This is a genomic window from Alishewanella tabrizica (genome assembly GCF_014652375.1).
Taxonomy (GTDB): domain Bacteria; phylum Pseudomonadota; class Gammaproteobacteria; order Enterobacterales; family Alteromonadaceae; genus Alishewanella; species Alishewanella tabrizica.
This window is the reverse complement of sequence record NZ_BMYR01000014.1, coordinates 1-57671: the sequence shown is the minus strand read 5'-3', so window position 1 is coordinate 57671 and position 57671 is coordinate 1. Positions and strand designations below refer to the sequence as shown.

Below are 57671 nucleotides of genomic sequence, written 5' to 3'. Positions count from 1 at the left end.
TTGGCATTGGATGGGGGAGATAACCTGACGTACATAGCACCGACTATGGTTAACCTTAACCTGGCGATGGAACGTTACCCGAAAATCAAATTCTTTAAAACCCGTGAGCACTAACAGGTTAGGTCAATGAATATTAAACAACTTTTAACAGAGAAAACCCTAGCTGCTTTTACGCAGTTAGGCTTACCCGAAGGCACTAACCCAGCGTTAACGCAAAGCACTCGCGTGGAGTTTGGCGATTATCAAATTAACGGTGCCATGGGCGCGGCTAAACAATTAAAAACCAATCCGCGTCAGTTAGCACAGCAGTTGGTTGAACTGTTAGATCTGAGCGACCTTGCAGACAAGGTTGAAATTGCTGGTCCAGGTTTTATTAATGTCACTTTAAAAGCCGACTGGCTGGCCAAACAGCTGAGTGTTGCCGCCATAGATGCTCGCTTAGGCGTAAGTCAGAATCCGGCACCGCAAACGGTGGTCGTGGATTATTCAGCGCCTAATCTTGCGAAAGAAATGCACGTTGGTCATTTACGCTCAACCATTATTGGTGATGCTGTAGTGCGTAGCTTGGAATTCTGGGGCGATAAAGTGATTCGGCAGAATCATATGGGTGACTGGGGTACCCAGTTTGGCATGCTGATTGCGCATTTAGAAGATAAACTAGCCGAAGGCGTGGACTTAGAAAGCGTTGCGCTGGCTGACTTGGAAGATTTTTATCGGGCTGCGAAAAAACGCTTTGATGATGAAGCGGGCTTTGCCGATAAGTCGCGGGACTATGTGGTTAAGCTACAAAGTGGCGATGCGCATTGCCAAAAACTGTGGCAGCTGTTTATTGATACCTCGGTAAAACACAGCAATGACGTTTATCAAAAGCTTAACGTGACACTGACGGATGCCGATATCAAGCCGGAAAGTGCTTATAACAGTATGCTTCAACCGATAGTAGACCAGTTGGTTGAGCAAGAGATTGCGGTTGAAGACCAAGGCGCCTTGGTGGTGTTTTTACAAGAGTTAGCCGATAAAGAAGGTAATCCTTCGCCTTTTATTATCCAGAAAACCGGCGGTGGTTTTCTGTATGCCACGACCGATTTAGCGGCCTGCCAATACCGCAGTATTGAACTGGGCGCTGATCGCATTGTGATCTTTACCGATGCACGCCAGGCACTGCACTTTAAACAAGTGGAAATTACCGCCCGTAAAGCCGGTTTATTAGCGGATAACACCCGCTATGATCATTGCCCCTTTGGCACCATGATGGGTGAAGATGGTAAGCCATTTAAAACCCGTACTGGTGGTACCGTAAAACTGGCCGAATTACTGGAAGAAGCGGTAGTACGCGCTGAAGCCGTCGTAAAAGAAAAAGCGACCGATTTATCGGATGCGGAAATTGCCGAAATTGCGCGTAAGGTTGGTATTGGCGCAGTGAAGTTTGCCGATTTATCAAAAAACCGTACCAGCGATTATATTTTTAGCTGGGATGCCATGCTGAGTTTTGAAGGCGCAACCGCCCCTTACCTGCAATATGCCTATACCCGGGTTCGCAGTATTTTACGCAAAGCCGACGTCGCAGACGATTTTAGCGCGGCTATTGTGATTAACGCTGAGCAAGAGAAGCAATTAGCGGTAAAACTGCTGCGCTTTGAAGAAACCTTGCAGCAAGTGATAAAAGATGCGCAGCCCAATTTGCTGTGTAACTATTTATACGAGTTGGCCAGTTTATTTATGACCTTTTACGAAGCCTGTCCCATCTTAAAAGAAGGGGTTGAACCAGCTGAGCGTAACAGCCGTTTAATGCTAAGTATTTTAAGCGCTAAGCTCTTAGCACAAGGCCTAGATTTACTGGGTATTGAAGTAATGGAACGGATGTAACATGAAAATAGACGCAATTCGCCGCAGTTATACCAAAGATAAACTGGATTTGGATAAACTTAATGCCGATCCGATAGCACAGTTTGAGCTATGGCTAAAAGACGCCATCGCCACTGAGCTGCCCGATCCCACGGCGATGTGCGTCGCTTCTGTCGATAGTAATGGCCAGCCGTCACAGCGATTGGTTCTGCTAAAGGATGTTAATACAGCAGGTTTTACTTTTTACACCAACCTCGGTAGCCGTAAAGCGTCTGAGCTGTCGGAAAATCCAAAGGTCTGTTTGCATTTCCCTTGGCATCCATTAGAACGGCAAGTGATTGTTTATGGTACGGCTGAGCGCGTATCCAATACGCAAGTCATGCAGTACTTTTTATCTCGGCCGAAAGAAAGTCAGTTAGCAGCTTGGGCCTCTGAGCAGAGCCGACCTATTTCAACCCGCCAAGCGTTAATGCAAAAATTTGCTGAGATTAAGCATAAGTTTGAACACGGCGAAGTCCCTTTGCCTTCGTTTTGGGGTGGTTTTTTAGTACGGCCTCACCAAATAGAGTTTTGGCAGGGCGGTGAGCATCGCTTACATGATCGCTTTATGTACAAAAAGAGCGAAAGTGGCTGGCAGATTGAACGGCTTTGTCCCTAAAACTGCCTCAAATAAACAATGAACTCGCAGATTTTGCATAGCGATCCCCCACAGGCTGTTAGCAATAACAGCCTGTGTCTTTTTGATACTCACTGTCACCTTAACTTAGCACCACTGGCGACAGCGCCTTTAGTTTACTTTCAGCAAGCAGCTGCAGTGGGCGTTAAGGCCTTGCTGATCCCGGCGGTAGAGCAAGCAAACTGGCAAGATTTACTGGCGTGGCGCCAACAGCAAGCTAACTGGCATATTGCGCTGGGAGTGCATCCTTGGTGGGCGGCAGCGGAGTCTTTGGCGGTGCTCACTGAACTAGAGCACTTGCTTCAAACCCATGCTGGGCAGATCACTGCGGTAGGGGAAATAGGGCTGGATTTCGCGCTTGCGGCAGAGACCTTTACTAAACAGCAGCAGTTTTTTAGCGCGCAAGTGGCGTTAGCTAAGCACTATCAAAAGCCGGTGATTTTGCATCATCGGAAAAGTCAGCCTGCATTACTAGCTGAGTTAAAACGGCAGCAATTTACTGAAGGCGGTATTTTGCATGCGTTTTCTGGCAGTCAGCAGCAAGCTAAGGCGTTTCTTGATCTGGGTTTTAAACTGGGGATTGGCGGTACCATTACTTACCCAAGAGCGGAGAAAACCCGCAACGCCGTGCGTAAATTGCCATTATGTGCGCTGGTATTAGAAACAGATGCGCCCGCTATGCCACTCAATGGCTTTCAAGGCCAAGCTAATACGCCAGCGCAGTTGTCTGCAGTGTTTACTATCTTATGTGAATTAAGATCTGAATCGGTAGAACAGTTGGCGGAAGCCCTATGGCAAAATAGCCATCATGCTTTGCGGCTTTAGTGCCTTATGCAATTAACTGTATACTTATTAGTATGTTGGCTTTAAGTGATTGTATAGTAGTGTCGTGCTAATCGTTAGTTCTACTGATCGGTACAAAACGTCGATACCGTTGATTAAGACGGAAAAAGCTGCGTTTTAGTAGCATCACAACGGCTCCCGCTAGCAGCAGTAGCCCTAGCATTTGTTGCATTAATTGTTGCCAATAGCTGTAACCTGGAAATAAACGCTGATCATGCAATAGGCTAATTTTTATATATCCTAACAATTGCTCATTGGTTTTAATTTCTTGCACCATAGGGATCAGAGGTAATTGTTGATCGGGCCGATATAGCAAACGTGCAGCCGTATTGGCCTCAGACCAACTTAAACGCACCCCATTGGCGTCATAAACGACAACATCATGTAAAAAAGGATTTTCAGCAATATGTTGAGTAAGTTGACTGAGGCCTTCAAGCTGATCATTTTCGAGCAAATAAGCTGCGGTGTGCGACAGGGCAATCAGCGTTTCACGCATGATTAATTGATTTTGTTGCAGTAATACTTGTTGGCCTTTGTTTTTAGCCTCTACCCAGCTATGTAAAATAAACCATATTCCTAATACCGCAATTGCCAGTTGTAATAAGGTAATAAAACTTGAATATCGGTTACCGGATACGCTATGGTGCTGCATATTTACAATCATCATATTAAGACTAGTAGGCGAGTGCCGTAAAAGGGCTATAGCATGCCATGGTCATGACGTTAAGTATAGGGTATAAGCGTGTCAAACCTTTTAGAGTCGTCGTCGATATCGGCAGCTGTTTTTTCGGCAGCCACATTAGAGCAAGATCTGTTGGATTGTGTTGTACAACATCATGGTTGTTGTGAAGTACAGTTTCAACAACATCAGTTTACTGCAATAAAATCGAGCCACTGCGATAAAGATGCTGCAGCCTTGTATTGGTTTGGCGGGCCAATTTCGTGGTTTCATTTACAATCTATTTTAACGGCATTTTGCCTGAAAGAGGGTATTGTTAAGATCACTCTATTAGAACCCCACCCTGATTTACCCGCCGGGTTAGCGTTATCTTGTCAGGAATGGCAAGTTCCCACGCAGCGGATCTTAAATGAATTAGCCAAACAACTCGCGTGTCAATTAGTCTATTTACCTGCGCGTCCAAGCTTAGCAACACCGGGCTTATTAGTGATGGATATGGACTCGACTGCGATACAAATAGAATGTATTGACGAAATTGCTAAACTTGCTGGGGTAGGGGAGCAGGTGGCTGCAGTGACGGCCCGTGCAATGAATGGTGAATTAGACTTTGCGCAAAGCTTGCAACAACGTGTTGCTGCCTTGCAAGGTGCCCCCGTAAAAGTATTGTCTGATGTGTTAGAGGCTTTGCCGCTGATGCCAGGTTTAACCACCTTAGTGCAGGTTTTACAGCAGCATCGTTGGCGTATTGCTATCGCTTCTGGTGGTTTTACCTTTTTCACTGACGCATTACAACAGCGACTAAGCTTAGATAAGACCTTTGCAAATACGTTAGATATTATAGACGGTAAACTTACAGGTAAGGTATTGGGCGACATTGTCGATGCACAGCGCAAAGCCGCTGTTGTTTCTGAGTTGGCGGCGCAATATGCCATTCCTGTTAGCCAAACTATTGCGATAGGCGACGGTGCTAATGATTTACCCATGTTGGCAGAGGCTGGCTTAGGGGTAGCATTTCATGCCAAGCCTAGTGTGCAAGCGGCAGCCAAAGCCGCTATCACGCAAGGGAGTTTACTGCAATTACTGTATTTGGTTGCGGCTACGTGAAGCACCAGCAGCACTCGCTTTTTGTTGATCTCGCGGCCTACCAATTACATGTTAGGCAACTCACCCCTGTTCAGGGGTTGGTGGGGCCGATCCTGTATTTACACGGCGCAGTGGAAAATGGCCGGATTTTTTATAGCCATTCGGGTAAAGGTTTAGCCAGCTTTTTGGCTGATCACGGTTTTATGGGGTATGCTGTTGATTTTGCAGGTAGAGGTTTGTCACAGCCTTCTTTGGAGCAGGGTTTACAGCAAAGTCAGCAACAACTGATTTGTCACGATATTCCTGCATTAATCGAGTATTTTTACGAACTACATCATCAGCCTTTAACGCTTATCTGTCACTCATGGGGGGGCGTGTTGGCGGCAGCCTGTTTGGCACGTTTTCCCCACTTACTTCCCAAAATAAAAGCAAAAATTTGTTTTGGTACTAAAAGAGTGATCAGTGTGCGTTCTTTAGCCAGAACAGTAAAAATAGATGTTATTTGGAATAGGTTTGCCCCATGGCTAGGACAGCGTTATGGTTATTTGCCTGCTAAACGCTGGCGTCTGGGAGCAGACAATGAGCCTTTGCAGTTTTTACACGATACGATTTCTTGGATAAGAGGGGCGCCGTTCACCGATCTTAGTGATCAGTTTGATTATCATGCCGCGTGTCAACGCACGTCATGGCCAGCCATTTGGCATTTTGCTGGCGCGTTTGATCGTCTCTTGGGCCATCCTCAGGATGTGCAAGCCTTTATTACTGAATGTCACCAACATGACGCACAATTTAGTGTATTAGGGAAAGCGTTTGGAAACGCAGCAAATTATGATCATATTTCAATGCTGACGCACCCCGCGGCGACAACCGAGCATTTTGCCGAGTTAGCCCAATGGTTGAAGGTATTATACGCGCGCTCTAGTCCGCGCGAGATCAACGATCTCTAATTAGAATGCGCTGTCGCGCTTGCTGTTGACGGTCGCTGGCCTGCACGTTGTAACGAGATACCACTTCTGCTGAGCATTCGACACCGTCAGCGACCCCTTCGACATGCCAGAGTTCCTCCTCTAACGATTTGGCTTTATGAATCGCGTAAACGCTAATATAGCCAATTTCTTTGGCAATATAGTCTGCATCTAATTTACCAGTACGAGAGACAAATAGCCGGAAACTAAATAAAATGTGGTGTTCTAGTGCATCAAGTACAAATACGTTTTGTTCTTCAACACTGGCAAATTCAAAGTCGTAATAGCTAACAAACTCCAGGGCTCCTCGCTCTGACTCCGTCACTCTTATATAAAGCTCACAGCTTTTCGCCGCATCTTGTCGTTTCATGTGTTTTAATTGGTTGGCGATCTCTTGGGTAAGCACATTTTGTTTGGTTAATAGCGTTAAATCCAATATCTGAGCTTGGGTCTGTGCAAGTTGCAATAATTTATGTAACGCGTTGGGTTGTGCCCCTCGTCCTAAGACACTTATTTCATGGCGTAAGCCACGGCGATGAACAAAAATAGCGATATTGTTCAACGCTTTTAAATACATATTTCTTAGGGCATCAGACAATCCGGGGTATTTAGGCGTTTCTTCTGCCACCGTCAGTTTATGGCGATTACTTTGAATAAGTTGTTGAAAAAACTGTTTGCCAATATGAGGTTCAACTTTCGCAATTTTTAGGTTCATAATGGTCTTACTTTTGCTAACCGCCATAACCTCATAGGGCAAATGATGTAATGGATATTTAGGGGCGATTTTTTGCAAATCTGGCAGTTCGAGTAATAAAAGATCACCTTTATTAAAATCTACGGGTTCAGTACATTCCAGCTGCAAACCACCACTTGAGAAATCCCGGGTAAACGCATTAATAACGGGGTGTTCATCTTGTTTTTTTAGTAACACCGTTGTTTTGTACAAATAGCGCGATTCTGCGCGTAAATTGACATAATGTATTGGAATAGCTTCACAAGGTTGCGGCTGCACGGCTTTACTTAAACCAAATTTGTTTAATTCAGCTAACTTGGTACTATCATAACTGTGATTAGCATAATGGCTGCGATGCTCTGGTGCACTTATTTCGGTAAGGGCAACAATGTAATGCATATCTTTTAGCATGCTGCTGATCAGTGGTGAACAGGGCTCACTGTTAACACTTCCCGGTAATGCAAATTCATTTTGGCTTTTACTGACATGCGTTTTTAGGACATTGAAATGGAAAACGCGCCAACTGGGTTTACCGGCACCAAAGCCAAAAAACATATCGCGCAAAGCCGGAGCTAATGCCAGCTCGATGCTAGTGGCGGCATAAAAGTATAATTTGCCTTTTGCTGCATGCGTAAAGCAATACAGAATGCATGAGCGTTCAGCCGTATCTATATTTAACAGCTGTTTTAAGCGTCGTGCTGATAACAACAAATTTAAAACAGAATGTTGTTGTTCGTCTAAAAAGTAGTGCCAAGACGCTTTATTGTAATCACTGGTAAGACAAAAGCGGCTATGAACAATACCATCAGTAACCGTTAAATAAATAGGTAACGAATTGATGCGAGGTAAGTAATATTGCTCATAGCCTTTTGTAAGTGCCGCATCGGTGGTGTTATCTAAATTTATTTTATAGCGGCGCTTATTACCATGAATAAAACTTTGTAGGAATTGATTAAATTGCGGTTCTTGCTCTGGGTCTAATCGTTTCAAGCGTAAATACGCGAATTTTTCTTGCTCATCAACTTGTAAAACCTGATAGTTCAAGCCATTGGGTAAGTCGAGTGTAAATTCTTTTTCTAAGCCCTTTAGTATTAAATTTAGCTGATCACCTACTTGGATCCCCTTACCGGCAGGGACTTTTAATTTACACCCCGATACGGATAAATCACTGGTCATGGCAGCAAAAGGTGATTCAGCCGAGCGAACTTCAACTTCAAGACCATAATTCATGCGTTCTTCACGGCGACTAATGTAATAACCAAACTGAACTAGTTTATTACTATTAGTGACCTCTTCTGCGTCAGGTTCTTTTTCTACTGGCGAACTGTTTTCGGGTAGCAAAGGGCCTTTGCGTAAACTTTCCAGCGTGTTTTTTACCCGTTCTTCGGTTTCTTTACGATGGCGTACTCGAAAGTTATTATCCGCATTCATCACTTCTTCGTAAACGCCCAGCGTATATTCACCATAATCTTTGATACCACTTTCAAAGATCTGTTTGGCGTTATCGTCCAAGTAATGGGTTTTTTCCATATGTTGAAAGGGTTTGACATCGCCATCAACGTGGCCACGTAAATCAATAAAATAGCTACAGGGCTGCGCTAGACGCTTCAACTCCATTTTTAACAAAAATTGTTTTGATTTAGGCAAGCTTACCGTCAAACTGGCAAAGGTTTGTTCAAACTCTGGCGAGTTTAGTAGGCCTTTCATACGCGATATGATGCCTAAATAAGCTTTAAGATCAGTTGAAGTCATTGTTTATTGATTCAATTGCCAAAAAATTGGCAGCGTCCAGTTATAATCGGGTTAAGCTACGTGGTTCTTTTTCGAAAAGCAATATCTGTGCCTTTCATGTAAAGCGAGAAGAGTTATGGCAAAAACAAAAACGGCCTATGTGTGTAATGAATGTGGCGCTGACTTTATGCGTTGGCAAGGCCAGTGTACCGAGTGTGGAACGTGGAACAGTGTCAGTGAGGTACGACTAGGGGCGGTAAAAAGTAAAAATACCCGATTTGAAGGCTATGCTGGCGCAGCGGTTGCGAAAGTTATGCGGCTGGATGAAGTGGATTTGCAAGAGGTGCCACGTTTCAGTTCGGGTTTTTTAGAGTTTGATCGCGTTTTGGGTGGGGGTATTGTCCCAGGTTCAGCCATTCTTATTGGGGGGCATCCGGGGGCGGGTAAAAGTACGTTGTTATTGCAGGTAATGTGTGGTTTGGCGCAGCAAGGTGGCGCACTGTATGTGACGGGAGAGGAATCTTTACAGCAAGTTGCTATGCGTGCGCAGCGCTTAGGCTTACCTATGGCAGATCTTAAGATGTTGGCGGAAACGAATGTCGAAACGATTTGTCAGCTTGCGCAGCAAGAAAAGCCGCGAATAATGGTTATTGATTCGATACAGGTTATGCATTTAGCCGATATTCAATCGGCACCAGGTAGCGTGTCACAAGTTAGAGAAAGTGCGGCTTTTTTAACCCGTTTTGCAAAGCAATACCATATCGCCATTATTATGGTGGGCCATGTCACAAAAGATGGCTCTTTAGCCGGCCCCAAAGTGTTAGAGCATTGTATCGATTGTTCGGTGATGTTAGATGGCGATGCCGATAGTCGTTATCGCACCATGCGCGGTCATAAAAATCGCTTTGGTCCGGTAAACGAGTTGGGAGTGTTTGCTATGACCGGGCAGGGCATGAAAGAAGTAAAAAATCCTTCTGCCATTTTTTTAACGCGAGGTAAAGAAGATCAGTCTGGCAGTATCGTAATGGTGCTATGGGAAGGAACGCGTCCACTTCTGGTGGAAATACAGGGCTTAGTGGATTATTCCCCTCTTAATAATCCGCGGCGAGTCACCTTAGGAATGGAGCAAAATCGTATCTCTATGCTATTGGCGGTTATGCATCGGCATGCGGGGATCCAAATGGCTGATCAAGATGTGTTTGTTAACGTTGTGGGGGGCGTGAAAGTTAATGAAACCAGTGCAGATTTAGCCACACTATTAGCACTAGTGTCGAGTTTTAGGGATAAACCTTTACCGAATGATCTAGTTGTATTTGGCGAAGTGGGCTTAGCAGGAGAGATCCGGCCGGTGCCTAGTGGTCAGGAGCGTTTGCGCGAAGCGGCTAAACATGGTTTTCGCCGCGCCATTGTGCCTTTAGCGAATAAACCCAAAGAGCTTATCGACGGTATGGAAGTTATTGGAGTGAGTAAATTAGCGGATGCGTTAGAAGCATTGTAAAACGTTATTAAAAAGCCCCCTGAAGCGCTCGCTCGAGGGGGCATGTACAGAGCAACTACTTAGTTAAAGCGGCTGTTTTGCGGGAAGTTTAAACGTAACACTTGCTCAGTGTCTGTTTTTAACTTATCAAGACCCAGCTTCTCATAGCTTTCAACCATGATCACTAAGGCTTGTTCAACTAAAGGTGAATCGCGATAAAATTCAACCACGTATTTTCCCCGATTAGCTGCAGCTAAAAAAGCACCACGACGTAAGTAATAATCTGCCACCAACAATTCATGTCGCGCCAGTTGATCTTTGATGATTACCATGCGTTGTTTCGCATCCGCGGCATACTTACTTTGCGGATAGCTGTTTAATAAAATTTTGAAATCTTCAAACGCTTGACGGGTACTGCTTAAATCGCGATCGGAACGATCGATACCAAAAAATTCCTGAAAAGCATTTTCATCTGCTTTTAAATTGGTGAGTCCACGCATGTAGTAGACATAATCTAAATCAGGTTGATTAGGATTAAGACGAATAAAGCGGTCAATACTGGCCAAGGCTTGAGGCAAATCACCCGCCTGATGATATGCATAGATTAAATCTAATTGGACTTGACGTGCCAATGGACCAAATGGAAAACGGCTTTCAACCGCTTTCAATAATTCGATAGCTCTGTTGTATAAGCCGGCATCGAGCACGTCTTTTGCTTGTTGATATTGGCCTTGCGCAGTTTGCGAAGGATTAACTTGCTCTGGTTTTGGCTTGCCGGCGCAGGCGCTCAGCGTAATTGACATCAAAATAATCAGGATAAATTTCAATTTCATGTAAAAATCCGTTACTACTTAAGCTAAATGGCTGTCTAGTCCAGCGTAAAATCGTTAAAATACGTTCTATTGCGATTCTACCCCAGATAACGAGGGGTTGCACACAGGATAACTGCTTCCGTCATGACAAAACAGATAAAACTTTCACAAATCGTTCCTGATCATCTTTATGGTAAGCGCTTAGATCAGGTTTTGGCCGAAATGTTCCCCGATTATTCGCGTTCGCGCATAAAAGATTGGATCTTGGCCGATGCGGTCTTGGTGAACCAGCAGCTTTGTAACACGCCTCGGCATAAAATGCTTGGCGGCGAGCAAATTGATATTCATGCTGCGCTACCAGAAGATGAGCGTTTTGAAGCAGAGCCTATCGATCTCAATATTATTTTTGAAGATGAACATATATTAGTTATTAACAAACCTGCGGGTTTAGTAGTGCATCCGGGCGCGGGAAATAGCGAAGGCACCCTGTTAAATGCCTTATTGCATCATTGTCCGGGAATTGCTGAAGTACCTAGAGCAGGTATTGTGCATCGACTGGATAAAGATACAACAGGATTAATGGTGATTGCGAAAACCATACCGGCGCAAACGCATTTGGTTGAGGCTATGCAAGCACGTGAAATTACGCGTGAGTACGAGGCAGTGTGTTACGGCGCAATGACCGGCGGCGGGCTAGTTAATCGTCCTCTTGGGCGGCATCCCACTAAACGAACCTTGATGGCTGTTATTGAGAACGGTAAGCCTGCTGTCACGCATTATCGTGTTATGGAGAAATACCGCGCGCATACCCGTTTACGCTTGCGTTTGGAAACCGGCAGAACGCATCAAATTCGAGTACATATGACGTTTATCAGTCATCCGCTTGTTGGTGATCCAGTCTATGGTGGTCGGCCAAGACCGCCACGCCAAGCTGAAGAAAGTTTATTGGTAATGATGCGTAACTTTAAACGCCAAGCGTTGCACGCCATCATGTTAAAACTAGCCCATCCCATCACAGGACAACTATTAGAGTGGCATGCCCCTTTACCTGATGATATGGTGGCCTTGAATAATGCACTGCGTGCTGATACCCAAAAGCACGGTATGGATTTTGTGTAAACGCCAAAGCTAAGGAACTTAAATGCCCCTTTCACGCCTTACCGAGAATTTATTGGTGCCAGATTGGCCTGCGCCATTAAATGTCCGTGCGGTAAGCTCTACTCGCGTTGGCGGTTGTTCAAGAGGCGTGTTTGACAGTTTTAATCTCGGCGATCATGTGGGTGATGAACCGCAACATGTGCAGCATAATCGGCAGCGTTTTCAAGATCTATCCGGTATGCCAACTGCGCCATTATGGTTACAGCAGGTGCATGGCACGAACGTGGCACAACCTGAATTAGTCACTTACGCTAACACAGCACCGATTATGGCTGATGCCGCATATAGCAAACAGCCTAAGCGTGTGTGTGTAGTGATGACGGCCGATTGTTTGCCTATATTATTGTGTGACAAGGCTGGACGAGAAGTGGCTGCAATCCATGCCGGCTGGCGTGGTTTAGCCAGTGGCGTGATTGAAGAAACGCTTAAACACTTTCAGGCAAGCTCTGAGACTATTTTAGCGTGGCTCGGACCTGCAATTAGTAAAAGTGCGTTTGAAGTTGGGGCCGAGGTGCGTAATACCTTTATCCAACATCAGGCCATGGCTGAGGCCGCATTTCAGCCAACGGCTCAGGGTAAATACTTAGCCGATCTCTACTTATTGGCTAAGCAACGTTTAATGGCGCAAGGCGTCAATGCCATTTATGGTGGCGATTATTGTACTTATCAGCAACCTGCACAGTTTTTTTCCTATCGGCGCGATGGCCAAACAGGCCGCATGGCCAGTGCGATTTGGTTAGACTAGTCAATACTTTTATGATCTAAGTCAAATTTTTGACGTCTATTGCTTGAAAATTCTGCAATGCTCCCCAATTTTAGGGTATATCAACGCTTAATGATGCTTGTAGGAGCCCTCTCATGCGATTAGATAAATTCACTGCAAAATTTCAAGAAGCCATTGCCGATGCACAATCGCTGGCACTAGGTCGTGATCAACAATTTATTGAACCCGTACACCTGATGTTTGCCTTACTCAACCAAGAGGGTGGTACGGTTCGAGAATTACTTAACAAGCTGGCGATTAACTTCAACGAATTACGTTCTAAAGTCAGTCAAGCCATCGAACGTTTACCTCGCGTAGAAGGCCAAGCGGCCAATTTACAACTTGCTGCTAGTACCGCGCAATTATTACAGCAGTGCGATAAGCTGGCGCAAAAACGTAAAGACCAATTTATTTCCAGTGAGTTATTTGTTTTAGCCGCAACTGAAGATAAATCGGAACTCGGTCGCATATTACAGTTGTTAGGTGTCACGGCTAACAATATCAATGCCGCTATTGAACAACTGCGTGGTGGTCAGAAGGTCGATGATGTTAATGCTGAAGATACGCGCCAAGCGTTAACAAAATATACTATTGATTTAACTGCCAGGGCTGAAGCGGGTAAATTAGATCCTGTTATCGGTCGAGATGAAGAAATTCGTCGTTGTATTCAAGTATTGCAGCGCCGCACCAAGAATAATCCCGTACTCATCGGTGAGCCTGGCGTGGGTAAAACTGCAATTGTCGAAGGGTTAGCTCAGCGTATTATCAATAAAGAAGTCCCAGAGGGATTAAAAGATAAACGCGTCTTGTCTTTAGATATGGGTTCCTTGCTCGCTGGCGCTAAATATCGTGGTGAATTTGAAGAGCGCCTAAAAGCTGTGCTCAGTGATGTGGCCAAAGAAGAAGGCCAGATTATTTTATTTATTGATGAAATCCATACCATGGTGGGAGCTGGCAAAGCGGATGGCGCCATGGACGCGGGTAATATGCTCAAACCTGCGTTAGCACGTGGCGAATTGCATTGCTTGGGCGCAACAACCTTAGATGAATATCGTAAATACATTGAGAAAGATGCCGCTTTAGAGCGCCGTTTTCAAAAGGTGTTAGTAGAAGAGCCGAGTGTCGAGGATACCATTGCGATTCTTCGCGGTTTAAAAGAACGCTACGAGTTACATCATGCGGTAGAAATTACTGATCCGGCAATCGTTGCTGCAGCCACGCTGTCTCATCGTTATGTTAGCGATAGGCAATTACCTGACAAAGCAATAGATTTAATTGATGAAGCCGCGTCGAGTATTCGGATGCAAATGGATTCTAAGCCGGAAGAGTTAGATCGGTTAGAACGGCGGATCATCCAATTAAAACTCGAAGATAATGCCCTAGCAAAGGAAGCCGACGACGCCAGTAAAAAGCGGCGTGATGGGATACAAGAACAGATCCAAGAGCTAGACAGCCGTTATAACGAGTTAGATGAAGTGTGGGAGTCTGAAAAAGCGGCATTGCAAGGCACTCAAAATATCAAAGCCGAGTTAGAGCAAGCACGGCTAGATTTAGAGGTTGCGCGTCGCGCCAGTGATCTACAGCGAATGTCAGAATTGCAATATGGACGCATTCCCGAGTTAGAGAAAAAGTTAGATTTAGCATCGCAAGCGGAAATGCAAGAGATGACCTTGCTGCGTAATAAAGTGACAGAGCATGAAATAGCCGATGTGTTATCAAAAGCAACGGGTATTCCCGTCAGTAAAATGCTTGAGGGCGAGCGCGATAAGTTATTACGCATGGAGCAGGCTTTACATAACAACGTGGTCGGGCAGCATGAAGCGGTGGCGGCAGTCTCAAACGCTATTCGTCGCTCGCGTGCCGGCTTAGCTGATCCCAATAAGCCCATCGGTTCCTTTTTGTTTTTAGGGCCTACTGGGGTTGGGAAAACAGAATTAACCAAAGCGTTAGCCAGGTTTTTATTTGATAGCCCTGAAGCAATGATTCGAATTGATATGTCGGAGTTTATGGAAAAACACGCTGTATCAAGGCTGGTCGGTGCGCCCCCAGGGTATGTAGGCTATGAAGAGGGGGGGTATTTAACTGAAGCAGTAAGGCGCAAACCTTATTCAGTGATTTTGTTAGATGAGGTAGAGAAAGCGCATCCTGATGTATTTAATATTTTACTGCAGGTGTTAGACGATGGGCGTTTAACCGATGGGCATGGCCGAACCGTGGATTTTAAAAATACGGTAATTATCATGACATCTAATCTTGGTTCAGACCTGATACAAGAGCATTATCGTGAATTTAGTTACACTCAGATGAAAGAGATGCTGATGGGGGTTTTAGCCAAACAGTTTCGGCCAGAGTTTTTGAATCGATTGGATGAAACCGTTGTTTTCCATCCATTAGATAGCGTTCAAATTAAACAAATTGCACGTATTCAGCTCAAACGTTTGGAACAACGTTTACAACAACGTGATTATCAGTTGCAGGTGAGTGAAGCTGCTTTAGATACGTTAGCGGCAGTGGGTTTTGATCCATTGTTTGGTGCCAGACCGTTAAAGCGAGCAATCCAACAACACTTGGAGAATGCATTGGCACAGTCTTTATTGCAAGGTCACTTTTTGCCTGGTAGTACCATTATGGTTGACCATGATGGCGAACACTTTACTATTCAGACTAAATAACACCCCATAAATGACACTGTTAAGGCGTTGCTGAGCAACGCCTTTTTATTTCAAACTCGGCCAGCAGTCTTTGCTGTTCTCGCTCATCATCGGTAATAAGCCGCATTTCTGTAGTATTAGTGGTGGTGTTTAGCACACGGGTAAATAATTCTTGTTGGTTTTTTAGTAATTCCAGCTGATTTTTGGCCTGCTGACATAACGCAGGATCAACGGTATCGCCGACAGTGCCAGCTTCAGCCTCACGTGGCGTCGCAGCTCGGCTAGATTGTACCGAGAGTAATTGGTAATCACCGTTAGGGGGAGGCTGCTGGCTGAAATGTGTAACGCCTTTGCTGTCTTGCCAGCTGTATACCGTTTGGGCTGATAGTGATGCATTGCTGGCAAACCCAACAACGAACAATAAGAGAAGCTGCACTTTTGCCATGGTTCTATCCATGTTATGTTATGTTCTTTATAATCATTGTAATCTTTTTTTTAGAAGTTGCCTTATGACAGACTCAAAAAATACTGAAAATAGTCCTCGCAAAGGGATTTACTTGTTACCTAACTTACTGACCACTGCAGGGTTGTTCTCCGGCTTTTTTGCGATTGTGTCCTCAATGAATGGCCGTTTCGAAGCTGCCGCTGTGGCGATATTCATCGCGATGATTTTCGACGGATTGGATGGGCGTGTGGCACGGTTAACCAATACGCAAAGTGAATTTGGTGCGCAGTATGACAGTATGTCTGATTTGTTAGCTTTTGGTGTTGCGCCTGCCTTGGTTGCCTATAATTGGGCATTAGCCGATCTGGGTAAATTTGGCTGGTTAGCCGCTTTTGTCTATGTTGCTTGTGCCGCATTGCGTTTGGCGCGGTTTAATGCCAATTTAGGTGTTACTGATGGTCGTTTTTTCCAAGGACTTGCCAGTCCAGCTGCTGCGGCACTGGTTGCAGGTATGGTGTGGAATGGCACAAGCTTTCAAATTGATGGCGACAAATATGGCTACATTGTAGGCTTAATTACTATTGCGACTGGCTTCTTGATGGTCAGTAATTTTCGCTATAACTCTTTTAAAACCCTTAATTGGCGTGATCGTGTCTCCTTTTTAACAATATTGCTGGTAGTGGTGGTATTCGTGGTGATTGCATCAAAACCTGCGCAAATGTTGTTTTTGATTTTTGCGATATACGCGTGCTCTGGTCCTATAACCACGTTTCGCAGTGTTCGCAAATTAAAATTAGAACATGTCGTTGGCGATTCTGATGATGCTGATTTTTTAGATGAACACGCTAACTCTGCAGAAAAAAAACAGAGCAAACCAGAAGATAACACGTAATTTTGGGTGTAACGCGCGATTTAATGCGCGTAACGCACCGACCAAGAGTTTGTTAGGTTACTGGCTGTGTTCAGATTAGCGCAAATTTGCAGCGGTATTCTGACCTTAAGTATGTGCCCTATATTGAAAATTGTTGTGTTATCCCCCATTTGGTGGGGGATAACTTGTTAAATAAGGAATAATCTTGGTCTCCAGCATTACGCAACGCCTTACTGCTCTGCAGCAAAGTGGCCATACTCAATCGATCGTCGGTATCAAACGCGGTATTGAGCGAGAAACGTTAAGAGTAAATGCAGATGGGAGTTTGGCGCAAAGTGCCCATCCTTTAGCGCTGGGCTCAGCATTAACCCATCCGTGGATTACCACGGATTTTTCTGAGTCATTGCTTGAGTTTATTACACCTGCAACTGCAGATATTGATACAACAATTAAGCAACTTACCGATATTCATCGATTTACATTGCGGCAATTGGGTGCAGAACGCATCTGGCCTGCCAGTATGCCATGCTATATTGCTGATCAGCACCAGATCCCATTAGCGTTTTATGGAAATTCAAATATTGGACGCATGAAAACCTTGTACAGACAAGGTTTAAAAAATCGTTATGGTAGTATGATGCAAGCTATTAGTGGTGTGCATTTTAACTTTTCACTGCCCAATAGCTTTTGGCTAGCCTATCAAACCCTGCTGGCCGACCAACGGCCATTGCAAGATTTTGTGTCTGATCAATACTTGTCATTAATTCGAAATTACAAACGTAATGCGTGGCTGATTGTCTATTTGTTTGGTGCGTCACCGGCCATGTGTAAATCATTTTTAGAGGGCCGCACTTCTCGTTACTCGTTTCAAAGTTTAGGTGAAGGCACCGTTTATTTACCTTACGCAACCTCATTAAGAATGAGTGATTTAGGGTATACCAACAGTGCACAATCAAGTTTAAATATTACCTATAACACCTTGCCAGAATACATTGCTGGCTTACATTCGGCGATTAGCCAGCCGTCTGTCGAATATCAAAATATTGGCATTAAGGTTGACGGTGTTTATCAACAACTGAATGCGAATGTGCTGCAAATAGAAAACGAGTTTTACTCTACTATTAGACCGAAACGGACTACCGAGTCGGGAGAGCGGCCTACCTGCGCGTTGGCTAAACGTGGGGTGGAGTATATTGAAGTGCGAGCATTAGATGTCAATCCGTTTAGTCCGGTAGGGATCACGGCTGAGCAGATGCACTTTTTAGATATTTTCTTGGTGTATTGTTTACTTGAACAGAGCCCCTCTTTATCTGCTGCTGAACAAACCATTACCGAGCAAAACCTGAAAAAAGTGGTAACGGATGGTCGTCGCATTAATTTAGAGCTGATACAAGATGGTCAGCCGCGTTTAATGCAGGATTGGGCGGAACAGATATTTGCCGACATGATGCCGATCGCGCGTTGGCTAGATGACGCTTATAACAGTAACCGTTATCAAGGCGCGCTTAAACAATACTATTTATCGTTGCTAGATCCTGCTCAAACGCCCTCTGGGAAAGTATTAAATCATTTGATCAGTCAACGCAAAGACAACGGTCGTTACATGCGACAATTAGCGGAAGCGTACCAGCAGCAATTGTTACAAGAGCCTTACCAACTATATACCGAGTCGGCGTTCAGTGAAGCAGTAACTACCTCTTTACAGCAGCAAAAAGACATTGAGGCAAGTGATACTCTTAGTTTTGACGAGTATATCCAACAATACTTTGCGGAGGTTCCGGCTTGCGAACAAACGCTTTAAATCAGTGTTGTCGCCAAAAAAAACGGCTACCAGAGGTAGCCGTGAAGGAGAATCCAGGGAAAACAAAAACTTGGTTGAATCCATTCATTTCATTAGAATCATGTTCATGCAGATAGTTCAAAAATCATTAAAAAAAATTAGTTTATTTTTTTTGTTTGGAGCTAGCCTACTGTTATCAGGCTGTGCAACCCCACCGCCACAAGACACTTCAAATATTTGTGAGATTTTTGGTGAGCATCGCGCGTGGTATCACGCTACCGCCAAGGCTAGCGATAAATGGGGTGTCCCCATTGCCATTCCCATAAGTATTATGTATCAAGAAAGTGGTTTTCGGCACAATGCTAAACCGCCAATGCGCTATTTTTTGGGCTTTATTCCTTATGGCCGTGGCAGCTCTGCCTATGGGTACTCTCAAGCTCAAACCCCAGCTTGGAATGATTACGTGACCGATACCAATCGCTTTTTTGCGCGGCGAACCAATTTTGATGATGCCGTCGATTTTATTGGTTGGTATATCCATAAAACGCATCAAGTGAATAACATTCCCAAGGATGATGCGTATCGGCTTTACTTGAACTACCATGAAGGTTGGGGCGGCTATCGGCGGGGAACCTATCGTAATAAAAGGTGGTTAATCAACACGGCTCGGCGCGTTGATGACCGTGCAACACTGTATCAGCAACAGTTAAGACGTTGCGAAAAAGAATTGCAACGAGGTTGGTTAGGACGATTATTTTTCGGTTAGTGGTGTGAGCATTTCATAGTGTGCTTGTGACGAGACTAGATACCAAGCCGCTATCTAGTTGTTACCATGATTGCAGTATCCACTCTTGGAATGCGTTGTTAGGATGACGCCAAGATTAAGCGTACTGTTTTAATCATGTTATCGTGCACTTCAACAATTTCAATTGGATACCCTGCTAGTTTAACACTCATTTTACCTTGCGGGATCTCTTCTAAATGCTCAAGCAGTAAGCCGTTTAAGGTTTTTGGTCCATCAGTCGGAAACTCAAGCTGCATTTGTCGGTTGAGTTCGCGCAAGCTGATACTGCCATCAATTAAGAATGAGCCATCGGGTTGCTTCATAATGTCTTCATTACTGTCTTCAACAATGTCGGTCGTAAACTTACCCACAACTTCTTCGAGGATGTCTTCAAGCGTAACTAACCCTTGAATATCACCATATTCATCTACAACTAAACCAATGCGCTCTTTGGTGCTTTGAAACTTTAATAATTGGGTATTGAGTGCGGTACCCTCGGGTATGTAATAAATTTCATGTACTGAACGTAATAAAGTGGCTTTAGTAAATTGTTCTTTTAATAATAATCTCACCAGATCGCGTGGATGAATAAAGCCAAGTGCATCATCGATGTTATCGCGGTAAAGTAAGATACGGCTATGCAATGTATTGGCTAGTTGTCGAATGATATCTTTCCACTCATCATTAATATCAATACCAATAATTTCGTTACGTGGGATCATAATGTCTTCAACCGTGACATTTTCTAGATCTAAAACGCCCACGAGCATGCTTTGGTGTTGCTCTGGAATTAATGCGCCCGCTTCATGCACAACAGTACGCAATTCTTCAGCGCTTAAGCTATTTCCCTGATGACGCTCTGGGCTAACACCCAGTAAGGCAAGTAAGCCATTAGTCACCTTATTGAGTAAAAAAACAAAAGGGTAAAATACCTTTAATAACACACGTAAGATCACGGATGCCGGAAAGGCCACACGTTCAGGATAGAGTGCTGCCAGCGTTTTGGGTGTCACTTCGGCAAAAATAAGTACGACTAAGGTGAGTGCGATTGGTGCTATAGCAAGGCCCAGGTCGCCATAAAGCCGTTGGCCAATTAAGGTTGTTACAGTGGCGGCTGCAATATTGACTAAGTTGTTGCCAATTAAGATCAAGCCAATCAAACGATCAGGACGTTTTAGTAATAAGCTGACGCGTTTTGCTGCTTTGTTATTCTCGTTTTCTAGGTGTTTTAGACGATAAGGATTTACCGACATCATGCCGGTTTCAGAGCCGGAGAAGAAAGCAGAAAGTACCAGTAACACGCCTAGTATAATGAATAGGGTGCCAGTCGAAATCGCGTCCAAGAATTAAATACCTATATAGCCAAACAAAATAAGAGCGTTAAAAACGGTTAAGCAGTACTTCTTTAACAAAACGGCTGCCAAAATAGGCCAGTGTTAATAAAATAGTGCCTGTAAGCGTTAGTGTAATGGCTGTTTTGCCGCGCCAACCTAAACGTGCATGTCCCCAACACAGAAGGATAAATATCCCCAATGCCAATGAACTTAACAGACTTTTATGCTCAAGCCAATTAGTTGTGTAAGGAATACCGCTTAACAGCCCCAATGCTAATAACAGCGTGCCTGCAGCCAGCAGTCGGAATTGTAAGTTTTCGGCTTGCATCAGAGGCGGTAAAAAGCGGCTTACGCCCGAGAAATCCTTATGTTTCAGCTTATAACTAATATAGGCCACCTGCACTGAATATAAGGTGGCCATAAGCAATACTACATAGGCGGTAAATGCGAGCGTAATATGCGCTATTAACCCTGGGCTATGCTGTAAATGTTGTATTTGTACTGAGCTTGGTACGACTAAGGTCGTGAGTAAGAGAACCGCCGCAAAGGTATAAACTAACGGTAACAATAAAATAGCGGGTGTACGCAGCGATGTAAGGGTTATTGAAAGCGTGATTAACCAGCAGACGAGTGAACTCACATTGCTTAAATTAAAGTTTTGACCCTCGGTGGTAAAAATGGCATCCGTTAGGGTAAGCATATGCAATACCACGGCTAAGGTAGCCGCGCCAAATACCAGTTTGAAGTTTGGCCCCGCTGGATGAAATAAACGCAGCACAATCGCAAAGGTTGCGACTAAATAAGCAAGCAGCGCCAGCGCAGGAAACAACGTAGGCATTCTTAACACTCCATTGATGCGATAAGTTTGTTATTGTATACACAAATAGATGCAAGATGCGAGCATCCAGCATGCTTTGCACGTTCAATGTCAGCGTCTTAAGTGGCTGACGAATGCATGGCAAAAGAGTATAATCATTTCAATTTATGAATACGGGTCACTGTTATGTTTGAAAACCTGTCAGATCGTTTAAGCCGTACGCTTAAAAATATTAGCGGTCGCGGTCGTCTCACCGAAGACAACATCAAAGAAACTTTACGTGAAGTACGTATGGCATTGCTGGAAGCTGATGTCGCATTACCTGTTGTGCGGGATTTTATCAATCAGATAAAAGAGCGTTCTGTTGGTTTGGAAGTAAGTAAGAGCTTAACGCCAGGCCAAGAGTTTCTGAAAATTGTGCGTAAAGCGTTAGAAGACGCGATGGGTGAAGCCAATCAGGAATTGGCATTAAATACGCAGCCACCTGCAGTTATTCTGATGGCAGGCTTACAAGGTGCCGGTAAAACCACCTCTGTAGGCAAGCTGGCGAAGTTTTTAACAGAGCGTAAAAAGAAAAAGGTATTAGTGGTTTCGGCCGACGTTTATCGGCCTGCGGCGATTAAACAATTAGAAACACTGGCTAAAGATATTGGGGTTGAGTTCTTCCCAAGTGATATTTCACAGGCGCCAGTGGCTATTGTTAATGCAGCCATAACCCATGCAAAAACGCGTATGTTTGACGTGCTACTGGTTGATACGGCCGGTCGTTTGCATGTTGACACCGAGATGATGGATGAAATTAAAGCGCTGCACGCGGCAGTAAAACCCATTGAGACCTTGTTTGTGGTGGATGCCATGACCGGGCAAGATGCGGCGAACACGGCAAAAGCCTTTAACGAAGCCTTGCCGCTAACCGGTATTATCCTCACTAAAGCCGATGGTGATGCACGGGGCGGTGCGGCACTGTCAATTCGGCATATCACGGGTAAACCTATCAAATTTATCGGTACCGGCGAAAAAACCGATGCCTTGGAGCCCTTCCATCCAGACCGCATTGCATCACGCATTTTAGGTATGGGTGATATGCTCAGTTTAATTGAAGAACTTGAGCAAAAGGTCGACAAAGAAAAAACAGCGAAAATGGCGCAAAAAATGATGAAAGGCAAAGGCTTTTCATTAGAAGATTTTCGTGAGCAGTTGGTGCAAATGCGTAGTATGGGCGGCATGATGTCATTAATGGATAAGCTGCCAGGGATGAAAAACCTGCCAGCTGGCGCAGCCAGCCAGTTGGATGAAAAGCAATTTGTGAAAATGGAAGCCATAATTAATTCCATGACCCCAAAAGAGCGTGAGTTTCCTGATTTACTAAAAGGCTCACGTAAAAAACGTATTGCGACAGGTTCTGGCACCGAAGTACAAGATATCAATAAGCTGCTGAAGCAATTTACCCAAATGCAAAAAATGATGAAGCAAATGCAGGGTAAAGGTGGGCTAATGAAAATGATGCGTGGCATGGGAGGCAAATTACCACCGGGTATGTTGCCGCCGCGGTAAGTCAGCTATTTTGCAGCCGACAACCAAAACTTTGCTGCGTAAGTTTGGCGTTATGGGTTGCCAAGCCGTGAAATGCCTTGCATTCATGGTAAAAATCCGTACAATGCAGCAGCCTCCAGCCCGTCTGGGGGCTTTGTTATTTTTTAAAACCTGAACGATTAAAATTAGAGGACGGTATGGTAACTATTCGTTTACAACGTGGTGGCGCGAAAAAGCGTCCATTTTACCAAGTTGTGGTAGCGGACAGCCGTTTTGCTCGTGATGGCCGTTTTATTGAGCGTGTGGGTTTCTTTAACCCAATCGCCAGCGGTACTGAAGAGAAACTGCGTCTGGACCTGGATCGCGTTGAACACTGGGTAGCACAAGGTGCTGCATTAAGTGATCGCGTAGCCAATCTGGTAAAAAATGCTAAGAAAGTTGCGGCTTAATTAGCAAAGCGTGTGGAGTTGTCACTGTTGAGTGAAAAAGATTTTATTGTGCTCGGTAAGTTTGGTGCGGTTTATGGCATCAATGGCTGGCTAAAAATTAACTCCTACACGGATATCCCGGAAGGGATTTTTGATTACACACCCTGGCAAGTGAATTTTCAGGGTAACTGGCGGCAAGTGCAGATCAGTAGCTGGAAACGGCACAGTAATAGCTTAATTGCGAAGCTGACTGATATTAATGATCGTGATCTCGCACAATTGTATGTTAATGCCGATATCGCTGTTCCGGCTACTGCCTTACCGGCTTTAGACGAGGGCGATTTCTATTGGAAAGACCTTATGGGTTTAACCGTAGTAAACGAGCAAGGCTACAATTTAGGTGAAGTGACCGATTTAATGGAAACCGGATCTAACGATGTGTTAGTGGTGAAAGCCAACCGGACCGATGCATTTGGTAAGAGTGAGCGGTTAATCCCGTATCTTAACGATACTGTTGTCAAACACGTGGATTTAACAGCAAAGCAAATCTTAGTAGATTGGGACCCCGCGTTTTAATGCAGGAACAGCAAAGGTGGGTGGGCGTTGTCTCACTGTTTCCGGAAATGTTTCAGGCAATAACGCAATACGGTGTCACGGGTCGTGCTGTCAAGCAAGGTTTGATACAGTTACAGTGTTGGAATCCGCGGGATTATACTTCGGATAAGCACCGTACTGTAGATGATCGGCCTTATGGTGGTGGCCCTGGTATGCTAATGATGGTGCAGCCCCTAACCGACGCCATTCACGCAGCAAAACACGCTGCAGGAGAGGATGTCTATACGGTGTATTTATCGCCGCAAGGCCGTAAATTAGACCAGCAAGGTGTGGCTGAACTGGCAAAATACTCGAAGCTACTGTTAGTAGCTGGCCGTTACGAGGGAATTGACGAGCGCGTAATCGAATCCGAAATTGATGCTGAATGGTCAATTGGTGATTATGTATTAAGTGGTGGCGAATTGCCGGCGATGGTATTAATAGATGCCGTATCGCGCCTAGTACCCGGTGTACTAGGGCATGATTTATCAGCAGAGCAGGATTCGTTTGCAACTGGTTTGCTGGATTGCCCACACTATACGCGTCCTGAGGTGTTAGCAAACAAACAGGTGCCGGCAGTATTACTGAGCGGTCACCATGAAGAAATTAGACGCTGGCGTCTGAAGCAGGCTCTTGGTAGAACCTGGTTAAGACGGCCGGATATGTTAAATTCCCTGGCTCTGACTAAGGAGCAACGCAAATTACTGGCTGAATTCCAACAGGAACACCAAGCGTTGCAGCTGCAACAAGATAGTTAATTCCAGGTAAAGTGAGATTGTTATGAGCAAAGTTAGCCAAAACATCATCAAACAACTTGAACAGGAACAAATGAAGCAAGACGTTCCTGCATTCGCTCCAGGTGATACTGTAGTGGTTCAAGTTAAAGTTAAAGAAGGCGATAAAAGCCGTCTGCAGGCATACGAAGGCGTAGTTATCGCTAAGCGTAACCGTGGTCTGCACTCAGCCTTCACCGTCCGTAAAATCTCTAATGGCGAAGGTGTTGAGCGTGTATTCCAAACGCACAGCCCATTAATTGACAGTATTACTGTTAAGCGCCGTGGTGCGGTTCGCCGTGCTAAGCTTTACTACTTACGCGATCGTTCAGGTAAATCAGCGCGTATCCGCGAAAAGCTTAACTAAGCACCTGAGGCCGGCAATATTGCCGGCCTTGTTTTATATGTCGCTTAAGTCAACGTTATTGCCACCGCTTCCCACTCAAGCATTAGCACAGCTGGAACATCAGCTAGAAACACTTTTGTTGCGCCGTTTTGGTGAATTAACGGAACAGCAACTCTTAAGTATGTTACCTATAAAATCGTTGAGTCAGATAACTGAAGGCCAACATGCCTTATTTCAACGTCACTTTGTGCTTTACCATTTACTCTATCGGCTGGCAGAGCGCTGGCAGCTTGCGGAAATTGCGCATTTAGAGATTGGTCTAGCGCGTATTAACATCTCGCCTTGGCATGCGGGTTTACCTAAATTGGTAGATAGCAAGGCCGCGTATTATGCCGATTGGCAAAATTACTGGCGCATGACCCCCTTAGCGTTAAGTGAGCGATTGCAACAGTTTTGGCAATCGTATCAGCAACGTTATGGTGACATGACCCTGATCAATCTCACCGACGACGAGGCGCTTCAGCTATTACAGCTAGACTGGCCATGTTCGTTGCAAGAGTTAAAAAAAGCCTTTCGTAAACAATCATTAAAACATCATCCCGATCGCGGCGGTGACAAACACAGTTTTGTACGACTTTCTTTAGCGTATAAAAAAATCCTTCGTCGGTTTTAATTTGCCACGTTACTTCATCCTTTTGGCATGATGATCACCATACTGTAAGCCTTTGCTTGGTATGGTTTTAGCCTGATCTTTATTTTTGTAATTAAATTTGTACACAATCTATTTTTCTAAAATAAGGGGTAATCCTCATTTTTGTTGGCTTTCAGGGTTGACGCTGTGGCCGTCTATCCGTAAACTGCGTCAAGGTGTAATTTATAGATTACGTGCTGTAAGTTTAAGTTTACATAAGAAATGTGGTTAACATCCTTCGCAATTTTTATCTATGCTTTAACCCTGCAGCACAGCATTAGGAGCAGGTTAAATGAGTATGATTGTAGAAGATTTGCGTATTGTGGCGCAAAAGCCGCTAAGTTCGCCGGCGGTATTAAAAAAAGTGCTTCCGCTATCTGAGCAAGGTTCTGAGTTTGTTGCAAAAGCACGTGCCGATATTGCTAATATCATTCATGGCAAAGATAAGCGTTTATTAGTCGTTACAGGACCATGTTCTATCCATGATCCTGTCGCGGCTATCGAATATGCCCAAAAATTGAAAGCGTTGCAGCTAGCCTACAGCGACAGTTTATACATTGTGATGCGTGTCTATTTTGAAAAGCCGCGCACCACGGTGGGCTGGAAAGGGTTTATTAATGATCCGCATTTAGATGATTCGTTTGATTTAGAAACCGGTTTAACCTGGGGACGTGAGTTATTGTTAAAGATGGTTGAACTAGAATTGCCGGTGGCAACAGAAGCGCTAGATCCGATCAGTCCACAATACATGTCTGATTTAATTAGTTGGGCGGCCATTGGGGCGCGCACCGTAGAATCGCAAACGCATCGAGAGATGGCCAGCGGTTTATCGATGCCAGTAGGGTTTAAAAATGGTACTGACGGTAGCTTGAGTGTGGCGTTAAATGCTTTGCAATCAGCTGCCAGTGGGCATACGTTTTTCGGCATTAATCAAAAAGGCGAAGTGAGTTTAGTGCAAACGGCGGGTAACCCCGATGGGCATATCATTTTGCGGGGCGGTGTTAAGCCTAATTATGATGCTGATAGTATTAATGCGGCACTCGCGCAATTAGACGCATTACGCCTGCCACGTGGCATCGTCGTAGACTGTAGTCATGGTAATTCCAGCAAAGATCATAATCGTCAACCCACGGTTGCTGAAGCGGTAATAGCGCAGCGTTTAGCCGGTAACGAAGCCATTATTGGTATTATGCTCGAAAGTCATTTAAAAGCGGGTAATCAAAAGTTGATTAATGGTAAAGCCGAACATTATGGCGTGTCTATTACTGATGCGTGTATTGATTGGGAGACGACAACACAACTATTGGCGCGCTTGCATCAGCAAATGTTGCCTTTGCAAGCGGTGGCCTAAGCGATGACAGTAGACCAAGCTCAACAGGCGTTACAGCCACTGCGCGCTGAGATTGATGCGATTGATAGCGAACTGGTTAGGTTACTAGCCGCGCGTGCTAAGATCACCGCGCAGGTTGGGCAAGTTAAGCAACAGTATGCATTACCTGTTTATGTCCCTGAGCGTGAGCAATGTTTGTTGCAGGCGCGTCGTCAGCAAGCGGTAGACGCTGGCGTGTCACCGGAGTTAGTTGATGATGTCTTACGGCGTGTTATGCGTGAGTCTTATGCTACCCAAGATAATCATTTTGTCTGTTGCCGCCCAGCAGGAGGGAAAGTGGTGGTGGTAGGGGGGGCAGGCGCTTTAGGTGCGCGGTTTGTCAGTTTGTTTCAGCGGTCAGGTTATACAGTGGTGGTACTGGAACAAGAGGATTGGCCGCACGCGGCACACTTGTGTGAAAATGCCGTGCTGGTGTTATTGGCGGTGCCTATTACGCGCACTGAGCAAATCATTACTCAGTTACCTCCTTTAGGTGCAAATTGTGTGTTAGCCGATCTTACCAGTATAAAGGCTAAACCGTTAGCCGCCATGCTGGCGCAACATCAGGGACCGGTGGTGGGGTTACATCCGATGTTCGGTCCCCATATTAATAACTTGATTAAGCAAGTTGTCGTAGTGTGCCATGGTCGCTGCGCTGCAGACTATCAATGGTTGCTAAAACAATTAGTGATTTGGGGAGCCGAATTAGCCGAAAAAGCAGCAGATGAACATGATCATGCTATGCAATTAATTCAAGCAATGCGCCACTTTTCATCATTGGTATATGGCGTACATTTAGCGGAAGAGCACGCAGATCTGTCGGAACTGTTAACCTTAAGCTCACCTATTTATCGACTTGAACTGGCGATGGTTGGGCGCTTGTTTGCCCAAAATGCCGAGTTATATGCCGATATTATGCTGTCATCCAGTGATGTGGCTGCGTTACTTGAACGTTATCAACAACGCTTTACCCAGTTGCTGCACATATTACAAACGCAAGATAAAGCGGGCCTCATGGCCGAATTTGCAAAAGGACAGCACTTTTTTGGTGAGCTAGCGGGGCAATTCTTACAAGAAAGTAAGCATTTACTGCAAAAAGCGGCTGATGGGCGCAGTTAGCGCCCATCACAATCATTGATACATCTTATAAAACCTAAAGCAAGGTAAAGGCATACGCGTTTATTACGTTGATGACTTTTCCCTCTCACATGCGGGCCTTAGGTGTCTTTCCCCAATTGATAGAAGTCATAAATAATCTGCCAAGCGTGTTCTGGAGTGTCTACATACTGGATCAGATCGATATCTTGAGGGCTAATCAGCCCTTCTTCAACGAGCATCTCAAGGTTAATTAATTTTTGCCAAAATGCTTTATCGTAAAGGATCACGGGGACACGTTCCGCTTTTTTGGTTTGAATTAATGTCAGCGTTTCGAAAAGCTCATCCAAGGTACCAAAGCCTCCGGGGAAGGCGACTAACGCGCGAGCGCGCTGTAAAAAATGCATTTTACGAATAGCAAAGTAGTGAAATTGAAAACAAAACTCTGGTGTGATGTAAGGATTAGGGTGTTGTTCTTTTGGCAGCACAATATTTAAACCAATACTTTTGCCATTCGCATCCATTGCCCCTCGATTAGCGGCTTCCATAATTCCAGGTCCCCCACCACTGATAATCATCAGTGCGGCCTCGGGATGTTTGCTGCTATGCGCTGTTACCAGATGAGAAAAGGTTTGTGATGCAGCATAATACTGACTGTTACGACAATCACGTTGCGCCTTTTTAAGGGCACTGATTGTGCTAGGGTTATCTGGTTCAGTATTAAAAAGTTGTTGTACTTGTTGAAGTTGTAGCTGAGCTTGCTCAGGCGATAAGAAGCGCGCACTGCCAAAAACCACCACTGTAGCATTAACATTATGCTGATCTAATACCAATTGCGGCTTTAGATACTCTAATTGTAAACGAACGTGCCGCAATTCATCTTGCATCAGGAAGCGACTATCTGCAAAAGCCAGTTTGTAGGAATCGTGATCTTGCAAACGCGTTATGGCGTCTAAAGATTCTTGCGCAGTGGTAAAGTGGCGTTGATAAAGGGTATTGTGTTCAGACATTCATAAAGCTCCATGCCAGTAATTTTCTGCACCATTGTTTGACATAGCGCAGGAAACTTTTCTAGGGTTGGGTTATAACAGATAAGTACGCCTAAGCTCAAGTTAGCGTGAGCCAATCGGCTAGCCATATCGGCGATAACACTTTACAAGGCTCACTATGTTGTCTGATATTTTTATGGGGTTAGGCGCGCTGGGTTTACTTCTGCTTGGCATGGATTGGTTAAGTAAAGGTCTAAAAACGGCGGCTGGCCCCGCCCTAATGCAGTTTCTACAACGTTGGACAGCAAAGCCTTGGCAAGGGGTGATGTTTGGTACGGCCGCGACAATTGCGGTGCAATCGTCCACCGTTTTAACAGTGACGACTATCGGTTTTGTTAATGCTGGGATAGTGTCGCTGCAAAATGCTGCATTTGTAATTTATGGCAGTAACGTGGGGACCTCGTTAACTGGTTGGTTTGTGGCGCTGGTGGGATTGCAGTTTAAAATTGATACGCTGGCGCTTCCAATGGTGGGTATTGGCGCGATATTAAAATTATTTGCTAAACAAAACCGCGCTCAGAGCATCGGTGAAGCGCTAATTGGTTTCGGTTTATTTTTTTTAGGATTGGCCTATTTAAAAAATAGCTTTGATGCTGTGTTTGTTGATATTGAATTTGCAGCCTTAAGTCAACTGGGCTTCTGGGGGATTATTCTTGGCGTCCTAATAGGAACGTTTCTTAGTGTGGTTATGCAAGCATCTATAGCGGTGATTGCGCTGGTAATTACTGCGGTATCTTCAGGGGTGTTACCCTTAGCGCTGGCCGCAGCGTTTGTCATCGGCGCTAATCTTGGTACGACTTCAACAGCGATTTTCTCTACTTTAGCGGCTACAGCTAAAGCCAAACGTTTAGCAATGCTGCATGTCATTTTTAATGTTATTACTGGGGTTACGGCAATATTAATCTTAAACCCGTTACTCTGGCTAATTAGTTTATTACAAGACGCGTTATTTCACGATCCTAATCCAGCAATTAGTTTAGCGCTATTTCATACGTTATTTAATGTGCTCGGTGTTATGTTGATGTGGCCACTCACCAAATGGGTTGTACAATTTTTAGATAACCGCTTTCAAACGCAGCGGATTGGACAACTGCGGGTACTGGATGCTTCTAGTTTAAGTATCCCAGCCGTTGCGATTAAAACGCTGAGTATCGAATGTTTACGTGTAGGCCAATTAATTAGTAGCCAGGCATTATTACTCAGTAAAGGACAGCCTTTAAACAGTGATACGCAGGCACAGATCCGAGAATTACAAAACAGCATTAATCATTATTTACTGCAGTTAGGAAAAAGCCCTTTGGCTGAGCGCGAAGCAAAGGCGTTAAACGCGCTGGTGAAAAATTTATTGCGATTAGAGATGACACTACAGTTGCTCCCAGAGCTTGCCAAGCAGGCGCAGCGTGATGCGCAAATGTTTTTACCAGAACAAGCATTTTGGCAGCAGTTGGAAAATGCGCATTGGCCTGAAGATGCACAGACGGTTCGAAACGGCTATCGAGAATTAATACGACAACGACAGAAGTTAAAAGATCAGCTTTACTTACTGGTGTTAACCGAACGGGTAAGTAATGATTCAGGAGGCGATCAATTACTCCGTTTTGCCGAACTCCGTCGATTTAATCAGCAGTTAACTCGAGCGGTATTAGCACTGGCAAATTTGCAAGTACAAGCTGATAGCTCAAACTTTAAATCAAGCAATAAGGATGATCAACATGCCAGTTAATGCGAGTTTAACCTTTGTTGGGGCGGCCCAACAGGTCACAGGTTCATGCTATTTGTTGCAGTTAAATCAGCAGCAGTTTTTACTGGATTGTGGCATGGTGCAGGGTGCCGATCAGGTACGGGAATGGCATACATTCCGTTTTCCCTTTAAACCTAAAGAAATCGATGCGGTGATTTTATCGCATGCCCATATCGATCACAGTGGGTTATTGCCATTACTGGTTGCGAAAGGGTTTAAAGGTAAAATTTATTGCACGCCTGGAACCGCAGAATTGTTGCCTGTGTTACTCAAAGATTCAGTAAATTTATACTTAAAAGATTTAGAATGGCAAAATAAAAAAGCGGCGCGTGCAGGTAAAAAAATACATGAACCAGTAATGGCACTGAGAGATGTTGAACGGGTGTCTGAGCTGGTGCAAACACTTAGCTACAATAAACGCGGTTTTCCTTTGTTAGGTGTAGAGCTAGAGTTTGCAGATGCTGGCCATATTTTAGGTTCAGCTATCGTACAGCTCTGGCTCAAGGGAAAACACGCGATGCGTAAGTTGGTGTTCTCCGGCGATCTGGGAAATCCTGCTACGGTGTTATTACCCGCAGCAACAGTAATCGATCAGGCAGACATCGTACTGATGGAAAGTACCTATGGCAACCGCGATCACCAACCATTAGCTAATACAATCGAAGAATTTGCAACAGCGTTGTCAGAGGCTTTTGACGGGGGAGGAAACGTTTTCATCCCCGCTTTTGCTTTAGGACGTTCACAGGAAATTTTATATTATCTTGCATTGTTATATCGACAAGGGCGGTTAAAACAGCGTTTAGTGTTTCTTGATAGCCCGATGGCGATCAGTATTACCAAAATTTATGACGAGTATTTGCATCGGCTTGAGCAAGCTGATTTAGATCGTATTGGTTATAAAAAAGGCATGACGTTAGAACAACTTTTACCCATGCTAAAATTATCGGAAAGTGTCGAAGACTCAATGGCCATTAACCGCGTGACACATGGCGCAATCATTATTGCGGGTAGTGGCATGTGTAATGGTGGACGTATAGTGCACCATTTAAAACATAATCTTTGGAAAAACACCAATCATCTTATTTTTGTTGGTTTTCAGGCTCGAGGTACCTTAGGGCGACGGCTGGTAGATGGCGAAAAACGTGTGAAAATGTTTGGTCAGGAGATTGTGGTAAAAGCCAAAATCCATACTATCGGAGGATTCTCTGCCCATGCTGGTCAAGCAGAACTGTTGCAATGGGCAAAAGCAATTGCGGGGGAACCCGCTTTTTATCTGGTTCATGGCGAGCCTGAAGCGCAGCGTGTTTTACAGGATAAACTGGCAGATTTAGGGATCCGCGCGCAAATTCCAGCAAAAAGTGAAGTAATTGATTTTTAATCAATAAGCGGTGCCAACTGCTGTTTCTGGTTGGCACCGTTACACGCTTAGTTTTGTGGTTGAGTAGGGGTGATATCATCGCTTGGATAGCAGCCCAGTACTTTAACAAACTTGGTGATGCTGTTTAGCTCCTCCAATGCCCTGGTCATGGCATAATCACTTAAGTTCGCCGCGACATCAACATAGAACATTTCTTCCCACGGATTGCCGGGAATAGGCCGTGACTCGAGCTTGCTCATACTAATGCCATGCTGTCTTAATACTAACAGGGCCTCTACCAATGCACCTGGTTGCTGGCCAGTATACATAATAAACGTGGTTTTAGCGGGGATCGCTTTGGCGACATTAACTGCTTTGCGCGCGACGACAATAAAACGGCTGACATTGTGTTTTTGATTGGCCAGTTGTCGTGTTAGCACTTCTAAGCCATAAAGCTTGCCACCTTCTTCGCCGCCTATGGCAATAATAGTAGGATCCTGTAGTGCTTTTACTTTGGCAAACGCAGCAGACGAGCTATCGCAGTAATCAATTTTTACATTGGTTAAGCCCAGTAAAAATTGGCTACATTGTGCGATAACTTGCGGGTGTGAGCAGACTTGACGAATTTTAGACAGATCGGTACCGGGTAACCCGAGTAAACAATGTTCAATCGGATGGGTCAGTTCGCCAACAATCGATAATCGTGTATGTTGCAAAATATCATAAACTTCGTTAATCGAGCCAGAAGAGGTATTTTCGATGGGTAACAACGCATAATCGGCGTGGCCTGTTTCAACGGCATTAACAATTTCATTAAAGCTATCGCAACCGAGTTCAATAATATGTTCGGCGCGCCGTGCAAAGTATTTTTGTGTTGCCCAATAGCTGTAGGATCCCTGACCGCCCAAGAACGCGACTCTTACCGCATCAGTGTTATCACCATTTAATTGCCCTTGCACTTGTGCTTGTTGTTGTAATACCGAGTCTTCAATAATTACATGAAAAATTCGGGTAACATATTGCGCATCAAGTCCTTGTAACTTCCCTTTCTCAATTAATGAGAGCAGTAGCTCCTGTTCGCGCTTGGTATCACGTATCGGTTTATTTTGTGACAATTTCGCTGTCGCTACAGCAAGGGCTAAGCTGCGACGCTTGGCCAATAATCCGATTAATTGTTGATCGGTATCGCTAATTGCTTGCCGGATGTCGTTTAATTCCATGTTCTGCCTCTAGCTTGAATATAAGCGTAATATAGCCAAAAAAAAACCTCCCAGTGTGGGAGGTTTTCTGCTTTTCGTGCGCGCACGGTTAGCTACCTCCAAGTGCAGGGGGTAAAGCTAAAAAAACCGAGTGCGAATAAATGTGTTTTCATACCGACACCATAATCCGTCTGGATGGCTAAAGTCAAGGGAATGGTAGCAACTGTTGTTGATATTTTTTTGGGCCAGGAAGAAACGACAAGGGGGTCTCCTCTAGCCAAAAGCGGTGATCTGCCCGATAAAACGGTGATAGGGGATGCCCTGATTGCCCTGTAGGGATCACTAATATACCGTGTTGTTCGTGACCAGGCGCGACCACCATACGTTGCGACTGGCCAAAGGCTGGATGCTGTACCCGTGGCATATGGCTGTCGCCAGCAAGGGCTGTGGTGGGCATATTCAACCATTGACCAAAGAAGGGGATGGCTGAGGCTAGCGGGTGTTCAATTTTTGCTGTGTTACGATTGCCCCATCTGGCATCAGCTAGTTCGCCATAGTCTTTAAGCAGATCGGCATGCGTAAGCTCTGCTGCATGTAATAATAATTCCGACCAATTGGCGTAACGGCTTGGTAAAGTATCATTTCGCTGTGCGTGTAACATCAGCCAAAATGGTGTTTCTAAAGCGTATTTTAAGTCTGCACTACGCGCACCGCTTTTCTCTAGTAAGGCAGAGAGTGGGCTAAAGGTTAATTCAAGCACCTTTAAACGGAATTGGCGCAGCAGCGTATAACCAATATCATCGGGGCTTGCTTTTAAGCGTGATGCAGCAATATGTTGTCGAAATTCGCTAAGTTGACGCTGTGCGGCCAACGGTTCCGTTAGCGTTTCTAACAACAGGCGATGCCAGCCAGCTAGCAGTAGCGATCGATGATCGAGTTGGATCTGATGTAATGCTGATTCGTCTGCGTCTGATAACGTGGCAAGCGCTAATGCGATTTGCTTACCCCGAGCCCCGAGATCATAGCCGCCATTCCCTAATACCGCATAACGCTTGTCCCCCACGGTTCTCGCATTGGCCGACCAAAGTCGCTGACTAGGCGGGTTTAATAACGTAGGGTACTCATCAATGGATAAACGACCATCCCAATAGGGTTTGTCGCTACGCCCGTCTTGTACATGATCCCAATCAAACAGATTTCGCCGAGGTATAGGACCAAAAATGGTCCACCCAATGCTGCCATGCTTATCGGCGACTAGCAGATTTTGGGCCGGAATACCGATTTTGTCGGCATAAGAGAGGGCTTGTTTAGCTGATGTGGCATGTTCTAAATAGCGTAAATTTAGGTTAACGGCATCGTCATCATGGGCAATCCAACGTAGCGCATAATGTTGTTGATCGGGAAATGGCAATATTGGGCCCCACTCAGTTTCTTGTACCGTCAGAGCATAAGGTTCCGCATCACGGATTTGAATGTATTCCGTAACGCTGATTAACGGTTGCCAGCCGCTACCATTGAGATACTGTTGTTGATCAGCAGATAACTCAAGCGCAATAAGATCGTGCCAATCAGCCGTACTGTTCGTAAAGCCCCAGGCAATGTGACCATTGCTACCCACGACAATTGCCGGCGTACCAGGTAAACTTAATCCTGTAACCTGTCTATTAATCGTCTGCTCTTGCCAATTAAGCTGGGTTTTGTACCATATACCGGGCACGCGCAAAGAGAGATGCATATCATCCGCTAAAATAGCCGCGCCATGCTCGCTGAGTTGACCTGACACGGCAAAATTATTACTGCCCAGATCAACGGCATCGGCTGGCGTACAGTGAGTACAGCTAAGTTGTTGCTGTAAAACCGAAGGATATGGGCTGCTGGGCAGTGCAATAGTTGAGACCTCTGTGCCGTCAATAGCCGCTTGCCAATCAGCACTATGCTGTTGAAAAAAAGCATACCACTCTGGGGGTAACGCCTGGCGCAGCTTAGTCATTGCGTACTCATCACGACCTCGCTTGCCTTGTAGATCAAGATACATACTGTAAATCACCAGCAAGCTGTCGCTTTCTAACCAAGGGGTAGGTTCCGTTCGAAGTAGTGTATATTCAAAAGGCGGGCGATGCAGGCTGTTTAGTCCATCATTCACACCACGACTGTATGCTGCCAGTAATTGTAAATCGGCGGCAGCGAGTCGGCTAAGTTGTTGCTCGGCGCGCATTCTAAAACGATGGCGTCGATGGCTAATATCGGTATTCAGTGCGTGTTGGCCAAAGAGTGCCGCCAATTCACCGGCTGCACTTCGTCTGGTTAAGTCCATTTGGAAAAAACGATCTTGAGCATGTGCAAAGCCTAAACCGTAAGCCGCGTCGGAACGATCTTGCGCCTGCACCGTCAGATAACCTTGTGAATCGCGTTCTAAATAAACCGGATGGGCGACTGCACTGGGGTATGTTGCCTGATAATCGGCTAAACTGCCATTAAGCCACGTGTAGGCGAGGGTAATGCCAATCAGTAATACCAAAAACAGTGCGGTAAAAAGCCCGCGTATTATTTTCATTTATGTTTCCTGCTGGTATAAAATCAAAAGGTTAGCACAGAAAAAGGAAAGCTCAATGTCAGTTAAAACACACGTGTGGGATGTTGCCGTAAGATTCTTTCATTGGTCGCAAGTTTTGTTATTAGGTGGTCTTTGGTACACCGGGAATGAAGGCCTAATGGCGCAACACCAACTTATGGCGTATACCTTAGCCGCGTTATTAATTGCCCGAATTTGCTGGGGGCTGTATGGTAGTACAACCGCACGATTTCGCCATTTTGCCGCCTCTCCGATAGCGGCACTGCGCTATTTGCGTCATCCTAAACCTGTGCTGGGCCATAACCCAGCGGGTGCTTACATGATTTTTGCTTTAATTCTGTTGTTAGCATTGCAGCTTCTTACTGGATTGGCGACCTTTGACAATAGTTACATTAGCGATGGTCCTTTAGTGCAATATCTTGCTGCAGAGTGGGTGTCGCTAGCTTCTAGCATTCATAAGGTAAATATCGATATCATCCTCATCTGTGTTGGCGTGCATGTAATCGCTGCGTTATGGCATAGCTGGCGCTATGACAATGTGTTACTAACAATGATCACCGGAAAAACTACACAACAATATACTTCATCAATGCGACCGCTGATTAAAGCGAGTTGGAGTTATTTTGTCATCGTTGTGGTGTTACTGGGGGTGTTTTACGTTTGGCAAGGCGAGATGCTAGTGAAATTTATTTAAAAGCAGCAGGTTTGCACCGCGTCATTTGGCAACGACGCGGTGAAAAGACATGTTAATCGGCTTTGTACTTGTCATGACAGGCTTTACAATTACGTGCAAAGTCAGCAAACGCTTTACGAATTTCCGCTTGCTCGGCTGTCTTCGCCGCCACCAATAAAGCAGCTGCATCTGCAGCCATTTTATCACCGCGTTCTTGCACGTCTGCTAAATTATCCCAAATCACTGGCTTTACATCACCACCGGCTTCTTTTGTACCCGGTACGGTAAAGGTTTCCCAAGGCAGTTGACTCAGTAATGCTAAGGCCTCAGCACGACGCTGAACCCGTTCTGCATCAAAGGCGACATTGCCTCGGATCATATCTTGTATATCACCCATATTATGGCGAATCAGTTGGAAACTTGCTTGGCGGTAGGATACGGCATCTTTACCATCGGTGAACGCTGTTGCGGCGATAACCGGCGCACAGAGTGTGGCGCTTAAAAGGGTAACAATTAGGGCTTTTTTCATTTGCTTACTCTCTTCTAGTCGATTGCATAAAAATAATGGTAAAGTATCATTCATCGTTGTTGTGTGCCTTAATAGCACTATGAAATAACTATAACAGCTGCGAGCCTTAGTCGTGAAGGATCTTAATCATAATAATGCCAGAGGGATGAATTCACTGGGGCTGAAGTTTTCAGCACTGGTTTTTCTGGCTATGTTGATTACAGGCCTAACAGTCGCCTTTAGCTACACTACCTTTTTGCAAAGTATCGAGTCAAATCAATCTGTCTGGCATTTACTAATCTTTACACTTTTAACAGCCTTATTCGTTACAGCTATTCTTTATTTACTGCTTAATCAGTTAATTCTGAAGCGTTTAACACGTTTGGCATCGGCCGTGCACCGGGTGGGCAGAGGTTTACAACCGAGTTTGCAATTAGATAACAAGCCTGATGAGCTTGGCACCTTAAACCGCAGTTTTATGGCGATGAATGCAGAAATAAACCAGCTTATCACCGGTTTAGATAATCGTATTGCTGAAAAAGAGCAAGCGGAAATGCTGGCTCGTAAACTGAGTAAGGCTGTCGCATTCTCTAGCTCAGGCATTATTATCACTAATCATCATTTAGATATTGAGTACATCAATCCGTTTTTAAGCAATCTGTTGGGGCTAGAACTGCCCGCTATTTACGGTAAATCATTAAGCACGTTGTTTGCTCAGGATATGCAGTTACTGGGAAATGAGATGCGCTTAACGTTACAACAGCGTCAACATTGGCAAGGTGATGTGTTACTGCAACAAGCTGATCTCAACAATGATACTCAGCATTGGGTTACGTTAGCCATTGCGCCTATTCGAGATGAAAAAGGGAGTCTCTCGCATTATGTGGCGGCTTTGCAGGATATTTCGTTTATCAAGCAAAGCCAAAAGCAAATGGAGCGGCTGGCGTATTATGATTCTCTTACCGGGTTGGCAAATCGTAGTTACTTTCGTAATCAATTACGTAAATCTATCGCGATGTCTCAGCGAGGTTATTACAGTTTTGCTTTATTATATTTTGACTTAGACGAATTTAAATTAATTAATGATACGTTAGGGCATGATGCAGGCGATGATTTGCTAAAAGAAGTCGCCAGTCGACTAACCCATCGCTTGCGAGAAGACGATACCATAGCGCGCTTAGGCGGCGATGAGTTTGCCGTCATTTTAAGTGATATCAAAGATAAGGCCCAGGCAGGACAAATTGCCGCTACCTTGCAGCAAGCCTTTCAGCAGCCGGTTAAGCTGGGTAGCCATACTGTTTCTATAAGTGCGTCTATTGGTATTACCATTGCACCCGACGATGCGGTAGACGAAGAACTCTTGCTAAAACATGCTGATCTGGCGATGTATGAAGCCAAAGCGCGAGGTAAAAATACTTATCGCTTTTTCTCACAGCAGTTAAATGATGCAGCGAATGAGCGGCTGTTGATCGAAAGCCAATTACGAGAAGCCATAGCCTTACAACAATTTGTGTTGTTTTATCAACCTAAAATTGATGTTCAAGATGATATGTTGATTGGCTATGAAGCGTTAATTCGTTGGCTAAGACCTGATAATACCCTAGTTCCGCCTGGGCGATTTATTGCTGTTGCCGAAAGTACGGGATTAATTGTACAAATTGGCGAGTGGATAATCCTTGAAGCTTGCCGTTTTTTAGCACGCCAGCATAGTCGTGGTTATGCGGTATCCGTATCGATTAATTTGTCGGCTCGACAATTTAATGACAATAAACTGCCTGCGATGATCGAACAAATTATTCATCGCACAGGTGTAGATCCAGCCTATCTCATTTTTGAAATTACCGAAAGTATGCTAATGGGCGATACTGATGCGGCTATTAAACAGTTAAATCAGTTAAAGCGCCTCGGTATCTCTTTATCTATTGATGACTTTGGTACAGGCTATTCTTCACTTAATTATTTAAAACGATTCCCGGTCGATGAGTTAAAAATTGATCGCTCTTTTGTCAAAGACATTCCAGAAGATCGTAACGATATGGACATTGTTTCGGCCATAATTGCGATGGCGCAAAAAATGCAGTTACGCGTTGTGGCAGAAGGGGTGGAATCGGCTGAACAAGCCGCGTTTTTGCAAGAAAACGCCTGTTACCTGGTACAAGGTTATTATTTTAGTATGCCTTTACCAGAGCAAGAATTAAGTCAATTAACATTCACAATAAAAACTTAAAGACGTAGTCAGCTTTTTAGTGCGCGATACTTTGCAAAAAGCGGGTGTTTTGCTTGAATTGTTTCGACCCGCGTCTAACACCATTCAGGAAAACGTTATTTATGATATCAGCGCGTTTGTCTCTGCTGAGCTTAGCATTACTCGGCACGTCCAGTGCTGCATGTTATGCGGCTCAGACGACACCGGAACTGGGGATCCGCGACAAAACCCCCAACCTCGTTGCCCTTATTAATGCTACCGTAACCACGGAACCTGGCAACACGCTGCCGCAGGCCACGGTACTTATTCGTGACGGTAAAATTGAAGCTGTACGCACGAATGCGTCAGTGCCGGCAGGCTATCAAACGGTGGATCTTAAGGGTTACCACATTTATCCGGGTTTTATTGATCCCTATACACAATATGGTATTCCAGCGGCGGCTGCCGATGAAGGCTTTAGTTTTGGTCGTCGTCCCATGTATGAAAATGCGCGGCGGGGAGGCAATGCGGCTAATGATGCTATACACGCTCAACAGCGCTGGGTAACTGAATTTAAGCCAGACAGCAAAGCGGCAAACGAGCTCTTAAAAGCAGGGTTTACTTCGGTACAAAGTGCCAGACAAGATGGTATTTTTCGCGGGACGGCTTTTGTCGCATCATTGGCACAAGGGTTACCTAATGATGTGATTTTAAAGGCGGATGCGCAGCATTTTCTTTCCTTTAGCAAAGGCAGTTCAAAACAAAGTTATCCTTCATCATTAATGGGCTCTGTCGCTTTACTTCGACAAACGCTTTCTGATGCTAACTGGTATCAAGCGGCAACGGCCAATCCGACTATGTCGTTAGCAGGGCAGCCTATAGAATTTAATGCAGCGTTAGCAGCCTTAGGCACACTACCGCAGCAAGGTGTGTTGTTTGATACTACTGATGAGCGTTCGTTGCTTCGTGCCAACCGCCTGTTAGCCGAATTTAATATTAATAATGCGCTATTGCTGGGTTCTGGCTATGAATACAGCCGATTAGCGCAGGTTAAAGCGACGGGGAAACCTATCTTATTGCCGCTAAACTTTCCAGCGGCCCCTAGTATTACCACAGCAGAGCAGCGCTTAGATGTAAATCTGGCAGAACTGCGGCATTGGGAACGGGCCCCTGCGAACGCGTCGGTATTGGCTCAGGCTGGGATCCCTTTTGCCTTGACCTCACATGGTCTTGCGAAAAAGTCAGAGTTTATTCCAAATGTGCGTAAAGCTATTCAGCACGGTTTAACGCCAGAGCAGGCGCTGGCAGCGTTAACCATCGTCCCAGCAGATATCTTAGGTTTACAAGCATCGTTAGGTAAAATTGCACCTGGTTATCAGGCTGACTTAGTGATCAGCCGAGGCGATTTATTCCAAGATGGTGATATTGTGGCAACCTGGTTACGTGGTCAGGAACATCGTTTTGTTCCGGTGCAACCAACCTCTTTTGCTGGCGAGTATCAACTTAGTTTTAATAACGACACCTTTACTATCATACTCAAAGGTACCGCGCCAAAACTGACCGGTGAAGCCACCTTAGCAGATAAAAAAACCAAGCTAGAACATATTGTTGTGCAAGGCGATCGGCTGCAATTTAGCTTACCGCTCGTGTCGCTAAATGAACAAGCTGTGGTATTACAGTTTAATGGGGTATTGACTGAGCAACAGCTAAGCGGTTACTGGTTAGATGCGGCTGGACAACAGCGCGCAGTGGTGGCGATGCAGCAACCAGAGCGTGCTCAGACAACAGCAAGCGATAAAGCTCCAGCTTTGAAGCCTGCTGCAACAATGGTCTCGCAGCTCACGTATCCAAACCGCGCCTTTGGGGTATCTGCACTACCCACAGCGCAAAATGTGCATATTAAGAACGCTACTGTATGGACTGCTGCAGAGCAGGGTATCTTGCAGAATACCGATATTCTTGTTCGCGATGGTAAGTTTGAAAAAATCGGACAAAATTTAGCAACGCCACGAGGTTACACGGTGATTGATGCCAGCGGCATGCACGTCACGCCCGGTATTATTGATGAACATTCTCATATTGCAACCGAGCAAGGTGTCAATGAAGGTTCGCATGCGAATACGGCAGAAGTGCATTTGGGCGATGTCATTAATCCAGATGATATTAATATTTATCGTGCTTTAGCTGGCGGTGTTACCGCCGTGCAAGTGTTACATGGTAGTGCTAATCCCATTGGCGGACGCGCCCAAATTTTGAGTTTACGCTGGGGAGCTGACGCGGAAGGCTTAAAGTTTAAAAATGCACCGCCAAGTATTAAGTTTGCCTTGGGTGAAAACGTTAAGCAATCGAATTGGGGAACGGAATTTACCAGTCGTTATCCGCAAAGCCGTATCGGGGTAGAAACCTTTATCCGCGATCAGTTTCAGGCGGCAAAAGAGTATCAAGCCGCATGGCAAGCGTTTAATAAATTGTCTAAACGCGAACAAAGCCGCGTAGCACCGCCTCGGCGCGATTATCAATTAGATACACTGGTCGAAATTATCGAAGGTAAGCGTCATATTCATACGCACTCTTATGTTGCATCAGAAATTCTGATGTTAATGCAAGTCGCAGACGAGATGGGCTTTAAGGTCAATACCTATACGCACATTTTAGAGGGCTATAAAGTGGCCAGTGAAATGAAAGCCCATGGTGCCAGCGTATCTACGTTTGCCGATTGGTGGGGATTTAAAATGGAAGTGAATGATGCTATTCCTACGAATACTTGCTTGATGCATGAACAAGGATTGTTAGTGAGTGTTAACTCTGATGATCCGGGTTTGTTACGTCGCTTAAACCAAGAAGCCGCAAAATCCACCATGTACTGCAATATGGATGAGCATGAGGCGTTAAAAATGGTCACCATTAATCCGGCGAAGCAACTGAAAATTGACGACACGGTTGGCGCTATTGTTGTGGGTAAACAAGCTGATTTTGTCTTGTGGGATGCTGCACCCTTATCGGTTTACGCAGTTGTACAGCAAACGTGGATTGAGGGCGCACGTTATTTTGATCGTCAACAAGATTTACAGGCTCGCCAGCAAATTGAGCAAGAGCGTCAGCAATTAATACAAAAAATTCTGACTGCCGGTGAATCGGCACGGCAAGGTAGCACCACAGCCTACAAACAGGACGATCCCATCTGGCACTGTGAAGACAATGATGATTGGTTAAAATTGCGGTTTGGTTTTGGTGCGCATTTGCATGGGCATGGTCATAGTCACGGAGAGCAACATTAATGAAGCGACTAATAACGTTATTTGCTGCTGCCTGTACTATGGCAAGCAGCACGCTTTGGGCAGTAAATCCAGTTCCTGCCCCCAAACAGTCGGCACCTATTCTCTTGAAAAACGCCACGGTGCACAGCGTGGTGTCAGCTCCTGCTGTGCAAGATGTCTTATTGGTTGACGGTAAAATTGCGGCTGTTGGCGTTAACTTAGCGGCGCCGCAAGGGGCACAAGTTGAAGATTTGACGGGAAAACACCTTTATCCGGGATTAATTGCGCTGATTAATCAATTAGGGTTAATTGAAGTAGAAGCTGTGCGGGCAACCCGAGACGACAATGAAGTGACGGCAACCAATCCAGATTTACAGGTGCAAGTGGCTTTTAATGCAGATTCCGTAGTGATCCCAACCATTCGCAGTAATGGTTTTAGTCATAGCCTCATCTACCCGTCGGGCAGTTTAATTACAGGGCGCTCGGCGTTAATGCAGTTGGATGGTTGGAATTGGCAAGATGCACTGGTGCAGAGTGATGTTGGCTTACATGTCAGTTGGCCACGGATGAGTTTGCAAACTGGCTGGTGGGTGCGTGACAGTGTTGAGCAACAGCAGCAGCGTCAAACCGAACAACTTGACCAATTACATGGTTTTTTTAAACAAGCTCATGCGTATTATTTGGCAGAGCAAGCCGGGCTAAACCGTGGTAAAGATTCACGCTGGCACGCAATGCTGACCTTTTTTGACGGTAAGCTACCGCTGTTTGTGCATGCCGATGATCCGCGACAAATTCGTCAAGCCATCTTGTTGGCAAAACAGTACCAAGCAAAGTTGGTCATTGTCGGTGGGCGTGATAGTTGGCGCATGGCCGACGAACTAGCGGCAAATCAGGTAGATGTTATTTATACTGCGCCGTATGGGCTACCAACGCGTTCAGATGAAGCTTATGATCAAGCGTTTAGTGCACCAGGCATTTTACAACAAGCGGGCGTTCGTATTGCGTTGTCTTTAGACGGCTTCTGGGATACGCGTAATTTAGTGTTTGCGGCAGGCCATGTGACCCGTTATGGTTTAGATCCGGCTGCAGCATTACGTTCATTAACACTGGATGCCGCCATTATTGCTGGGGTAGCCGATCGTTTAGGCTCAATTGAAGTTGGGAAAAGCGCCAGCCTTGTATTGTCAGCAGGTGATATCTTTGATTACCAAGGCCACAGCATTGAGCAGTTGTGGATTGATGGCCGTCGTGTCGATCTAGACAATCGGCATAAGCAATTACACCGTCGTTATCAGCAGCGTTATCAAGCGCAAGCGACGCAGTAATTCTTGTAAATTGCATTATTACTAATGCTGCACAATGAGCAAAGTGCCAGTTTACTGGCACTTTTTTATTGATAAAGGACAGAGTGAACATGTTTAAAAAATCGCTAATTTTACTGGTCAGTGGCTTCTTTACCCTGACTGCCTGTGTTTCAGCGCCGCAGCCTCCGGCACCTCGAGCCAGCGCTAGTGTGCTAGAAAGTCATCTTACTTTTTTAGCCGATGATTTATTAGAAGGGCGTGATACCGGTAGCCGAGGCCATGAAATTGCGTCGCGTTATATCGCACAACAATTTCAGGCGCTGGGGTTACAAGGTGGCGCGGCCGATGGCAGCTTTTTTCAGCGAGTACCCATGCGTAAAGCACTATTAGTGCAAGGTAGCGCCCATTTACGCTTTGAGGTTCAGGGACAAACGCTGACACCCAGTTATCCTCAGCAATTTTTTACTGGGCCCAATTTGCAGCAACCCGATTTGGCCCTTCAGGGGGAAATGGTGTTTGTGGGATACGGTTTAGTCTCTGATGCCTTTGAATTAAATGATTATGCCAACTTAGATGTCAAAGGCAAAATTGTGGTGATGTTAGCGGGATTACCCGCGTTTCTTCCCAGTGAAGAGCGTGCTTATTTAGGCAGCATGAAAACGGAATTTGCCGCCCAGCAAGGCGCAATCGGGATCCTTACCGTGCATACGCCAGAGCAAGAGAAGACACGGCCTTATGCCAACAGTTTATTATTTTTAAACGCGCCCTCAATGAGCTGGTTAGATAATGATGGGAAGGTTGGCAGAGGTTTCCCACAAATTAAAGGCGGTGCATATTTACATCCTGATACGGCTAAAACACTCTTTGCGGCCGCGGGACAATCGTTAGACAGCATTTTTACGACTATTGCTGAAGATAAAATCCCCCGCGGGTTTACCTTGCCGGGTACCATGCAATTAAGCAGTAAAACGCAACATCAAGCCATTGATAGCCCCAATGTGTTGGCGGTTTTGCCTGGCTCTGATCCCACGTTAAAGCACGAGTATGTGGTACTTACTGCCCATTCTGATCATATTGGTTTGGCCAATGATTTACGCACCGAAGACAAAATCAATAATGGCGCCATGGATAACGCTGCGGGTGTCGCAATATTATTAGAAACCGCACGACTTTTCGCCGCGCTTCCAAAAGCACCTAAACGCACTATTCTGTTTGCCGCGGTAACAGGTGAAGAGAAAGGCTTATTAGGAGCAGATTATTTTGCTAAGCAACCTCCAGTGCCGATTAATCAAATGGTGGCAAATGTAAATTTAGATATGCCAGTGTTACTGTACCCGTTTGCTGATTTAATCGCGTTTGGCGCAAATCATTCAACCTTAGGAGATGTAGTTGCCCGCGCGGCGGCTAAAGAGGGTATCGCTTTGAGTGCGGATCCTATGCCTGAGCAAGCGATTTTTACCCGCTCTGATCATTATCGCTTAGTACAGCAGGGGGTACCTGCAGTATTTTTAATGACCGGTTTTACATCAAAAGATCCTAAGCAGGATGGTGGCAAAATTTGGGGCAGTTTTTTTGCAAAACACTATCATAAGCCTTCTGATGATATTCCAAGCTTAACTAAAGAATATGGTCCTATTCGCTATGATGCTGGCGCCATTTTTACTGATATTAACTTTAACATCGCGTTAGATGTGGCGAACAGTCCAGAGAAACCATTGTGGCGTAAAGATAGTTTCTTTAAAAATATTTTTGGTCGGGCAGATAACTCTGAGTGATGTTTATACTCAGCTCAATACGTGTTCAGGGCTGGTTAGGTACTGGGCTAGTTAGGTACTGGGCTGCGATAATACAAAGCAGCGTGTGAAAACGCGCTGCTTATTTAACACTCTGCGTATCCTTAAACTCTGCGTATCCTTAAACCTTGCGTATCATAAAACTCTGTGTATCTAAATAACCTGCGTATTTAACAATTCTGCGTATCTAAACAGCTAGCGATCAACCGCCAGCTTGTTTCACTTTGTACCCCTTTTGCTGGAGTAATTCTGCGACAAATTCACGCTTGTCTGCTTGGATTTCAATATGGCCTTCTTTTACTGCGCCGCCACACGCACACCGTTTTTTCAAATCAGTGCACAGTGCGCTGAGTTCTGCCGGGGTACCCATTAATCCAGTAATAATTAGTACCGTTTTACCACCACGCCCCTTAGTTTCGCGTTTTATTCGCAAAGCACCATCGGTATAGCGTTCGCCCTTAATTGGGGCTGCTGTGGCGGGCGCGATACGGCCATGTTCGGTGGAATAAACCAGTTCGGTTTTGCTACCTTGATGAGCTGATAAGGCGTGCTCTGTGGTTTGAGAAGCCGTGTCAGTATCTGAGCGTTGTTGTTGCCAATCGGCAAGCGACATTTTTTTGGTCATAGTGTTGCTCGTTACAACTGAGAAAACAGTAAAGTTTAAAGCTTACTGAGCTAGACGTCATGCAGCAAGTTTTTCTGGCATTGGCTTGGTTTTTTAATGGTATCTGGTAAAATATAATCAATTTTTAGAAATCTGGATGGCTATATTTTGGTTAACATGATGCACGATACTGCGCAAATAGCAGAATGGGTAAAAACGTATTTAGATAAAAGCGGTTTGTTTGCGTCATGTGCGCCAACCTTGCTGCCTTCATTGACTGATTTTACAGCCAAAACATGTGATTATATGGCGCAACTTGAACATTTCCTTGCGCAGGCAGCTGTACCACAGGTGGTTTGGCAATATGCAGTTCCCGAGTTAGGTGAAGGTGGTGCATGTTCCTTGTTTGGTGTGCTTGCCGATACGCCATACGATTTAACCGGTATATTAGGCGGTAAAACACCGGCAAACCAACAGGCACTTGAGACGTTAAGCTTGATCACCGCATTTTATCAGCAACACGCGGGCGTGGCATGGTTTGGCATTTACCAAGCCCGTTCTTCTGTTGAAAACGAACCAGTTTTAGTTAAGTTAAGTTATTTTGGTGCAGCCTCTAGAGCCGAGTTTCCATTAAATGCTGAATTTGCGCAATTGAGTAATAACAGCACGGTAGGGTTAACCGGAAAAGGCCGGGTCATTAACGATGTGGCGGCTTATTTACAACAGGGTGGCGAATATTATACGTGTGATCCCAAAGTGCAGGCTGAAGCTTGTTTGCCACTGTTTACGCCTTCAGGCAAGATAGCAGGTATAGTAGATGCCGAAGATGTAACTAAACACGTATTTACCGCTGACGCTTTGGCATTATTGGTTGCAGTATGTTTGACTATACCGCAGTTTTTACCGGCAACATCTTGATGCGGCCACGCTCTTAATAATCATAAATCAGGTAGAACATTATGTTTGCTCAGTTAAAACCCGTGGCTACCGACCCTATTTTAGGGTTGATGGCAGCTTATCGTGACGATCCTAATCCACTAAAAGTAGACTTAGGCGTTGGTGTTTACAAAGACGAGCAAGGCCATACGGCTGTGCTAAAAAGCGTTAAAGAAGCAGAAGCATTACGCTTAAAACAAGAAAACAGCAAAACCTACATTGGTATGGCAGGTGATTTAGGATTTAACAGTCATATCGAGAAATTAGCGTTTGGTGCATCACATCAAGTGTTGCTGGCTAACCGCGTTACCTCGGCACATACCCCCGGTGGTACAGGTGCACTGCGCGTTGCAGCCGAGTTTATTAAACGCGCAAATCCAAATGCCACGGTCTGGGTCACTACGCCAACGTGGGCAAACCACATCTCGCTTTTTCAAGCTGCCGGTTTGCAGGTAAAAGAGTATTCCTATTACGATTATCAAACTAAGGGCTTACAAGTTGAGCAAATGTTTGCCGACTTAGCACAGATCCCCGCAGGTGATGTGGTGTTAGTGCATGCTTGTTGCCACAATCCTAGCGGTATGGATTTAACCTTTGAACAGTGGCAACGTTTTACTGCTATTGCCCTTGAGCGTGGTTTTACGCCATTGGTTGATATGGCCTACCAAGGTTTTGGTGTCGGCCTAGCAGAAGATGCTGCAGGGTTGCGTTATTTAGCTGATCACGTCGCAGAAATGATTTTATGCAGCTCGTGCTCGAAAAACTTTGGATTATACCGTGAGCGAATTGGTGCGGTTAGTATTGTCTCAGCTGATAGCCAAGTGATGGATATCGCTCGGGTGAATTTGCTCAGTGTTGTGCGCAGTATTTACTCGATGCCGCCGGCCCACGGGGCGATTATTGTGGCACATATTTTAGACAGTGCTGAGTTGACGGCATTATGGCACCAAGAGCTGGCGGAAATGCGTGATCGCATTAACAGCTATCGTCAATTGATTATTGATAAGTTTGCTGCTGAAGGGATCAGCCAAGACTTTAGCTTTATTGCACGTCAACACGGGATGTTTAGCTTTTTGGGCATTAGCAAGGAGCAAATTGAACGCTTAAAAACCGAGTTTAGTATTTATATGGTGGGTTCAAGCCGCGTTAGTATTGCTGGGTTAAACCACAGTAATATTGATTATTTTGCAAAAGCGGTTGCAACCGTTTTAAAAGGCTAATTTTACGCAATTGTAGGGGCAACTTACTCTTTGCGTAACTGGGTAAGTTGCTAATATACCGGTAATGTAAGCATTACCGGTAAAGCCGTTTAACCTAGGCATTTGCAATACTGCTCGCATTTGCATGTTATGCATTATTCTTCCTCTGTTTTAACCTGTACTACAAGTTGCGTAGCTTGCACTTTGGGTACTGCATGTAATGATGCAGTGTCGCCTGTGTCGCCTGTGTCGCTCTTTGTTGTTCTCATGCTTATGTTAGTTTGTTCAAGCAGCTGTTTTGTTGCCTGTTCAATGGTCGATTTCGTCTGCGTTTTTATAGATTCTTGGATCTCAATCAAATGCTGTTGTAAGGCTTGGGTTGTTAGCTCGCTCACGCTATTAGCATTTACAGGGGCGAATATGCTGGCACTAAATAAACAAGCGATTAGAGTAATTTGAACGTTTTTCATGATGGCACTCACTTAGTTAAAGATTATGGGTTAATAACCTCCTTAGTATTACAATTGCTGTGCCAATGACGTAATTGAAATTAAGTGCTTGATAAATAAATGTAAAATATTTATTAAGCAGTTTCACTCTCAACGGCAAAATAATCAAAAACTAAAAAGTAGTTAATTTAACTATTTTTTAGTGTCAACGTTTCACCCTAGTCTACTCGGGTTAGCGCTCGGGTGATAAATACTCATTATCATAAAAAGTGCGCAGCCATTCAGGGCGATAAACCGCCATCAATGTAATCGCCATACCGTTTAATAGCGCTTCGCCAAACCAAATCAAAAGCGCCAATTGCGTGTAGTTCTGATAAATCGTATGCCAACTATGGCTGTCTTGAAGCAAGAACCAACCTGACGTCAGCAGAATTTTTAGCATAATAGTTAGGGCGGCATTAATAAAACCGGCTACAAAAATATAAACAAATAAATGACGGCTTAAATAATGATATGACCACTTAAATACCGCGTAGCTAAACAGGCCAGGCAAGATAAACGTCGTAAGGGCAAATGCGCCACCCTCTGTTAACGGTACTATTCCAAATAACAATAGCATGCAAAGTGGAATACAACAGATCCACATAGCAATACGCCAACCATGGCATAGAACGAGCGTGGTGATTCCCAGGAAAAACAATTCTAACCCCGGCACAATACCTGCTCTAACTGACCAGAGTAACGTAAGAAACACGGCTGACGCAAACACCAGATGTTGATAACCAGGGACCTGGAGCAAGCGCGGTACGAATTCTTTGGGATAAAAACGCAATAAGATAATGAGGCTACCAAGCCATGCGATGAGCTGCCAATGGGTCATAACTTAGGATCAGATTTGCGTGAGAGTGGCACGATTTTAGCGCAGAACACGCGAGCCCAGCCATATAACTGGGCTGATTATAGCAGAATTAGTTTTGTAATTTTTTGGCCAACTGTAGATAAAGCTGACCATTATCACGCACACGTGTGGCGTCCATTACTTCAGAGCCTAAATGTACCTCTTCTAACACGGCTTTAAGGGTGTCATCTGCGGCAGGAAGCAAGGCTAAAGCGTTTTCCAGTGTATAAGTGAGTTCGTGAATTTCAGTAATCGTTGTCGGATTCAATTCGCCAGCCAGCAGTTTGGCTAGTTGGGTGTTTGCTGTGTTAAAACTCGCGATGGCTTGTTGCGTATTACATATTGTTTCACCTTTAAAATGTGCTGGACGCTCGTTAGCAAAACTGGCTTGACTGGTTAACGACAGCATACCGAGCAATACGATGTAATAGAGTGATTTCATAAAACGCCCTTAGATGATAATAATTCTCAGTTACTTTAGCAGCTTTTAAGCAATTTGCAAGCAGCAATAAGGCCGTCATTACCTTTGTTAAACCGCCTACGAAAACGCCTGCACAGAGCAGGCGTTGTCAGGATGTCGTTAGGGAACAACGACAGTCATCGCGATAACACGTTAGATTTTTTTGTATTTAATACGATGTGGTTCTAAGGCCGCTGCGCCGTAAGTTAATTTAATCCACGCTTCATAATCAGAATAATTGCCTTCGAAGAAGTTAATTTTGCCTTCATCACGGTAATCTAGAATATGCGTGGCGATCCGATCTAAAAACCAGCGATCGTGCGAAATTACCATGGCACAGCCAGGGAAATCCAGAATGGCATTTTCGAGTGCACGCAAGGTCTCAACGTCAAGATCGTTGGTGGGTTCATCTAGCAGTAGCATATTACCACCGGCCTTTAACAACGCCGCAAGATGCACTCTGTTACGTTCACCGCCTGATAATTCGCCGATAAATTTTTGCTGATCATTACCTTTAAAGTTAAAACGACCGACGTAAGCCCGGCTTGGAATTTGAAAACTGCCAATTTGCAACATATCTTGACCGTTTGAAATTTCTTGCCATACGGTATTCTTTGGGTTCATGCTGTCTCGGAATTGCTCAACGCTGGCAACGTGTACGGTTTCACCCACGTCAATACTACCACTGTTGGCTTGCTCACTGCCCGTGATCATTTTAAAGAGCGTAGATTTACCTGCACCGTTGGGGCCGATGATGCCGACAATTGCGCCTTTGGGAATACTGAAACTGAGATCATCAATTAACACACGATCGCCAAAAGACTTACACAGGTTTTTCACATCCAGCACTTTGTCGCCTAAACGAGGACCTGGTGGAATAAACAACTCATTGGTCTCATTGCGTTTTTGGAATTCTTGACTTTGCAGCTCTTCAAAGCGCGCCATCCGTGCTTTGCTTTTAGCATGACGACCTTTCGGGTTCGTTCTTACCCACTCCAGTTCTTGTTTTATAGAACGCTGGCGAGCATTTTCGGTTTTTTCTTCTTGCTGTAAACGTGCATCTTTTTGCTCTAACCAAGAAGAGTAATTGCCTTCCCAAGGAATACCTTCGCCGCGGTCTAGTTCTAAAATCCAACCCGCTACGTTATCTAAGAAGTATCTATCGTGGGTTATTGCCACTACGGTACCTGGATAATCATGTAAGAAACGCTCTAACCATGCAACCGATTCCGCATCTAAGTGGTTGGTCGGTTCGTCGAGTAACAACATGTCAGGGCGTTCAAGTAACAATCGGCAAATAGCAACACGACGTCGTTCACCACCCGATAAATACTCAATTTTGGCATCCCATTGGGGGAGGCGAAGCGCATCTGCGGCACGTTCTAAGGTGTTCTCAAGATTATGACCGTCTTTTGCCTGGATTAATGCTTCCAGTTCGCCTTGTTCGCGTGCAAGGGCGTCAAAATCTGCATTTTCATCGGCGTAAGCGGCATACACTTCATCTAAGCGTGTAAAGGCGTGCTTTACGTCTGCTACAGCTTCTTCCACAATTTGGCGCACAGTTTTGGTCGGATCTAATTGAGGTTCTTGCGGTAAGTAACCAATTTTAGTGCCGGCAAGGGGGCGTGCTTCACCTTCAAACTCCTTATCAACACCGGCCATAATGCGTAACAGTGTGGATTTACCGGAGCCGTTTAAGCCCAAGACGCCAATTTTCGCGCCGGGAAAAAAGGAGAGTGATATATCTTTTAAAATTGTACGTTTCGGGGGAACGACTTTCGATACCCGATACATAGAGTAAATATATTGTGCCATTATTATGCTACCGTCCGTTAAGGGCTATCAGACCAGCACAAATTGTACGTTATTTTTAGCCAAGGGGGAAAGTGAATGCCATACTTACTGAATAAAGTTGGCTTTTGCTAGCTGATCTCTGTTTTAATAGTCGTCGATAACTAATTTTTTAGCAGGTTTATTATGGCTGAGTTTGCACACGATCCGAGTTTCCAACGTTTTATTGAAGAAGCTAAAACCCAAGGCGTGGTTTGGACCCTGGCTGATGGCGAGGATTTACTGGTTGTTGAATCGGTTGAGTTTGAAGAAACGGATGTAATGCCGTTTTGGTCAAATAAAGCCGAAGCGCAGGCACATTGTTCAGACGAGTGGGCTGGTTATAAACCTGAGGCGATCCCACTTGATGTGTTTTGCGAAGGCTGGTTAAAAGAAATGTATGATGATGGCGTGTTAATTGGAACTAACTGGGATGAATCCCTAAATGGCCCAGAAGTGGAACCGCGAGAATTGTTAGAAGCATTGGCCTTGGTTCAGTAAAACGACGTTTGGTGCAATGAGGAAAGCCCAGCCTTGCTGGGCTTTCGCTATTTATGGGTGTAAAATACAATTATGTTACACGGTCGCTAAACTGCTTGGTAAAGCAAAGCGTATATGCCGTATCCTTATCAGGTTTTGGAAGCATTATGTTATCAAAAGAAGCGATATTAGTGCGCAGCGTGCTGGAGGCTAAAGGTCTTGAAACACCTATGCGCGACAATGGTTTATCTCGTAACGAAAAGTATGAAAAAATCAGTCAACTGATGACAGACATCGTGAATACATTAGGGCTTGATTTGAACGATGACAGTTTACGTGAAACCCCTCATCGTATTGCTAAAATGTATGTAGACGAGGTGTTTAGCGGTTTAGATTATAGCACTTTTCCCAAAATAGCCGTTATTGAAAATAAAATGCAAGTAAGTGAAATGGTCAAAGTTAAAGATATTAGCTTCACCAGCACGTGCGAACATCATTTTGTGACAATAGACGGTAGTGCTACTGTCGCTTATATCCCCAAAGATCGAATTATTGGGTTATCAAAAATTAATCGCATAGTGCGTTTCTTTGCACAGCGTCCACAAGTACAAGAGCGGTTGACACAGCAGATTTTAGTCGCACTTCAGACACTGTTAGATACCGATAACGTTGCTGTTACCATGGATGCTATTCACTATTGCGTAAAATCGCGTGGCGTAATGGATGTTAATTCTAAAACACAAACGACGGCATTAGGCGGTTGTTTTAAAGATGACGCTCGCACCCGCGCAGAGTTTTTGTCTCGTTAGTGGAGTATTTGCTCGCTGGTGCACATAGGCCGTTGCTACATTTTTGGGTGGACGGCCTTAACACATAACACCAGAACATATGCCTCTTAAATCATTTCAAATGCTTTCTAAGTCTCGTCATTGAGATCCCAATCATCTAACAGTTTGCGTAAACGTTTTTGCTCTAATAACTCATCAATACGTTTGCGCGCTTCTAATTTTTGACGCGATTTAACATCTTTTTTATTTAAATTTTTTTCAAGTTCTGGATCATCAACAATATCGTCTAACTCTGGTTCTATAGGCGGTAAGGATGTCATTAAATAAGCCTCTTCGATTTTTCTGACTATTTACCGATTTTTTTAGATTTAAAACAGTGAATTTTTTTTATGCTAACGATGAATAATGCGATTATTCATAAATAAGAATCCAACCTTCTCTGTTAAGCGTATACTCAAAAAATAATTATTCTGATTAACGGAGATAAGAATGAAAACAATGTTAGCGGTAGCCATGTTAGGGGCTTTAGCATGGGCATCGCCCGCGGAATCTGCGCAGTGCGGTGATATTTTAGGTCACTCTGTACAACAATTAAAAACGCGCGAAAGTGTTGATTTGTGTGAGCAATTTAAAGGTAAAACACTTATTGTGGTAAATACTGCGAGTAAGTGTGGTTTTACGCCACAATTTGAAGCGTTAGAAGCGCTCTACCAGCAATATAAAGATCAAGGTTTAGTGGTATTAGGTTTTCCATCGAATGATTTTCGTCAAGAGCATAATGACGAAGAGAAAACTGCCGAAGTTTGTTATTTAACTTATGGTGTAGAGTTCCCAATGTTTTCTACCACCAGCGTTCGTGGCGATAAAGCTAATCCTGTTTTTAAAGCGTTAATTGCCAAAACGGGTGAAAGTCCATCATGGAACTTCAACAAGTACATCGTAAGTAGTGATGAACAACAGGTGGTGCATTTTGGTAGCCGCACCAGCCCAGATGATCCAAAGTTTCTTGCTGAACTTGAAAAGATGTTAGCCGCCAAGTAAGGCGTTATTTTCTTCAAATACCTCATCAATAGCGGTAGCTTCGTTTGTTGCTGCCGCTCTTGCTAGCTGATCACAGCGCTCGTTTTCAGGATGGCCATTGTGCGCTTTAACCCAATGCCATTTAACCATATGTTGCTGGCAAGCGCGATCCAAACGTTGCCACAAGTCCTGATTTTTAACCGGTTGCTTCTGACTAGTTCGCCATTGATTACGTTTCCAACCGGCTAGCCATTGGGTAATGCCCAACCGCACATATTGACTATCGGTGGTAAGATCAACACTGCATTGATCTTTTAATGCTTCCAATCCCATTATGGCAGCCAATAATTCCATGCGATTATTTGTTGTTAGTCGAAAACCGCCACTGAGCTCTTTACGATGTTGTTTAAATATCAAAATCGCACCGTATCCGCCTGGTCCCGGATTACCCAAGCACGATCCATCCGTATAAATAGTAATACTTTTTTGCATACTGCTTTTGTTTACCTTGATCCGCACTCACGCAAACCTGAGCAAATTAACTGGTTTAAGGTGCTTAGCTAAAATCTGCATATTGCGGTGGTTTGGGTATATAATCAACCTCAATTGCAGATAAATACCAAATGAGCCATGCTAAAACGACAAATTATTCTGGATACTGAAACTACCGGTATCAACCCCAAAGAAGGCCATCGTATTATTGAAATCGGGTGCGTTGAACTGATCAATCGACGTTTTACCGGGCATAACTTTCATGTTTATATCAATCCTGAGCGCGAGATTGAGGCAGAGGCTATTGCGATTCACGGTATTACCAACGAACGTTTGCAGCACGAGCCAACCTTTCGTGATATAGCACAACGTTTTTTTGATTATATTCAAGGTGCTGAGCTGGTTATTCACAATGCGGCTTTCGATGTGGGATTTATTGATCACGAATTTTCTTTACTAAAACCCACTTTGCCACCTGTAGCAAGCCATTGCGCGATTGTCGATACATTAAAGTTAGCCAGAGAACTTCATCCGGGACAAAAAAATAATCTCGATGCGTTATGTCGTCGTTATGATATCAATAACAGTCATCGAACCTTGCATGGCGCTTTACTTGACGCTGAGATTTTGGCCGATGTTTATTTGCTCATGACGGGGGGGCAGGGCAGCCTCAATCTAGCGGCTGAAGAGCACATAGCACAGCATGATGTGGTTAATACCTTAACCATTGCTCGCAATGGCAAGCTTAAGGTGATTAAAGCCAATGTGGACGAATTAGCTGCGCATGAAGGACGGCTTGATTTGGTTCAGAAAAAAGGAGGCAGTTGTCTATGGCGAAATTAAGCCTTGTGCTGTTGCTGTGGTGTTTGTGCGGCGTAAGTCTGGCTCAGACACAACAACCGCAACAAACACAGGAAATGGACGAACAAGCAGCGCAAGCAGGGTTAAAAATGCTTGCTGACTTACCGCTGGGTAATCAAATCCCCCTTTTAGATAATCGGTTTCGCATCGATGATGGCATTGAAAGCATTACCATGGTGCTATTTCGGCGTCGTGGCACGGCATCGATCGTATTAGTGAGACCCGATGGCAGTAAAGTGTTTTATAACACCGCGAAAGATAATGGTATGCGTTGGCATGATGCTGCGACTTACGATTTAATTGAAATTAGCAATCCGATGCCTGGACCTTGGCAAGCAATAGGTCGGATATTACCCGATAGTAAAATTTTAGTGCTTACCGATGTTGAGCTGAAAGTCGATGCGCTTCCTGAGCCGTTGATGGTAGGCGAAACGTTCAAATTGACTGCGAGATTGATGGACGGCGATCGTACTGTTGATGTTAGAGAGTTTAAAGATATCCTTAATTTACAAGTCCACTTTTTGAGTACTAATAACAAAGAGTATGACAATTTTGGCCGGGGTATCGTTGAAGTTGCGACCTTTAGAGATGATGGTCGAGGTTATGATGCCAGCGCGCGCGACGGTATTTTTACCGGTGAAATAAATCTTGGTTTTGGGGCCGGTGAATGGACGCCAAAATTTAGTGTTACAACCCCTTTATACAGCCGTGAAATAGCACAAGCGCCTGTCATCATTGCCCCCGCACCGGTAGCCTTAAAGATTGAAGCGGGCACGAACACGGCAGAAGGGCAACCGCAACATCACCGAGTTTCATTTGAGCCTGTATCTGAGTTAGTTGATCCTGCGTCTTTATTATTTCAAGGACAAATACGTTATCCCGATGGCGATATGCAGCCTTTTGCGTTAACCGAGCCAGGCCAAAGCAGAGAAATTGCTATGGAAAATCGTGGCCCGGGCAGTTATATCTTAAATGTGGCGGTGTTTGGGCAAATGCAAGATGGTAGGGAGTTTGTGTTAAATTTACCCGAAGAGCGTTTTCTGGTAACGGTACAAGCTCAAGAAGCACCTGCGATAACCGAGCCAGTTATTGCAGAGTCTGCTGAAGATCTTAGTACCCTAGTTGCAACTGAAGAGCAAACCTTTCCGTGGCTATGGGTAATTGCTGCTAATCTGATTATTTTATTGACGGGCGGTACGGCAATTTGGCTGGTGTTTACCGGACGGGGTTTTGCCGTATTGCTTTTTTGGCGTAAGAAAAAAAAGGTGGAAGAGACACCAGCAAATAATCCGCAAGATAAAAATGAACCGAAGAAAGTGCAAAAAAACACCGATTCAGATGACATTCTCGACCTTTCATTACCGGATGATTAAGGAATAGGCAAAAGGCTAAAAAAAGGTGTTGACGGGCTTTAGCCTAATCCGTATCATTCCCGCCGCACCAGACGATACCCAAATGAAATTGTCTAGTGCTTGGTGCGGAGCGGTAGTTCAGTCGGTTAGAATACCGGCCTGTCACGCCGGGGGTCGCGGGTTCGAGTCCCGTCCGCTCCGCCAATTTTCGATACACACCGGAGCGGTAGTTCAGTCGGTTAGAATACCGGCCTGTCACGCCGGGGGTCGCGGGTTCGAGTCCCGTCCGCTCCGCCACTTGTATCGAGACAGCTTCCTGATCCGGAGCGGTAGTTCAGTCGGTTAGAATACCGGCCTGTCACGCCGGGGGTCGCGGGTTCGAGTCCCG

General features: G+C 44.8%; 52 protein-coding genes and 2 tRNA genes (1 of these 54 running past the window's edge). 37 read left to right on the top strand and 17 right to left on the bottom strand.

Annotation, left to right across the window (positions count from 1 at the left end; translation table 11 throughout):
- The 4 genes in view from prfC to IE070_RS15090 are tightly spaced (at most 18 nt apart) and all read left to right on the top strand, a layout consistent with a single transcriptional unit that may run on beyond the window.
- A protein-coding gene (gene prfC / locus IE070_RS15105; RefSeq protein WP_189484032.1) for a peptide chain release factor 3 crosses the window boundary here: on the top strand, positions 1-114 show its 3' end. It extends 1473 nt beyond the left edge of the window; the window shows 114 of its 1587 coding nt (coding positions 1474-1587); its start codon lies off the left edge, out of view; its stop codon occupies positions 112-114.
- A 12-nt stretch (positions 115-126) separates the two neighbouring features.
- Complete coding sequence (gene argS / locus IE070_RS15100; RefSeq protein ID WP_189484031.1) at positions 127-1866, top strand: arginine--tRNA ligase; 1740 nt, start codon at positions 127-129, stop codon at positions 1864-1866.
- Between the two features lies 1 nt (position 1867).
- Complete coding sequence (pdxH, locus tag IE070_RS15095; RefSeq protein WP_189484030.1) at positions 1868-2503, top strand: pyridoxamine 5'-phosphate oxidase; 636 nt, start codon at positions 1868-1870, stop codon at positions 2501-2503.
- Between the two features lie 18 nt (positions 2504-2521).
- Entirely contained in the window at positions 2522-3346 is an 825-nt protein-coding gene (locus IE070_RS15090) for a TatD family hydrolase (RefSeq protein WP_189484029.1), read from the top strand.
- Between the two features lie 67 nt (positions 3347-3413).
- On the opposite strand, the gene IE070_RS15085 is transcribed toward IE070_RS15090, so the two are convergent.
- On the bottom strand, positions 3414-4016 hold the full coding sequence (locus IE070_RS15085; RefSeq protein WP_189484028.1) for an AhpA/YtjB family protein: 603 nt from the start codon (positions 4014-4016) through the stop codon (positions 3414-3416).
- A 90-nt stretch (positions 4017-4106) separates the two neighbouring features.
- Here IE070_RS15085 and serB point away from each other — a divergent pair, with 90 nt between their 5' ends.
- Both serB and IE070_RS15075 read left to right on the top strand, forming a co-directional pair.
- Positions 4107-5147, top strand: a complete 1041-nt coding sequence (gene serB, locus IE070_RS15080; RefSeq protein WP_308428961.1) for a phosphoserine phosphatase SerB — start codon at positions 4107-4109, stop codon at positions 5145-5147.
- Positions 5144-6073 (top strand): alpha/beta fold hydrolase, encoded by a 930-nt coding sequence (locus tag IE070_RS15075; protein WP_189484027.1) that lies wholly within the window; start codon positions 5144-5146, stop codon positions 6071-6073. Before serB ends, IE070_RS15075 begins: the two co-directional genes overlap by 4 nt.
- On the opposite strand, the gene IE070_RS15070 is transcribed toward IE070_RS15075, so the two are convergent.
- On the bottom strand, positions 6060-8531 hold the full coding sequence (locus IE070_RS15070; protein ID WP_229797091.1) for a PilZ domain-containing protein: 2472 nt from the start codon (positions 8529-8531) through the stop codon (positions 6060-6062). The genes IE070_RS15075 and IE070_RS15070 overlap by 14 nt on opposite strands.
- A 160-nt stretch (positions 8532-8691) precedes the next feature.
- Here IE070_RS15070 and radA point away from each other — a divergent pair, with 160 nt between their 5' ends.
- Entirely contained in the window at positions 8692-10053 is a 1362-nt protein-coding gene (radA, locus tag IE070_RS15065) for a DNA repair protein RadA (RefSeq protein ID WP_189484025.1), read from the top strand.
- Positions 10054-10112: 59 nt separating this feature from the next.
- Here radA and IE070_RS15060 read toward each other — a convergent pair whose 3' ends face one another.
- Entirely contained in the window at positions 10113-10865 is a 753-nt protein-coding gene (locus IE070_RS15060; protein WP_189484024.1) for an outer membrane protein assembly factor BamD, read from the bottom strand.
- Positions 10866-10988: 123 nt separating this feature from the next.
- Here IE070_RS15060 and rluD point away from each other — a divergent pair, with 123 nt between their 5' ends.
- From rluD to clpB, 3 genes are all read left to right on the top strand, one after another.
- Complete coding sequence (rluD, locus tag IE070_RS15055; RefSeq protein WP_189484023.1) at positions 10989-11963, top strand: 23S rRNA pseudouridine(1911/1915/1917) synthase RluD; 975 nt, start codon at positions 10989-10991, stop codon at positions 11961-11963.
- Positions 11964-11985: 22 nt separating this feature from the next.
- Positions 11986-12747 carry a peptidoglycan editing factor PgeF gene (pgeF, locus tag IE070_RS15050; RefSeq protein ID WP_189484022.1) on the top strand — a complete coding sequence of 254 codons (762 nt, stop codon included), beginning with the start codon at positions 11986-11988 and terminating at the stop codon, positions 12745-12747.
- 113 nt (positions 12748-12860) lie between these two features.
- Entirely contained in the window at positions 12861-15437 is a 2577-nt protein-coding gene (gene clpB, locus IE070_RS15045) for an ATP-dependent chaperone ClpB (RefSeq protein WP_189484021.1), read from the top strand.
- Between the two features lie 19 nt (positions 15438-15456).
- Here the strand turns inward: clpB and IE070_RS15040 are convergent, their stop codons facing one another.
- The gene (locus IE070_RS15040) at positions 15457-15861 is read right to left on the bottom strand and encodes a DUF4124 domain-containing protein (RefSeq protein ID WP_189484020.1); all 405 of its coding nucleotides are present in this window, start codon (positions 15859-15861) and stop codon (positions 15457-15459) included.
- Between the two features lie 64 nt (positions 15862-15925).
- On the opposite strand from IE070_RS15040, the gene pssA reads away from it, so the two are divergent.
- The 3 genes from pssA (at position 15926) to IE070_RS15025 (ending at position 19278) form a co-directional block, all read left to right on the top strand.
- Positions 15926-16753 carry a CDP-diacylglycerol--serine O-phosphatidyltransferase gene (pssA, locus tag IE070_RS15035; RefSeq protein WP_189484019.1) on the top strand — a complete coding sequence of 276 codons (828 nt, stop codon included), beginning with the start codon at positions 15926-15928 and terminating at the stop codon, positions 16751-16753.
- 184 nt (positions 16754-16937) lie between these two features.
- Entirely contained in the window at positions 16938-18533 is a 1596-nt protein-coding gene (gene gshA / locus IE070_RS15030) for a glutamate--cysteine ligase (RefSeq protein WP_189484018.1), read from the top strand.
- A gap of 106 nt (positions 18534-18639) precedes the next feature.
- A complete protein-coding gene (locus tag IE070_RS15025) occupies positions 18640-19278 on the top strand; it encodes a transglycosylase SLT domain-containing protein (protein WP_189484017.1) in 639 nt (212 codons plus the stop codon).
- Positions 19279-19376: 98 nt separating this feature from the next.
- Here IE070_RS15025 and IE070_RS15020 read toward each other — a convergent pair whose 3' ends face one another.
- Together IE070_RS15020 and IE070_RS15015 are read right to left on the bottom strand one after the other, a co-directional pair.
- The gene (locus IE070_RS15020; RefSeq protein ID WP_189484016.1) at positions 19377-20639 is read right to left on the bottom strand and encodes an HlyC/CorC family transporter; all 1263 of its coding nucleotides are present in this window, start codon (positions 20637-20639) and stop codon (positions 19377-19379) included.
- Positions 20640-20676: 37 nt separating this feature from the next.
- A complete protein-coding gene (locus tag IE070_RS15015) occupies positions 20677-21468 on the bottom strand; it encodes a cytochrome C assembly family protein (RefSeq protein WP_189484015.1) in 792 nt (263 codons plus the stop codon).
- Positions 21469-21633: 165 nt separating this feature from the next.
- Here IE070_RS15015 and ffh point away from each other — a divergent pair, with 165 nt between their 5' ends.
- The 8 genes from ffh (at position 21634) to tyrA (ending at position 28300) form a co-directional block, all read left to right on the top strand.
- On the top strand, positions 21634-23001 hold the full coding sequence (gene ffh, locus IE070_RS15010; protein WP_189484014.1) for a signal recognition particle protein: 1368 nt from the start codon (positions 21634-21636) through the stop codon (positions 22999-23001).
- Between the two features lie 176 nt (positions 23002-23177).
- Positions 23178-23429, top strand: a complete 252-nt coding sequence (gene rpsP / locus IE070_RS15005) for a 30S ribosomal protein S16 (RefSeq protein WP_189484013.1) — start codon at positions 23178-23180, stop codon at positions 23427-23429.
- Positions 23430-23447: 18 nt separating this feature from the next.
- Entirely contained in the window at positions 23448-23984 is a 537-nt protein-coding gene (rimM, locus tag IE070_RS15000; protein ID WP_189484040.1) for a ribosome maturation factor RimM, read from the top strand.
- Positions 23984-24760 carry a tRNA (guanosine(37)-N1)-methyltransferase TrmD gene (gene trmD / locus IE070_RS14995; RefSeq protein WP_189484012.1) on the top strand — a complete coding sequence of 259 codons (777 nt, stop codon included), beginning with the start codon at positions 23984-23986 and terminating at the stop codon, positions 24758-24760. Before rimM ends, trmD begins: the two co-directional genes overlap by 1 nt.
- Before the next feature lie 22 nt (positions 24761-24782).
- Positions 24783-25142 carry a 50S ribosomal protein L19 gene (gene rplS, locus IE070_RS14990; protein ID WP_189484011.1) on the top strand — a complete coding sequence of 120 codons (360 nt, stop codon included), beginning with the start codon at positions 24783-24785 and terminating at the stop codon, positions 25140-25142.
- Positions 25143-25179: 37 nt separating this feature from the next.
- Positions 25180-25794 carry a DNA-J related domain-containing protein gene (locus IE070_RS14985; protein WP_189484010.1) on the top strand — a complete coding sequence of 205 codons (615 nt, stop codon included), beginning with the start codon at positions 25180-25182 and terminating at the stop codon, positions 25792-25794.
- A gap of 316 nt (positions 25795-26110) precedes the next feature.
- The gene (locus IE070_RS14980) at positions 26111-27163 is read left to right on the top strand and encodes a 3-deoxy-7-phosphoheptulonate synthase (RefSeq protein ID WP_308428962.1); all 1053 of its coding nucleotides are present in this window, start codon (positions 26111-26113) and stop codon (positions 27161-27163) included.
- 3 nt (positions 27164-27166) lie between these two features.
- On the top strand, positions 27167-28300 hold the full coding sequence (gene tyrA / locus IE070_RS14975) for a bifunctional chorismate mutase/prephenate dehydrogenase (protein WP_189484008.1): 1134 nt from the start codon (positions 27167-27169) through the stop codon (positions 28298-28300).
- Positions 28301-28398: 98 nt separating this feature from the next.
- Here tyrA and IE070_RS14970 read toward each other — a convergent pair whose 3' ends face one another.
- Positions 28399-29286 carry an LOG family protein gene (locus tag IE070_RS14970; protein WP_189484007.1) on the bottom strand — a complete coding sequence of 296 codons (888 nt, stop codon included), beginning with the start codon at positions 29284-29286 and terminating at the stop codon, positions 28399-28401.
- Positions 29287-29443: 157 nt separating this feature from the next.
- Between IE070_RS14970 and IE070_RS14965 the strand changes: the two genes are divergently transcribed.
- Together IE070_RS14965 and IE070_RS14960 are read left to right on the top strand one after the other, a co-directional pair.
- The gene (locus IE070_RS14965) at positions 29444-31048 is read left to right on the top strand and encodes a Na/Pi cotransporter family protein (protein WP_189484006.1); all 1605 of its coding nucleotides are present in this window, start codon (positions 29444-29446) and stop codon (positions 31046-31048) included.
- The gene (locus IE070_RS14960; protein ID WP_189484005.1) at positions 31038-32444 is read left to right on the top strand and encodes an MBL fold metallo-hydrolase RNA specificity domain-containing protein; all 1407 of its coding nucleotides are present in this window, start codon (positions 31038-31040) and stop codon (positions 32442-32444) included. The genes IE070_RS14965 and IE070_RS14960 overlap by 11 nt, the downstream gene beginning before the upstream one ends.
- Positions 32445-32491: 47 nt before the next feature.
- Here the strand turns inward: IE070_RS14960 and IE070_RS14955 are convergent, their stop codons facing one another.
- Together IE070_RS14955 and IE070_RS14950 are read right to left on the bottom strand one after the other, a co-directional pair.
- Complete coding sequence (locus tag IE070_RS14955; protein WP_189484004.1) at positions 32492-33643, bottom strand: chorismate mutase; 1152 nt, start codon at positions 33641-33643, stop codon at positions 32492-32494.
- 184 nt (positions 33644-33827) lie between these two features.
- Positions 33828-36176 carry a penicillin acylase family protein gene (locus IE070_RS14950; RefSeq protein ID WP_189484003.1) on the bottom strand — a complete coding sequence of 783 codons (2349 nt, stop codon included), beginning with the start codon at positions 36174-36176 and terminating at the stop codon, positions 33828-33830.
- A gap of 55 nt (positions 36177-36231) precedes the next feature.
- Between IE070_RS14950 and IE070_RS14945 the strand changes: the two genes are divergently transcribed.
- Positions 36232-36888, top strand: coding sequence for a cytochrome b/b6 domain-containing protein (locus tag IE070_RS14945; RefSeq protein WP_189484002.1), 657 nt, complete (start codon positions 36232-36234; stop codon positions 36886-36888).
- A gap of 52 nt (positions 36889-36940) precedes the next feature.
- Here IE070_RS14945 and IE070_RS14940 read toward each other — a convergent pair whose 3' ends face one another.
- The gene (locus tag IE070_RS14940; RefSeq protein ID WP_189484039.1) at positions 36941-37396 is read right to left on the bottom strand and encodes a c-type cytochrome; all 456 of its coding nucleotides are present in this window, start codon (positions 37394-37396) and stop codon (positions 36941-36943) included.
- Between the two features lie 112 nt (positions 37397-37508).
- On the opposite strand from IE070_RS14940, the gene IE070_RS14935 reads away from it, so the two are divergent.
- The 4 genes from IE070_RS14935 (at position 37509) to IE070_RS14920 (ending at position 45896) form a co-directional block, all read left to right on the top strand.
- Entirely contained in the window at positions 37509-39602 is a 2094-nt protein-coding gene (locus IE070_RS14935; protein ID WP_229797090.1) for a putative bifunctional diguanylate cyclase/phosphodiesterase, read from the top strand.
- A 101-nt stretch (positions 39603-39703) separates the two neighbouring features.
- Positions 39704-42838, top strand: coding sequence for an amidohydrolase family protein (locus IE070_RS14930; RefSeq protein WP_189484001.1), 3135 nt, complete (start codon positions 39704-39706; stop codon positions 42836-42838).
- Positions 42838-44142: an amidohydrolase family protein gene (locus tag IE070_RS14925; RefSeq protein WP_189484000.1), complete on the top strand. Its 1305-nt coding sequence runs from the start codon at positions 42838-42840 to the stop codon at positions 44140-44142. Before IE070_RS14930 ends, IE070_RS14925 begins: the two co-directional genes overlap by 1 nt.
- 89 nt (positions 44143-44231) lie before the next feature.
- Complete coding sequence (locus IE070_RS14920) at positions 44232-45896, top strand: M28 family metallopeptidase (RefSeq protein ID WP_189483999.1); 1665 nt, start codon at positions 44232-44234, stop codon at positions 45894-45896.
- Positions 45897-46116: 220 nt separating this feature from the next.
- On the opposite strand, the gene IE070_RS14915 is transcribed toward IE070_RS14920, so the two are convergent.
- Positions 46117-46539, bottom strand: a complete 423-nt coding sequence (locus IE070_RS14915; protein ID WP_189483998.1) for a translation initiation factor — start codon at positions 46537-46539, stop codon at positions 46117-46119.
- 156 nt (positions 46540-46695) lie between these two features.
- Between IE070_RS14915 and IE070_RS14910 the strand changes: the two genes are divergently transcribed.
- Both IE070_RS14910 and IE070_RS14905 read left to right on the top strand, forming a co-directional pair.
- Positions 46696-47436 carry a GAF domain-containing protein gene (locus IE070_RS14910; RefSeq protein WP_229797089.1) on the top strand — a complete coding sequence of 247 codons (741 nt, stop codon included), beginning with the start codon at positions 46696-46698 and terminating at the stop codon, positions 47434-47436.
- 41 nt (positions 47437-47477) lie between these two features.
- Complete coding sequence (locus tag IE070_RS14905) at positions 47478-48674, top strand: amino acid aminotransferase (protein ID WP_189483997.1); 1197 nt, start codon at positions 47478-47480, stop codon at positions 48672-48674.
- 134 nt (positions 48675-48808) lie between these two features.
- Here IE070_RS14905 and IE070_RS14900 read toward each other — a convergent pair whose 3' ends face one another.
- The 4 genes from IE070_RS14900 to ettA form a co-directional block, all read right to left on the bottom strand.
- Positions 48809-49123, bottom strand: coding sequence for a hypothetical protein (locus IE070_RS14900; RefSeq protein WP_189483996.1), 315 nt, complete (start codon positions 49121-49123; stop codon positions 48809-48811).
- A gap of 211 nt (positions 49124-49334) precedes the next feature.
- Positions 49335-49982, bottom strand: coding sequence for an energy-coupling factor ABC transporter permease (locus IE070_RS14895; protein ID WP_189483995.1), 648 nt, complete (start codon positions 49980-49982; stop codon positions 49335-49337).
- 88 nt (positions 49983-50070) lie between these two features.
- Positions 50071-50442: a DUF6746 family protein gene (locus IE070_RS14890; protein WP_189483994.1), complete on the bottom strand. Its 372-nt coding sequence runs from the start codon at positions 50440-50442 to the stop codon at positions 50071-50073.
- Between the two features lie 171 nt (positions 50443-50613).
- Positions 50614-52275, bottom strand: coding sequence for an energy-dependent translational throttle protein EttA (gene ettA, locus IE070_RS14885; protein ID WP_189483993.1), 1662 nt, complete (start codon positions 52273-52275; stop codon positions 50614-50616).
- Between the two features lie 162 nt (positions 52276-52437).
- On the opposite strand from ettA, the gene IE070_RS14880 reads away from it, so the two are divergent.
- Both IE070_RS14880 and folE read left to right on the top strand, forming a co-directional pair.
- Positions 52438-52791, top strand: a complete 354-nt coding sequence (locus IE070_RS14880; RefSeq protein ID WP_189483992.1) for a DUF2750 domain-containing protein — start codon at positions 52438-52440, stop codon at positions 52789-52791.
- 146 nt (positions 52792-52937) lie between these two features.
- Complete coding sequence (folE, locus tag IE070_RS14875; protein ID WP_189483991.1) at positions 52938-53579, top strand: GTP cyclohydrolase I FolE; 642 nt, start codon at positions 52938-52940, stop codon at positions 53577-53579.
- A gap of 107 nt (positions 53580-53686) precedes the next feature.
- Here the strand turns inward: folE and IE070_RS14870 are convergent, their stop codons facing one another.
- Positions 53687-53878, bottom strand: coding sequence for a PA3496 family putative envelope integrity protein (locus IE070_RS14870; protein ID WP_189483990.1), 192 nt, complete (start codon positions 53876-53878; stop codon positions 53687-53689).
- Between the two features lie 169 nt (positions 53879-54047).
- On the opposite strand from IE070_RS14870, the gene IE070_RS14865 reads away from it, so the two are divergent.
- Positions 54048-54599, top strand: coding sequence for a glutathione peroxidase (locus tag IE070_RS14865; RefSeq protein WP_189483989.1), 552 nt, complete (start codon positions 54048-54050; stop codon positions 54597-54599).
- Here IE070_RS14865 and rnhA read toward each other — a convergent pair.
- On the bottom strand, positions 54585-55070 hold the full coding sequence (gene rnhA, locus IE070_RS14860; RefSeq protein WP_189483988.1) for a ribonuclease HI: 486 nt from the start codon (positions 55068-55070) through the stop codon (positions 54585-54587). The genes IE070_RS14865 and rnhA overlap by 15 nt on opposite strands.
- 138 nt (positions 55071-55208) lie before the next feature.
- Between rnhA and dnaQ the strand changes: the two genes are divergently transcribed.
- The 4 genes from dnaQ to IE070_RS14840 all read left to right on the top strand — a co-directional run bounded on the left by dnaQ (position 55209) and on the right by IE070_RS14840 (position 57580).
- Positions 55209-55913, top strand: coding sequence for a DNA polymerase III subunit epsilon (gene dnaQ, locus IE070_RS14855; RefSeq protein ID WP_189483987.1), 705 nt, complete (start codon positions 55209-55211; stop codon positions 55911-55913).
- Positions 55901-57304 carry a TIGR03503 family protein gene (locus tag IE070_RS14850; protein ID WP_189483986.1) on the top strand — a complete coding sequence of 468 codons (1404 nt, stop codon included), beginning with the start codon at positions 55901-55903 and terminating at the stop codon, positions 57302-57304. Before dnaQ ends, IE070_RS14850 begins: the two co-directional genes overlap by 13 nt.
- A 106-nt stretch (positions 57305-57410) precedes the next feature.
- Positions 57411-57487 (top strand) — tRNA-Asp (locus tag IE070_RS14845).
- A 16-nt stretch (positions 57488-57503) separates the two neighbouring features.
- Positions 57504-57580, top strand: a tRNA-Asp gene (locus IE070_RS14840).
- The last annotated feature ends 91 nt before the right edge of the window (positions 57581-57671 follow it).

What these genes read in the sequence shown, in the direction of transcription:
- argS (WP_189484031.1), top strand. Translation starts at nt 127, where the DNA reads ATGAATATTAAACAACTTTTAACAGAGAAAACCCTAGCTGCTTTTACG.
- pdxH (WP_189484030.1), top strand. Translation starts at nt 1,868, where the DNA reads ATGAAAATAGACGCAATTCGCCGCAGTTATACCAAAGATAAACTGGAT.
- IE070_RS15090 (WP_189484029.1), top strand. Translation starts at nt 2,522, where the DNA reads ATGAACTCGCAGATTTTGCATAGCGATCCCCCACAGGCTGTTAGCAAT.
- IE070_RS15085 (WP_189484028.1), bottom strand. Translation starts at nt 4,016, where the DNA reads ATGCAGCACCATAGCGTATCCGGTAACCGATATTCAAGTTTTATTACC.
- IE070_RS15070 (WP_229797091.1), bottom strand. Translation starts at nt 8,531, where the DNA reads ATGAAAGGCCTACTAAACTCGCCAGAGTTTGAACAAACCTTTGCCAGT.
- radA (WP_189484025.1), top strand. Translation starts at nt 8,692, where the DNA reads ATGGCAAAAACAAAAACGGCCTATGTGTGTAATGAATGTGGCGCTGAC.
- IE070_RS15060 (WP_189484024.1), bottom strand. Translation starts at nt 10,865, where the DNA reads ATGAAATTGAAATTTATCCTGATTATTTTGATGTCAATTACGCTGAGC.
- rluD (WP_189484023.1), top strand. Translation starts at nt 10,989, where the DNA reads ATGACAAAACAGATAAAACTTTCACAAATCGTTCCTGATCATCTTTAT.
- pgeF (WP_189484022.1), top strand. Translation starts at nt 11,986, where the DNA reads ATGCCCCTTTCACGCCTTACCGAGAATTTATTGGTGCCAGATTGGCCT.
- clpB (WP_189484021.1), top strand. Translation starts at nt 12,861, where the DNA reads ATGCGATTAGATAAATTCACTGCAAAATTTCAAGAAGCCATTGCCGAT.
- IE070_RS15040 (WP_189484020.1), bottom strand. Translation starts at nt 15,861, where the DNA reads ATGGCAAAAGTGCAGCTTCTCTTATTGTTCGTTGTTGGGTTTGCCAGC.
- pssA (WP_189484019.1), top strand. Translation starts at nt 15,926, where the DNA reads ATGACAGACTCAAAAAATACTGAAAATAGTCCTCGCAAAGGGATTTAC.
- IE070_RS15025 (WP_189484017.1), top strand. Translation starts at nt 18,640, where the DNA reads ATGCAGATAGTTCAAAAATCATTAAAAAAAATTAGTTTATTTTTTTTG.
- IE070_RS15015 (WP_189484015.1), bottom strand. Translation starts at nt 21,468, where the DNA reads ATGCCTACGTTGTTTCCTGCGCTGGCGCTGCTTGCTTATTTAGTCGCA.
- ffh (WP_189484014.1), top strand. Translation starts at nt 21,634, where the DNA reads ATGTTTGAAAACCTGTCAGATCGTTTAAGCCGTACGCTTAAAAATATT.
- rpsP (WP_189484013.1), top strand. Translation starts at nt 23,178, where the DNA reads ATGGTAACTATTCGTTTACAACGTGGTGGCGCGAAAAAGCGTCCATTT.
- trmD (WP_189484012.1), top strand. Translation starts at nt 23,984, where the DNA reads ATGCAGGAACAGCAAAGGTGGGTGGGCGTTGTCTCACTGTTTCCGGAA.
- rplS (WP_189484011.1), top strand. Translation starts at nt 24,783, where the DNA reads ATGAGCAAAGTTAGCCAAAACATCATCAAACAACTTGAACAGGAACAA.
- IE070_RS14985 (WP_189484010.1), top strand. Translation starts at nt 25,180, where the DNA reads ATGTCGCTTAAGTCAACGTTATTGCCACCGCTTCCCACTCAAGCATTA.
- IE070_RS14980 (WP_308428962.1), top strand. Translation starts at nt 26,111, where the DNA reads ATGATTGTAGAAGATTTGCGTATTGTGGCGCAAAAGCCGCTAAGTTCG.
- tyrA (WP_189484008.1), top strand. Translation starts at nt 27,167, where the DNA reads ATGACAGTAGACCAAGCTCAACAGGCGTTACAGCCACTGCGCGCTGAG.
- IE070_RS14970 (WP_189484007.1), bottom strand. Translation starts at nt 29,286, where the DNA reads ATGTCTGAACACAATACCCTTTATCAACGCCACTTTACCACTGCGCAA.
- IE070_RS14965 (WP_189484006.1), top strand. Translation starts at nt 29,444, where the DNA reads ATGTTGTCTGATATTTTTATGGGGTTAGGCGCGCTGGGTTTACTTCTG.
- IE070_RS14960 (WP_189484005.1), top strand. Translation starts at nt 31,038, where the DNA reads ATGCCAGTTAATGCGAGTTTAACCTTTGTTGGGGCGGCCCAACAGGTC.
- IE070_RS14955 (WP_189484004.1), bottom strand. Translation starts at nt 33,643, where the DNA reads ATGGAATTAAACGACATCCGGCAAGCAATTAGCGATACCGATCAACAA.
- IE070_RS14950 (WP_189484003.1), bottom strand. Translation starts at nt 36,176, where the DNA reads ATGAAAATAATACGCGGGCTTTTTACCGCACTGTTTTTGGTATTACTG.
- IE070_RS14945 (WP_189484002.1), top strand. Translation starts at nt 36,232, where the DNA reads ATGTCAGTTAAAACACACGTGTGGGATGTTGCCGTAAGATTCTTTCAT.
- IE070_RS14940 (WP_189484039.1), bottom strand. Translation starts at nt 37,396, where the DNA reads ATGAAAAAAGCCCTAATTGTTACCCTTTTAAGCGCCACACTCTGTGCG.
- IE070_RS14930 (WP_189484001.1), top strand. Translation starts at nt 39,704, where the DNA reads ATGATATCAGCGCGTTTGTCTCTGCTGAGCTTAGCATTACTCGGCACG.
- IE070_RS14925 (WP_189484000.1), top strand. Translation starts at nt 42,838, where the DNA reads ATGAAGCGACTAATAACGTTATTTGCTGCTGCCTGTACTATGGCAAGC.
- IE070_RS14920 (WP_189483999.1), top strand. Translation starts at nt 44,232, where the DNA reads ATGTTTAAAAAATCGCTAATTTTACTGGTCAGTGGCTTCTTTACCCTG.
- IE070_RS14915 (WP_189483998.1), bottom strand. Translation starts at nt 46,539, where the DNA reads ATGACCAAAAAAATGTCGCTTGCCGATTGGCAACAACAACGCTCAGAT.
- IE070_RS14910 (WP_229797089.1), top strand. Translation starts at nt 46,696, where the DNA reads ATGATGCACGATACTGCGCAAATAGCAGAATGGGTAAAAACGTATTTA.
- IE070_RS14905 (WP_189483997.1), top strand. Translation starts at nt 47,478, where the DNA reads ATGTTTGCTCAGTTAAAACCCGTGGCTACCGACCCTATTTTAGGGTTG.
- IE070_RS14900 (WP_189483996.1), bottom strand. Translation starts at nt 49,123, where the DNA reads ATGAAAAACGTTCAAATTACTCTAATCGCTTGTTTATTTAGTGCCAGC.
- IE070_RS14895 (WP_189483995.1), bottom strand. Translation starts at nt 49,982, where the DNA reads ATGACCCATTGGCAGCTCATCGCATGGCTTGGTAGCCTCATTATCTTA.
- IE070_RS14890 (WP_189483994.1), bottom strand. Translation starts at nt 50,442, where the DNA reads ATGAAATCACTCTATTACATCGTATTGCTCGGTATGCTGTCGTTAACC.
- ettA (WP_189483993.1), bottom strand. Translation starts at nt 52,275, where the DNA reads ATGGCACAATATATTTACTCTATGTATCGGGTATCGAAAGTCGTTCCC.
- IE070_RS14880 (WP_189483992.1), top strand. Translation starts at nt 52,438, where the DNA reads ATGGCTGAGTTTGCACACGATCCGAGTTTCCAACGTTTTATTGAAGAA.
- folE (WP_189483991.1), top strand. Translation starts at nt 52,938, where the DNA reads ATGTTATCAAAAGAAGCGATATTAGTGCGCAGCGTGCTGGAGGCTAAA.
- IE070_RS14870 (WP_189483990.1), bottom strand. Translation starts at nt 53,878, where the DNA reads ATGACATCCTTACCGCCTATAGAACCAGAGTTAGACGATATTGTTGAT.
- IE070_RS14865 (WP_189483989.1), top strand. Translation starts at nt 54,048, where the DNA reads ATGAAAACAATGTTAGCGGTAGCCATGTTAGGGGCTTTAGCATGGGCA.
- rnhA (WP_189483988.1), bottom strand. Translation starts at nt 55,070, where the DNA reads ATGCAAAAAAGTATTACTATTTATACGGATGGATCGTGCTTGGGTAAT.
- dnaQ (WP_189483987.1), top strand. Translation starts at nt 55,209, where the DNA reads ATGCTAAAACGACAAATTATTCTGGATACTGAAACTACCGGTATCAAC.
- IE070_RS14850 (WP_189483986.1), top strand. Translation starts at nt 55,901, where the DNA reads ATGGCGAAATTAAGCCTTGTGCTGTTGCTGTGGTGTTTGTGCGGCGTA.